Raw genomic sequence first — 50,514 nt, 5'->3', positions numbered from 1 at the left:
CTTGTATCCATTCAATCGGGTTGGATACATCTTAGCACGCTGTCCGAATTTGCCGGACCACTTCACGCGGGGTTGGTCGTGGCGTAATGCGCGATGACCCCGCCCTGTCTAAGGTAAAGATGTGCGTCTTGCATCGTGTCGGACAGGGCCACATCAACGATCCGATCAATCTTTGTGCCGTTAGTGACCGCCAACACTGCTTCAGGCAGATTTTCTTCACGATAGTTGATGATGTGATCAGCCCCAGCCTGGCGTGCGTGTTCAGCTTTTTCTGGTCCGCTGACTGTCGTGATCACCCGTGCTCCAGCCCATTTGGCCAATGCGATTGCACAAAGGCCGACAGCGCCGGCTCCGCCCGTGACCAATACCCATTTGTCTTTGATGGGGCCGTCAGCCATGAGTGCACGGTGAGCTGTCATCGCCGGAACACCCAAACAGGCCCCCTGTTCGAAGGAGATGCCATCAGGGAGCAGGGCAGTATATGCAACATCGACCACAATCTGTTCCGCCGCGGTTCCTCGGTTGCCCTGTGTCATGCCGTCTGCCGAGCGGTTCACATTGAAGACCCAAACACGTTCGCCAATTCGTGAGGACGCCACGCCTGCACCAACCGCTTCGATAATTCCAGCACCGTCTGAATGAGGGATGACATCTCCTTCCGGAAGAGGACCTTGCGCGCCAGATCGCACCTTGTAGTCAGAAGGGTTGATGCCGCTGGCATAGATACGCACCCGCACCTCGCCTGTGCCGGGCTCGGGGATTGGGTGGTCCACCATACGAAAGCTGTCTTTTGCGGCCCCTTGGCCAATGGCAATTACGGTTTTCATGTCCGGGACCTTTTCCAAAAAAGTAGCCCACGCGACAGTGCGCGTGAGCCAGTCGGGGGAATGGCCTTGCCAATAGCATTGAACCGACGTGGCTTGATGCATGGCTAGGCCGTCTCCGAAAACAAGATAAGGTATCGGAGATGGAGAATAATCTCGGTAAATGCGAATTCACAATTTGGAAAACCAAAAGAATGTCGCAGGCGGATCTTATCCTGCCGACGTCAAAATACTTTCGTTATTCTGCCCGTGGGCCAGCGATCACATCCAGTGTTGCAGTCGCAATGGCATTGCTGTTGTAGAAAAATCCGGCCAGCGCAGCCGAGGCGTTTTCAGGCAGATCAAGATGGTCTGACGACAGCGCATATACGGTGTAGGTATAGGTATGCGTCCGTCCCACTGGCGGACAAGGGCCGAAAAATCCGGGTTGGTTGAGGTCAGTGTTGTTTTCGACCGCCGCCGCAGGGAGGTTCGTGCCAATTCCGGTTTCATCGGCGGGAATGTTGTAGGTGCTCCAGTGCCAGAAACCGCTGCCGGTGGGGGCGTCGTTGTCATAAAACGTGACGGCAAAGCTTTTTGTACCTTCAGGCACATCGGTCCAGGCCAATTCTGGGCGGGTGTTTTCTCCGGTGCAGCCGAAACTGTTCCAGTAAAACGGGTCAGGAATCGTCTGACCCGCCTGTAAATCAGGGCTTGTCAGAGTAAAGGTTTCCTGTGCTTGGGCGGTGCCTGTTGTAAGGGTGATTGTCAGGGCGGCGGTCAGAATATTGAGGCGCATAGCGACGGTCTTTCTGTGTTGAGTTGAGATCTCTGACCTAACGCGTATGGGTGCCGAAAAAATCATGTGGGTCTCAAATGCAGATTTTGCTCAGGCCAAACAATAAGGCTTCTTGGGGCCCAATTGTTTGGCCGTGAAATTTGCTTAAGAATTAAAAGATGCGCGGAGGATTCACAGGAACATCATCCTGTTCCAAAGTGTATTCTGCGATTTCATCTTTACGCATGAAAACCACACCTTCATGTTGTTTGGCATAGGTCAGGAACCGATCCAGCGCACCTACAATCCCTGGGGCTCCACCGATGCGATCATGTGTGCTGATGGACATCATGCGCCGCCGCGTCGCGCCTTCGGCATACAAAACATCAAATTCGTCTTTCAGCTCTTGTTCAAAGCTTGACGCCGTCATGGCTTGTGATGAAAACCGTCCGATATCGTTGCAACGCAGCGTGTAAGGCACCACAACAAGTGGCTTATCCTGCACCATGGTCAACGCGGGTTCGTCGCGGGACAAATCATCTGTGTGATACAGAAAACCCAGTTCTTGCAGGATGTTGAATGTCGCGCGTGTCTGGCGCATCCAGAAAGCATTAAAGCCGATGGGGCGCTGACCAGTTATCCGCTCAACAACCTCAATGTTCTTTTCATATGACGCGCGCTCCTCGTCGGGTGTCATCCCAAACTGAGGGGTCCAGTTGTACCCGTGCGCTGCGGCTTCGTGCCCACGGGCCACCAGTTCTTTGGCAAGATCCGGTCTACGTTCAACCGCTTGCCCGACCATATGAGAGGTCACTTTAACCCCATGGCGATCCCATAAATCAAGCAGCCGGGGAATGCCTTCGTTCATACCATATTCGTACCACGTGGGGGTAATTGTATCGACCAATCCGTCCTCCATCGGCGGAAATGGCCCTTCGGCATCGGCACCTTGTGCTCCGGCCTCAAATTGCATCGAAATCGAGATGGCTAGGCGGGCGTTATTCGGCCAGAACTCGGGGGGGGAGCTTTGTGTTTTCATCATTGTGTGCCTCATGTTGGTTCCAAAAGTCACAAGGACTTTAGGTTCGGCAGAGAGGCGAACAATTCCGAAGATCCGAACTCAATCTTTGAAAAACTCAATCAATAGACTTCTAAAAACCGAACTCGGCCGTTTGTTCAGTTACGGCATCAAGCTCCAAGCAGAACTCGCTTTTGATTAGAGCAAAGCAATCGGCCTCTGGTTGGTAGAGCGCACGGGCACCGAAAGTGCCTGATTGGTTTATTAATCTCCGCCACAGCTTTTGTCGTGCGGGCAAATGCCTATAAGCTAAAAATTTGCCCGCACTATTGCCTAGATTTCACCGAGTACGACACTTGCTGGAGGCTCATTCAGCATCGCTTCTATTTTGGCCCATGCACCCGTTTCAACCAGCCCGGCAACATGTGCGGCATGGAGGTCTTTGGATTCCCAATCCTCAATCAAAACGAATGCAGGTGGCTGTTCAACGCTGCGAAGCACCCGAACCCGATTGCATCCTTCTGCGCCCGGCAAGTCAGCTTGGACAGATGCGATGAGGGTTTCAAAATTTCCAAAGCTTTCAGGCTTGGGTTTAAACGTCACGAGAACGATATGGTTTGAAGGCATGTGGTTTCCCTTTGTTGCTGTTGCAGGGCCGGATACGGTATTTGAGAGTGTATCGGGGCAGCAAGCATTTCATTTATGGAAAGCCGATTTTTCAAATATGCATCGAAAAATCAGCTCACAATGCTGTTTATTCTTGAAGTTTCTGACGGTCGACGCGAAAGGTCAAAAGATGAGTTTCAAAAATGGAATGCCAAGTTGGGAAGACCTTAGACTGTTCTTGGCCGTCGCAAATGAAGGTGGGCTTATCGGTGCGGCTGCGGTTTCTGCGTCGAGCCCGCCAACATTAAGCCGCCGGATGCGCCACCTTGAAGACAACCTTGGCATCCAGCTTTTTGAGCGACATCAAACCGGTTACAGCTTGACGCAACACGGTCGGGAGTTGCTGGTCAAAGTTCAGGAAATGGAGACGCACTCCAAATCCATTCAGACGTGGCGCGCACAGCTTGATCAACGCCCAGTCGTCAGAATTACAGCGGGGTCTTGGACCAGCGTCTTTCTGGCCCAGCACCTAGAGGAGATCACCGGCGGCGCGACGGCGCCGCGCATCGAATTTCTATCTGGGGCCAGCTTTCTTAACGTTTCACGCCGCGAGGCCGATATTGCCATTCGAAACAAGATTTCGGAGCAGCAGGGGATCGCCAAAACACGCATTGGCCCTGTCAGTTTTGGCATCTACGGATCCTCGACCTATTGCCGGTCCAACCCATCAAGCCAATCTGAAGATCGTTACGAAAACTGTGACTGGGTCATTCTTTCGGCTGTTGGAGCAACGGGCACGTCATCGTCTTGGTTACGTCAGCGCATCGGCGATTCCGCCCGATTGGTTTGCGATACACCTCATGCCGTATTGGAGGCGGTGGCCAACGGTGCCGGCCTTTGTGTTCTGCCGCGATTTGTCGGAGAGCAAGAGCCGCGATTGCAAGCGTGTTGCGCAGAAATCGATTGCCTCAGGCATACTCAGTGGTTGGTCACTCATGATGAAACCGGAACATTGCCGCATGTCCGAAAAACCGCGCAGAAGATTGTGAAGTTGTTTGCACACCATCAGGATTTGTTTGGGTAAGCCAATCCCTGATGGCATCTCTATATCCGGCCAACATTGGAACAGGCTGGTCGTGTGCCGCTAACCGTTTAGCCGCTTGGTGGTGTCCTCTGACCGGTTTCCCGACGCCATCTTGGCAAAAGCCGTACGCCACCCCACCGCCAGTTCTGGCATTTCGGCAAGTATCGCTGCTTCTTCATCAGACACTTGACGCAGAAGCCGCGCCGCTGTCACGCGTTTGATGGACCAGTTGGGTTGCGGGCGTTCCAAAAGCTGAACTCTATCACCCACGCCCACTTTGCCCCCTTCCAAAACGCGGTAGTACCAACCCGTTCGGCCTGTTTTCTGAAACAGATAGGCCATGCGCTTGTTGCCCGTGTGCTCGGATAGTTTCCAACACGGTTGGCGACCTTGGCTGACTTGAACCACAGCCGTACCCATGCTCAGGATATCCCCGATGTTGAGCGTTTCCTCTGTGATCCCTGTTGTTGCGATGTTCTCGCCAAAAGCGGCGGGGATCGATCCTTTGGGGATCTCACCTTCGCTGATCCATGTTGGATAGTGATCCGACGCATAGTGATGGATCGCTTTGTCAGACCCGCCATGGTGTTCCAGATCCGCCTGCGCATCTTTGATAAAACCATTCTCATCAATGGTCTGAGGACCCGTGACAGCGGTCTTGTTGATGGCAGAAGGCCCGCGCTCCTGCCAGCGATGTTGAACCTGGCCACAGAAGATCCCATCAATGATGGAGGAGAGTGTTGCTTTGGTCATACAGGCACCTGTTCGTGGCAAATCTGGTCGGCTTCCTCAGCTGACAGGGCGGTTTTCAGAAGGGCACAATAGGGGGCACCCCCTTTTTCGCGGTGGTGAATGCAGGTTTTGCAGAGGCCAAATTCGCGCCCGCCATTTTTGGCAAGCGCGTTTCGCAGGGTGCTTAGTAATGCGCTTTGCAGAGCGTCGCGTTCATTGCTGCCAAGCGCGTTTAGCGCATCTTCCATCGGGACGGCCGATCCGGCGATGTCCTGACCTTTTGGCGTCAACGCATAGCTTATGACCCGCTTGTCCAACTCGGAACGTTGCTCCTTCACATAGCCCTTTTGCAACAGGGATTTGAGCGATTGGGTCGTGGTTCCGCGGGTTGTTCCAAGATAATCCGACACATGGGATGGGCTTCTGGAAAACTGATTTGCGCGGGCAAGATAGCCAAGCACCGAGCGTTGGGTGGGGTTTAGATTCCCCGCCCAACCCGATGCCGCATCCAGCCGGGCAAGTCGATTAATGAGCTCGCGAATTTGAGTGTGTGTTGTCATGTCCTCACTAATATCGACTCGAAACAGTCATTGCAATAGTTTCGACTCGATACTAGTAGTGAGTCGAAATCACTTGAAAGGACGCAACATGACCAGATCATTTTTCACACTCACCACCATTGCTTCATTGCTCGGAGCCTCGGCGATGGCCGAAGGCGGCCACGATCATGGCCATGCCATCAATCAAGACGGCGCAATCCTGTCCGACGCAGACACGGCAAAGATTGCGTCCTTTGATATTCTGGCCGCCCATGCGCATCGCAAAGGCAATGTCGTGACGTTTCACATGACGACAAATGGCGTTGCCGGCGCGGACGTTCCCGACGCCACAGGTGGGGTAGGGGGGGCAAATGTGCTGTCTTATGTCTGGCCAACGTCATTGGATCCGTCCGCTGTTGGCTTTGAAGGCGGCACCGGAATTCTTGCGATGGCGGCAACCAGCCACCCAGATTTTGATGACACGCCGCTTTTTGATGAAAACAATGACGGCGATCCGGGGAATGATGGTATCGTCTGGCACAGCCATTGGGTTGTTCTGACCCCAACAGAAGCTTGCGGGCCGGGGGCGCTTGCCGTTCGCGACATACCAGACGGGGAAACTCCGCAACTGCCAGCAACTTGGCCGGGTTTCCCGATCTTTCTGGACAGCCCGGGCTTTACCCCGCTGTTTGACGGCCCGGAGATTGCGGTCAATGTGGGGGTCCGCAGCGATGTTGATCTGGAAGGTGTCGCCTATGATGGCGTGACCGCAGCCTTGCGGGTGAATGCCAACATCCATTCGCCGCTGCTTTGTGTTGTGGATGTGTTTGATGTTGCTTCTGGCGACCTCAGCTTGCCCGGCAAAGTCAAATGATAAGCGCCGGGGCGGCTCATCTGCGGCCCCGGTTTCAACCCGAACTATGATCCTCTGGAACCTCGGCTTTCGGGGCTGCTTAAGGCAGACGCCCTGCTTCAATGCAGCAAGAGTTTCGGCCCAGAGCAGACATGGTCAGATGGTAACTAGGGCGGAAGGTGTGAATTCGCTGCACTCGCGTGCTTTTCATGCGCCGCAGCAACATGAGCATCGCCATATTGCTCATAGGCCTGTGGCACTTCTGGCCCTCAAACACGACCTCGGAGTGCATCGCCTTCAGTGGCTCAATGATTGCCAACATCTCTGGTGTTAAGGGTACGCGGTGCTCTTGGTCGGCCTTCATCCGCGACGTCGGAACGATCCAAAGCTGTTGGTCAAAATCAAACTCTCCCCAACACGCGTGAAGCACCTCGCTTGTGCGACTGGCGGTGAGACAGGTGAACATGAGCGCCTTTGCGGCCATGGCCTCCTTGGTAGCCAGATCCGCATAGAAGGTGGGCACATCCTTCCAATGCATCGCCTTGTGGTGCTGTACCTTCTGTTTGACCTGTGGCAGCACGCGTGCGTCCCGGATGGTTGTGACGGGTTTTCACCATCCCTAAAGCCTTTGGATTTCGCGACGTCCAGAACAGCTTTTATCCGCTGTGCCAAACGCTTGGCTATCTCGTGCTTTGTCGTCCACACGGGAAGCAGCACTTGTAGTACCTCGGGCTGACCAACCTCCAAAACCGGCAACCGTCCTACTTTGGGAAAAGCATACTCAGCCAAAGTGTTGATCCACTGCTGCCCGTGCTTTGGGTTATTCCATGCCGGAAGACGCTCTATGTGAACTTGTCGGGCGATCTCTTCGAAGCAGGGGATTTCCTGCCTGCCGTTGTAGCGCGGGTTGATCCCTCGTTTTGCCAACCTTCGGTATTCCAACGCGCGGTCACGTGCTTCGTTTAATGTCACGACGTCAGCACCGCCAAGCCCGAAATCGGTACGAAGTGGCTTGCCTTCGCGGTTGCGCTGGCACTTCACTGTGACACGCTCAATCCAGCGCCTTGCGCCCGATGGATCAACAACGAGGTACAAGCCGCTCCCGTCGCCGTGACGGCCAACCCCAAGGGATCGGACCAAATTCTTCGTCAGCTTTCCGCTTAGAGCAACCATGAAAGTACCACAATTCCTCCCACGCAATGAATAGAAACGAGCCTAATCGAACAGAAAAGCAATAACGAATGTGGATATGTCAACAATAACGGCCCCATCTGGGGGGATTGGGTTCCAGCGAAACTGCTTAATATTGCCAAGTGGCGGAGAGACAGGGATTCGAACCCTGGGTCCCCTTGCAGGGACAACGGTTTTCGAGACCGCCCCGTTCGACCACTCCGGCACCTCTCCGCGGGGGTCTGTGGAGGCGTCGTTTAATGGGCTTTGAAGAAGGGTGCAAGAGCCCTTTTGCATTGTTTGTCATTTGTTTTTGACTAGGCTGTAATAATGGAGATTGCGCATTTGATAGGAACGTCCTGATGCAAAGAGTACGAAACCGTGCAGTGCAGTTGTTTGCCTTTGCTGTCCTGAGCTTTGTGATGCTGGGAACATCGGTCATGGCCGCAGATCGCGCCAGCGTTGCGGCCTTTCTAAAGGTGACAGGGTTTGATGTGGCAATTGACTCGATCGCGCTTTCTGCAAGCTCTGCGCCTGATATGCTTGGGATGGATGCCAGCGACTTTGGTTTGGAATGGACCAGACTGGCCAACGACGTCTTTCAACCTGAATTGATGCAGACCCGTGCCACGGATATTCTTGAGCAAACCCTAAGCGACGACATGCTTGCCCATGCGGCTACTTTTTATGCTTCGGATTTGGGGCAACGTTTGGTGGACGCTGAGAACGCGTCGCATTTTGAAGAGGACGCGGTCAAATACGCCGAGGGTGAAAAGCTGGTCACAGAGTTGATGGCCGAAAACCGCGCGCGCATTGATATGCTCAAACGTATGAACCAAGCGATTGATCCAAACGATATTGGCCCCCAAGCCATTCAGGAAATTCAGGTTCGGTTCATCTTGGCTGCGGCTTATGCAGGATTGATTGAATTGCGCATCGACGAGGACGGGTTGCGGGCGGCTTTGGCCGAAACCGAACCTGAATTGCTGAAGTCGATGGAAGAGTCTGCGTTGGCCAATTCGGCATATACCTATCAGAATTTCACCGACGCGGAGATCTTGGCCTATACCGAAGCGCTTGAAGATCCCGAGATGCAGCTGGTATACGAGTTGATGAATGCTGTGCACTTTGAGGTGATGCTCAACCGGTTTGAAGTCCTTGCGGTGCGGATGGCCGATATGCAGCCTGCACAGGATTTGTGAGCCGCCAAATAGGTGTTGACTTCACAAGAGAACCAAAGGATAAGCGCGCATCTCGGCGTAGGGCTCTCCTTGCGCCGTGTTTTGTTGAAACATCGTTCCGAAACGGAGCGCGCGGTTCGAGGCGGCATTTGCCAAAAACACCCGTAAGGGGGCCACAGAACGCGGTAATACTAAGGAAATAGGGCATGTTCGCAGTCCTGAAGACCGGCGGCAAACAGTATAAAGTTCAATCAGGTGATATCCTGCGCGTTGAACGACTGGCTGCAGACGCTGGCGAAACAGTTCAATTCAACGAGATTCTGATGCTGGGCGGTGACTCGACCGTTGTTGGCGCGCCTCTCGTAGACGGTGCCGCCGTACAGGCCGAAGTTGTTGACCAAATCAAAGGCGATAAGGTCATCCACTTTGTAAAACGTCGTCGTAAGCACAGCTCTAAGCGTACCAAAGGTCACCGTCAAAAACTGACTTTGGTTAAGATCACTGATATTCTCGCTTCTGGCGCTGATAAATCAGGTGTCAAAGCTGCTGTTGGCACCGGTTCGGTTCCAGCTTCTGTTGTAGCTGCTATGGCTCCAGCTTCTAACAACCCAGCTCGGAACGCAAAAGCGGCCGCACCTGTTGTAGAAGCATCCGCAGACGCTGCCGCAGATGACTTGAAAAAGTTGTCTGGTGTTGGCCCCGCACTTGAGAAAAAGCTGCTTGCAGCAGGCGTGACATCGTTTGCACAAATCGCAGCTTGGACCGAAGCCGATATTGCTGAGTTCGACGAGAAATTGTCGTTCAAAGGCCGCATCGAGCGTGAAGGCTGGGTCGACCAAGCCAAAGAACTGGCGTAAGCTGAGCATAGGAGACAAGCGATATGGCACATAAAAAAGCAGGTGGTTCATCCCGTAACGGTCGCGACTCAGCTGGTCGCCGCCTTGGTGTGAAAAAATACGGTGGCGAAATCGTCATTCCTGGCAACATCATCCTGCGTCAGCGCGGCACAAAAATGTGGCCGGGCGAGGGCGTTGGTATGGGCAAAGATCACACAATCTTTGCAACTGTTGACGGAAACGTAAAGTTCCACAAAGGCCTCAAGGGCCGTACTTTTATTTCGGTTCTGCCAGTGGCGGAGGCCGCTGAATAAGCCGACCTTAAAGGTTTCAAGACATTAAGGGGATCGGCGATACCGCCGGTCCCTTTTTCTTTTCAGACAGGACCCCGTTCATGACTGTTGCAGTCATCAGCTTTACCGCGTTTGCAGCGTCTCAGGTGGCAACACCCGGGCCGGCCAACATGGCATTGCTGGCAACGGGGGCACGGTTTGGGTTTCAGAAGGCCTTGCCATTCGTGGCAGGAGTGGCTCTGGGCAAACAGCTTATTATCTGGCCGATTGGCTTTGGCTTGATGTCGCTGCTTGAGACAGCGCCATGGGTGTTTCAAATCCTGAAATGGGTGTCAGCGGCGTATATTTGCTGGTTGGCATGGAAGGTTGCCAATTTGCGACTATCTGTAGACCAAGAGAGCCTCGTGAAGGCGCCTGGTTTTGTGGCTGGTCTGGCTGTGCATCCTTTGAATCCAAAGGCTTGGGCCATGGTTGTGACGGGGTTTACCAGTTTTGTCACACCCGGCACACCCGCCCTTCAGGCCACGGCGACAATCGCGTTTTCGCTTTTGGCCTGTCAGGCCGTATTTCATCCGATCTGGACTTTTGGAGGAGACCGGATCGCACACCTTGTCGCGGGGCAACCTGCGGAGAGGTATTTAATGTGGACCTTGGCGATCTTAACGGTCGCATCGGTTCTTTATGTGTTGTTTTGAGGAGGGCCACACATGAAACTTGATAAAATCATAAACCAGCCGGTGATCGAGACCGAGCGCTTTGTGCTGCGTCCCTTGCGGCGGTCGGATCAGGGATTGATCGAAATGTACGCTGGTGATCGATCGGTCGCACGTATGACGTCATCTATTCCGCATCCGCTACCACCCGGAAGCATCGAGGCGCTGATTGCGCGTGCCCAGGATGCATCCCGTGTAGAAGACGTTTGGGCCATTGATGGCACACACACGGATGGATCTGAAATAATGGGGCTGATCAGTCTCAAGCGTGTTGATACCGGTCAAAGTGAAATCGGGTATTGGGTTGCGCCCGCGTTTTGGAACACAGGGCTTGCGTCTGCCGCAGTCCGTGCTCTGATTGCGGCTAATCCGCTTGAGAGCAAAACCGTGTTTGCCTGTGTATTTCAAGACAACCCTGCATCTGCACGTGTCTTGACCAACGGCGGCTTTCAATACTTGGGCGACGCCGAGAGTTTTTCGGTTGCGCGCAATGCCGCGGTCCCAACATGGACCTATAGCCTGAAATTAGATTGAGCCTCCCCCTGCAATTGCGTTATCAGGCGGGGCACATATTGCCCAAAAGGACACGTCAATGAAATTCCTCGACCTTGCCAAGGTGTATATCCGTTCCGGTGGCGGCGGTGGAGGCTGTGTGTCTTTCCGCCGTGAAAAGTATATTGAATACGGCGGACCGGATGGCGGTGATGGCGGCAACGGCGGATATGTCTGGGCCGAAGCCGTTGACGGCCTGAACACGTTGATCGATTTTCGCTATCAACAACACTTCTTTGCTAAAAACGGATTGCCCGGTATGGGGCAACAACGCACCGGCAAAAGCGGTGACGAGATTGTCCTTAAGGTCCCGGTGGGCACTGAAATTCTTGACGAAGATCAGGAAACCCTGATTGCTGACATGACCGAGGTCGGGCAACGCGTGCTATTGGCCAAGGGCGGCAATGGCGGCTTTGGGAACTTGCACTTTAAGTCCGCGACAAACCAGGCGCCACGGCGCGCCAATCCCGGTTTGGCAGGTGTGGAACGGACCCTTTGGTTGCGTCTGAAGCTGATCGCCGATGTGGGGCTTTTGGGGCTGCCAAATGCGGGGAAATCCACGTTTCTGTCTGCGACATCAAATGCGCGTCCCAAAATTGCTGACTATCCCTTTACGACACTGCATCCCAACCTTGGCGTTGTCGGTGTCGATAATGTTGAATTTGTGGTTGCGGATATTCCGGGCCTGATTGAAGGCGCCTCAGAAGGGCGGGGCCTTGGGGATTTGTTCTTGGGTCACGTCGAGCGCTGTGCTGTTTTGTTGCATCTGGTCGACGGCACATCGGGCACCCCGATTGAAGATTGGCAAACCATCATCACCGAGATCGAGGCCTATGGCGGGTTTCTTGCCGAAAAGCCGCGCGTCACGGTCTTGAACAAAATCGATACGCTGGACGATGAAGAACGCGAGTTCTTGAAAGAAGAACTTGAGGCCGCCGTCGGAGGCCCTGTGCTATTGATGTCAGGCGTCAGCCGTGAAGGCGTGACGGATGTATTGCGCGCGTTGCGCAACGAGATCGACGACAATCGCTTGCGCGAGAAAAAGGCACAAGAGGAGCCTGAGCCGTGGCGTCCCTAACCGCTGCAAAACGGATCGTGGTAAAAATCGGATCCGCCCTTTTGGTTGATCGTGAATCGGGTCAGTTGCGCCAAAATTGGCTTGGTGCGCTGGCGCAAGACGTGGCTTGGCTGAAGTCCAGCGGTATTGACGTTATTCTGGTCTCCTCTGGGTCTATTGCCTTGGGTCGCGAAGTGCTCGGGTTGCCCCGAAAAGATCTGTTGCTGGAACAATCGCAAGCGGCTGCAGCGGTTGGGCAAATCCGGCTGGCACGCGCTTATGAAGAAGCCTTGGCACCGTTTGAAATCACCACCGCACAGGTTCTGGTGACATTGGAAGATAGTGCCAATCGGCGGCGATATCTGAATTCACGCGCCACGTTAAAGCAGCTACTGGATTTGGGTGTCGTTCCCATTGTGAACGAGAACGACACCGTGGCCACCGACGAAATCAGGTACGGTGACAACGACCGCCTAGCGGCACAAATGGCGTTGACAACCGGCGCCGACATGTTGGTTCTGCTGTCAGATGTGGATGGATTTTATTCTGACAACCCCATGATTAACAAAGACGCCAAACGCTTTGATGTGATTGACAATATCACGCCAGAGATCGAACTGATGGCGGGCGAGGGGACATCGGGCCTGTCCAAGGGTGGCATGATCACCAAACTGTTTGCTGCCAAAACGGCAACGATGGGTGGCTGTGCGATGGCGATCACCGAAGGCAGCACATTACGCCCCCTGACAGCACTTGAAAACGGCGCAAATGCCACGTGGTTTACAGCTCAAGGCACGCCGCATCTGGCACGCAAGCGCTGGATCGGGTCCATGAAACCGCAAGGGGCATTTCTTGTGGATGCTGGTGCGGCAGGCGCGCTTGCCAAAGGCAACAGTCTGTTGCCAGCGGGTGTGGCAGCCGTCACCGGACAGTTCGGCAGAGGTGACCCGATCGAAATTTTGGCCCCTGACGGGCACAAAATCGGACAGGGCCTGAGTGCATATACCGCACAGGAAGCCGCCAAAATCAAAGGTTGCCAAAGCGGAGATATCGAAGGAATCTTAGGATACACCGGCCGCACCGCACTCATTCACAGGGACGACATGGCGCTCTAGGGTGCCCAAATATTTCACCAATTGCAAAGGTCCAATTCGATGACAGACATCGCTGATATTCCCGCCCTCATGGCACGTCTTGGTGCTGCAGCCAAAGCTGCAAGCGCGGAGTTGGGCTTTGCACCGGCCGAGGCCAAGGCCAAAGCCTTGAACGTGGCGGCGGATACGGTTTGGGCTCGACGCGGCGAGATCATAGCGGCAAACGAAATGGACATGGCCTTTGGTCGCGAAAAAGGTCTGAGCCCTGCGATGCTGGACCGCCTCATGTTGGATGAGCCGCGCATTCAGGGCATTGTGGATGGGCTTCGGGCTGTGGCGGGGCAGGATGATCCTGTTGGTGCTGTTCTGGAAGAATGGACGCGCCCCACGGGGTTGACCATCAAACGTGTGCGCACGCCGCTGGGTGTCGTCGGTGTGATTTACGAAAGCCGGCCTAATGTCACGGCGGATGCAGGCGCCCTGTGTCTGAAATCGGGGAACGCGGTGATCTTGCGCGGCGGCTCGGAGAGTTTTCATTCGTCCAGCGCAATTCATGCGTGTCTGGTCGAAGGTCTTAAGGCGGCAAACCTGCCCGAGGCGGCGATTCAGCTTGTTCCCACTCGGGATCGGGCCGCGGTTCAGGAGTTGCTGACCATGGTCGACACGGTGGATGTGATTGTGCCGCGCGGCGGCAAGGGGCTTGTTGGCTTGGTCCAGCGCGAGGCCCGCGTGCCGGTGTTCGCGCATCTGGAAGGCATCGTGCACATCTATCTGGATGCCAAGGCTGACCCAATCAAAGCCTTGGATGTTGTCCTAAATGCGAAAACCCGCCGGACAGGGATTTGTGGCGCGGCCGAGTGCCTGTTGATCCACAAGGATATCGTCGACACTGTGGGCCAAGGCGTGCTGCGTGCGTTGATGGATGCGGGTGTGACCGTGCATGCCGACGCGGAACTTGCCAAGATCGAGGGGAGCGTGAATGCCACCCCAGAGGATTGGGGGCACGAATATCTGGACATGGATATCGCGGCCAAAGTTGTCGACGATGTTGATGATGCGATTTCACACATTCGGAAATATGGGTCTAATCACACCGACTGTATTATTTCGGAAGATGACGCGGCTGTGGCCCGCTTTTTTGAACGGTTGGACAGTGCCATTTTGATGCATAATGCCTCAACCCAATTTGCGGATGGCGGTGAATTTGGCATGGGTGCCGAGATCGGCATTGCCACGGGAAAAATGCATGCCCGCGGTCCCGTCGGAGCCGCCCAATTGACCAGCTTTAAATATCTGGTGTCCGGAAACGGCGCGATCCGCAGCTAAAATGTCAGGCACAGGTGTGTCGGGGAGAGTGTAAGGTGATGTGCGCGCCCGAGGTCAGAGAGCACCTTGGGCAGCAAACCAAACTGCACTTTGTCGGGGGTGATAGGGACGGTTTTCTGCGCCGCCGCCATGTCTTGCCACAGATCAACATCCACCTTGAGGCGCTCTGATTGGGCGGTGATTTTCCATGCGCCTTGATCGTGCGATACAGAAATTGCACCACCAAAGGCCAGTGCGGTTTCCGCGCACATGATGCCAAGGAATACCGCCTGGAGGTCTGACCGCATACACCCGTCTGTATGCTCCCAGTAAATAGGCGTACGCGAGCTTTCACTCATATCCATAAGAATTTGTTTAATTTCTTTCAAACTCACCGCTTGTCCGTCGGAGCAGTAACCAAAGGCAACACGGAAAAAGCGGATACGTGCGTTGGCGTTTTCAACGCTTTGAGAAATCAAATCGAGTTCGGGGCCATCGGTCGCCCCGGTCAATCCCAAGAGCTCGAGGCCATTGCCGATTGCACCGACAGGGCTTATCAGATCATGGCAGATGCGCGAGCCAATCAATGCTCCGAAATCTGTAGCTGTTTGAACCATACCCAACCTTTCTTTCTGGTAGGAACATCATGGAAGACCTGAATGCATTCTTGGAACCCGGGATGTTCGTCAAACATCCCGATCAACCTGACTGGGGCTTGGGGCAAGTCCAGTCGAATATCGACGGGAGGATCACCGTAAATTTTCAAGACGCTGGCAAAGTTGTCATAAATGGATTCCGAATTGGTCTGTTGGCTGTATTTGAACCGTGAACTCGTAAACAAATCCTTAACTCAACCCAAGGTAGATCATCTTGCTTGTTGACGCCAGAACAATATTGCGCGCTTTGACAAGCTCTTTTATGGCTGAATATAAACAAGGAAACTGTCGTTCACATGGTTCAACATACGCCTGACTTTTTGCTCAAACTTGCAAAATCCGACGCTGAACTGCGCGCCGCGCAGCGGCTTCGGTATCGCGTTTTTGTGCAAGAGCTGGGCGGCGGCGGGGCGCTGGTGGATCATGATGCGCAGCTTGAAAAGGATCGGTTTGATCCGTTTTTTGATCACTTGATCCTGATTGACCAAGCTCTGGATGTGGACCCGATCGGTCAGGTCGTCGGCGTGTATCGGCTGTTGCGCGACACACAAGCCGCACAGGCTGGCCAATTCTATTCCGAGGATGAATATGACCTGAGTGTTCTGAAATCTAGTGGTCGAAACCTTTTGGAGTTGGGGAGAAGCTGTTTACACCCCGAGTATCGGGGCGGCGCGGCGATGTTTCATCTGTGGAATGGTCTTGCCGCGTATGTGGCCGATCATGAAATTGAAATCCTGTTTGGGGTGGCCAGTTTTCATGGCACCGATGTGGCAGCGTTGGCGCCATCCTTGTCGTTATTGCATCACCGCCACCTTGCGCCGTCCGATTTGCGGGTGCGTACGCAGCCCGACCATTTCCAATCTATGGATTTGATCCCTGAATCCAAAATCGACCGCCGTCAGGCCATGCTTAACGTGCCCCCCCTGATCAAAGCCTATTTGCGGCTGGGTGGTTTTGTGGGCGAGGGGGCGTTTGTCGATCACGCATTCAACACAGTTGATGTGAGTCTGGTGATGGATACGTCGCGCATGAATGCAAAGCAAAAGGCGCTTTATTCAAAGGGCAGTTTGGTATGACAGGCTGGGCCGAGCAAGAATACCCGCCGCGCGTCCCGATGGGTCTGGGGGGGTGGATACGGGTTGCGGTTCGCGGCCTTTTGCTTGGGGGCTTGGTCTTTGGCGGGCTGATTTTGTTGCTGCTGATCCGCCTGATCGAGAAACCAATTTTCGGGTTGCGCAGGCCATGGACGCCTTGGTTGACGCAATTTGTGTGCCGCACCGCCTTTGTCATACTGCAAATCAAATTCACCGCGTCTGGGTCGTTGATGACCGAACGCGGCGCGGTCGTCGCCAACCACAGCTCTTGGCTTGATATTTTCGCCTTGAATGCACGCAAACGTATTTACTTTGTGTCGAAATCCGAAGTTGCCAGTTGGCCGGGCATTGGCTGGTTGGCCAAAGCGACCGGGACGGTGTTTATCAAGCGCGATCCGAAAGAAGCGCGTGCGCAAAAACAGGTGTTCGAGGCGCGTCTATTGGCAGGACATAAGTTGTTGTTTTTCCCCGAAGGCACATCAACGGATGCCACGCGGGTCTTGCCATTCAAGCCGACCTTGTTCGCGGCCTTTTTTAGCGATGATTTGCGCGATGATATGTATATTCAACCCGTCACCGTGATGTACCACGCACCCAAAGACCAAGATCCCAGATTTTACGGGTGGTGGGGCGACATGGATTTCGGACCGCATTTGCTGGTGACCCTTGCAGCACGCACCCAAGGCCAAGTTGAGCTGGTGTATCACACACCGGTCGCTGTGCGGGATTTTGCCAATCGCAAGGAACTGGCGGCCTATTGTGAAACCGTTGTGCGCGGCGGCCACAGATTGCTGGCACAAGACGCAAAATCCGCGAAGATCCCCCGGTCAACGTCATAAATCCACGATATTTTGCAGCCATTTGGCAAATGTGGGATCAAAGCCCTTGCAGCACCCAAAAAAATCCTTTAACGCGCTCGCATTCAAACCCGCAGGCGGGGTTTGGGTCGGGCAGGGGAGACATCCCTGTCGGTCCGCCGGTTGGAGCATCCGCTCTCACTTCCCCCGCCCAGGCGTAAACCGGAAAAAGGAATACAAGCATGGCTCTTCCCGAGTTCACCATGCGCCAGCTGCTCGAAGCAGGCGTACACTTTGGTCACCAAACACAGCGCTGGAACCCTCGCATGGGCCCGTACATCTACGGCTCGCGTAATGGCATCCACATCATGGACCTGACACAGACTGTTCCTATGCTGGACCAAGCTCTGACAGCGATCCGCGACACCGTTGCAAAAGGTGGCCGTGTTCTGTTCGTAGGCACCAAGCGTCAAGCGGCAACACCGATCGCAGACTCTGCTGAGCGTTGCGCACAATACTACATGAACCACCGTTGGTTGGGTGGCACGCTCACCAACTGGCAAACCGTTTCCAAATCCATCGGCCGTCTCAAAGAGATCGACGAAAAAATGGAAACTGGCTTTGAAGGTCTGACCAAAAAAGAACGTCTGGGCATGGAACGTGACCAAGGCAAGCTTCAGGCTTCGCTGGGTGGTATCCGTGAAATGGGCGGCGTTCCTGATCTGCTGTTCGTCATCGACGTGAAAAAAGAAGCCTTGGCCATCGCCGAAGCCAACAAACTGGGTATCCCTGTTGTGGCTGTGGTTGACACCAACTGCTCGCCTGACGGCGTAGACTACATCATCCCAGGCAACGATGACGCAGCGCGCGCCATTGCTTTGTACACAGACCTCGCATCTCGTGCGGCTCTGGACGGCATGTCAGCCCAGTTGGGTGCGGCAGGTGTTGATCTTGGCGCAATGGAAGAAGCCATGGTCGAAGAAGTTGTTGCGGAAGAAGCTGCCGCAGACGCGTAAGCGTAACAATTCTGATACGGGGGCAGGGTACACCCGCCCCCGATACCCTATTTGAGACGAGGAGAGCCGAGATGGCGATCACAGCATCTATGGTCAAAGAACTGCGCGAAATGACCGGCGCAGGCATGATGGACGCAAAAAAAGCGCTGACCGAAACCAATGGTGACACCGAAGCCGCTATTGACTGGTTGCGCACCAAAGGTCTGGCAAAAGCTGCTAAGAAATCCGGCCGCATTGCTGCCGAAGGTCTGGTTGCGGTAAAAGTTGAAGGCAACAAAGCTGTTGCTGTTGAAGTGAACTCGGAGACCGACTTTGTTGGTAAAAACTCAGAGTTCCAAGAAATGGTATCTGGTATTGCTACGGCAGCACTGGGTGTGTCTGATGTGGAAGCGTTGGCTGCGGCAGATTTGGACGGAAAATCCGTTGCTGACACGCTGACAGCAAAAATCGCCACCATCGGCGAAAACATGTCTTTGCGCCGTATGGCGTCTGTCGAAGGTGACGTTGTTGTGTCCTATGTGCACAACGCTGTGACCGACGGCATGGGCAAAATTGGTGTTCTGGTTGCTCTTAAGGGCGGCGACGAAGCCTTTGGCAAGCAAGTTGCAATGCACATTGCTGCTGCAAACCCTGCATCGCTTTCCGAAGCTGATCTGGACGCGGCTGTTGTTGAAAAAGAGCGTAACGTTCAAATCGAGATCGCACGTGAATCTGGCAAGCCAGAAGCCGTGATCGAAAAAATGATCGTGGGCCGGATGAAAAAGTTCCTCAGCGAAGTGACATTGTTGGGTCAAGCATTCGTCATCAACCCGGATCTGACTGTTGAAGCGGCTGCAAAAGAAGCAGGCGCAGAGATCGTTGGTTTCGTGCGTATGGAAGTTGGCGAAGGCATCGAGAAAAAAGAAGAAGATTTTGCTGCGGAAGTCGCAAAAGCTGCTCAAGGTTAATCACCTTACAAAACCATTCGCGAAACGCCGTTCACAGAAATGTGGGCGGCGTTTTTTTCATCATACTTTGTGTGTGATGATTGATCCAAAAATGGAAGCGGCGCCGTCCGGGAAAAGACGACGCCGCAAAATCCGACCATCCCTAAACATGGGGATGTGGGAATGGTCGAAAAGGGCGCCCAGCATCAATGACATAAATAAGTCCTGATACCGAGCATCCGGTCAGACCGGTCAAACGGAGCGCCACGAAATCACGCAGATCCTGTTCGAAATGTTCCTAGGCTAAAGCCACCACTCACGGAACTACCTTAAAATCGCACATTTACCTAAGGTCAATCAAGTCAGGTTTACCATACTTTTGACGCTTAAATGCGTCAGTTATGCATCCGGCTTGTAAATTTGACGTAAAAATGACGCCTTTAACAACGCCTGCGCGGTGGTTTCGACATTTAACGCTTCGCGAGCGAGTCGTAAGTGCTTTTCGACCGTGGCTGGCGTGCGTCCAATCAAGGTGGCAATATCCTGAATGGTTTTGCCATCTCCGACCCATTCAAGCACCTCTCGCTGGCGTGCAGTAAGCTCACGCTTGGGATAAGAGTAGGGCAGGGATAAGATTTTTAGATGTGCGATATTATTCGCCAACTCGATGAACCGACCGCTTTGCTGCCAGATATGGTCGACTTCGTCTTGAGATACACCGCGTTCCGCGGTCATCGCAATCGCGCCCTTATTCCGAGAAGATATTGTAGGGAAACTGATGGTGTATCCGGCTGTTACATCCATTTCGGCATTTGCTGAGAACACCGAAATCTCGTCCGCTGTCAAAAGACCTTTCTGGGCTTGATCATGCACCCAGGTCCAACTGCACGCCCCAGTATTTTCCAATGACCACCGCATCATTGGACCATGGAAATATAAACCTTCACCCAAGAACTTCTGCAGATAGTCACGATCATGATTGGACAAAACCATAAAGTCGTCGACATCCCCAAGCGAGGCGTCGGTTCGAAAGTTGGTGAACCCATAGATCAAACGGTCAAAGCCATATGTCGCCATTTTCGCAGTGTGCATTTCCCACAGCTGTTCCAATGATGTCGCGTTGGTAATGGCTTCGATATAGTCCAAATTCATGCTGTGGTACCAAGATGGGCACACAGCGCATCAAGGGCCATACGATAGCCAAGCGCACCAAAGCCGCAAATCTGCCCGATGGCAACTGGTGCAATGTAAGAGGTATGGCGAAAGCTTTCGCGCGCATGAATGTTTGAGAGATGCACCTCGACGACAGGTATTTCGACCGATGCAATCGCATCCATCAAGGCAATTGATGTGTGCGTATACGCGCCGGCATTTAGAACGATGCCATCATGTAACCCTTTGGAGCTATGAATTGCGTCGATCAATGCGCCTTCGTGATTACTTTGCAAACATGCCACAGCACACCCACAGGCTTCACCGTAAGACACACAGTCTGTCTCGATATCTGACAGAGTAGTATGACCATATACGTCTGGCTGTCGCTGACCCAGAAGATTCAAGTTTGGGCCATTCAAAACCAAGATTGATGTCATCGGCTAATCCCTTGTAGTTCTTATTATATTACAGCGACCTTTTTGCTGCTGTCTAGCGTCACAAGCGCGCTGTCACTGACTTTTTGGTGACAAATTCCGTTAGGGAATGCACGTTGGTTCTTATTATTGTCGAATATGCGATCAAGTGCCCCGCAATAATATTACATAATATTGATTATTAGACTAAACTATACAGATGATTTAGTGTGTCGCAGTACAATTAGTGAGACCTAACTATTGAGACTCGCTTTCCAACTTATCGCGCAGGTCTTGAACATCGGAAATCCACATAACCGGCACTTCTCTGTTGTCAGACCCGTCCGCAACCCCGTGCGCACTATAAATCGGTATTCTCCGGGCGAGCCGTCAATATCTCTAGAACCCGTTCTGAGGATTGCAGATCGTCGCCCATACTTGATGTTGGCATAAATGCGGTGTGATTGCGTCGCATGACAAAATCGCCCGAGAACAACAGATTGTTAGCTTCGTCCAGCAGGACACAGAGTTGTCGCTGTGTCCAGGCGTGTAGATCAGTGTAAGCTGACGTCTACCAATCTCAGCTGCGGCGCCCGGCTCGAGCCACTCTGTAATCTCCCAAACTGGCAACTCTATGCCTTCATTCATCCCCAGATTCTGGCCATTGGTCGGGGAAAGCGTATTGCCATTACCGGCATCAAACAGCAGCGCCAGTTCGAAATTAAGTAGCTGAATTTGTTTAAAGAAATACCTCGTCAATTAGGTGACCAGGCATTGTGTGCGACCTCACACTGGTTTCCAAATTCTGGTGAAGCGCACTCCACCGAGGTGGCGCTTTTTGACTATTCAACGGCACAGATTTTGATCCACGTTGGAACAGAGTTCATATTACATCGAAATCTACGGATCTAATCACCGTCCTATAGATATGGATCGCGAAACCCCGATTGCGAATTTGGGCATTTCTTTGAGGGTCGATTGTACGAATGCACCCGAGTGCAGTTTTCAGAATTTCGACACCCTCCCCCCGCTTAAAGTCAATCAAGATAACCACACCTCCATGGCGCTTGAGAGCTCATCAAATCGTGTCCCACTACGTTTGTGCGCAAATCTTGGGCTTCACGACCGGAATGGTCGCATCAAGCCAATTCTCCAGATACAACAGCATCGCTTCATCAAGGTCGTGGCCCGCACCCTCAAACATCCTGAGCTCGGATTTCGGGATCAGTGCATGGGCCCGATGCGAACTCTCGGGCGAAAGGCAACGGTCCTGGGCCGCCCCAAGTACCAAACTGGGCGCGGCAATACGCTTCAGGGAAAGAGTGCGATCACCGGAAAACTGGATTTCGGCGAGTTGTCTGGCATAGCCACCGCATGTGAACCCGGATGTTTGCATTTCCACTGCAACGCATCCGGTTCCGAGGGTTCGACCAAATTATTTATATGCATATAAAATCGGGTCTAATTGAAGAAATGCCAATGGCAAGAATGAATGCAGACAGATCAACAAAAACAACCCTTTAATGGGAGTGAATGCAAGCCAGCAGAGCTCAATGAAAATGGTAAGTGGCGGAGGGAGCCAACCTGGCACCCAACTCTCTCTCGGTCTAACCCATTGAAACCATTGACCCCAAATCGCGAACCTGTGTCACATGCCTCGAGACGGTCTGGCAGCGAACCTATCTACAAAATCCTGAGGGGAAGCCCGAATGTATTGCGGTTATGCGGGGTGCCGTATCGTAATCGAGAGGATCAACGGAAGCGCAAAAGCCCTGACAGGCCCCCTGCCCCGGCTTGATGGCGGCCATCAGCCGGCCCCAGCATTTTGGTCTTCCCTGAGAGGGGTGCCAAAATGTAAGCAAGCCCCATCAACTTGATATAACTGCATTTTCTAAATCGCGCAGTGGAGCTCGGCAATATGCATTCGATCTTATCTCTCCTTCTGGTTTTCCTGAACCAGTTCTTCATGCCGCGACACAACGCGTAGCTGAGACTACTGAAGGCCCAGATCGAGATCTTACGGGCTCGCATCCCGACGCAAAGGATCATCCTGTCGCCCGCCGAGAAGGCTGAGCTGCTGCGCATCGGGGAAGAGTGTGGGCATGAGGTCGACGGGCTGATGGAAGTGGCCAAGCCCGCGACCTACAAAACGCTGGCTCGCCCAGATGCGCGTGGGCCGTCCCTTCAAGGCCGCAGGTCGGCCACGCCTCACGCAAGAGCTGCGCGATATTGTCATCCGCATCGGATCTGAAAATCGCCTCTGGGGTTACAAGCGGATCGCGGGCGAGCTGAAAAAGCTCGGGCTGTATGCCGGCGCCAATTCCGTCAAATGCATCCTGAATGACGCCGGCATTCACCCAAGCCCGGAAAAGCGCAAGAAGAAGCCCGCCCTGCCCTGGACCACATTCATCCGCGCGCATATGGAAACCATGGTCGCCTGCGACTTCTTCTCGAAGACCGTGTTCACGCTACGCGGGCCAAGGACGGCCTATGTGCTGATGTTCATCCATCTTGGCAGCCGCCGCGTCTTCTGCAGCGCACCGACTTATAACCCGGACATGGCTTGGGTGACTCAGCAGGCTCGCAACGCTCTGATGTGGCGCGAAAAACAAGACATCACGCCAGAGTTCCTGATCCGCGACGCCGACACCAAGTTCAGCGCCCGCTTTGACACCGTTTGGACATCAGAGGCCGCTAGGGTCATCCAGATCCCGCACAGGGCGCCCGATGCAAACGCCTTTGCGGAGTCGTTCATCGGCACGATCAAGCGCGAATGCCTGAACTTCTTCATCTGCTTCAGTCGTTCTCAGCTCGACTACATCCTGCGGACTTGGGTGAGTTATTATAATGCAGAGCGCCCACATCGCGGACGGGACATTGGGAACAACGTGCTTCAGGTCGATTTTCGACCCGCCCGTGATGGCCCGATCCGCCGCAACCGCCAGCTTGGAGGCATTGTCACGTCCTACACCCGAGATGCTGCATGAAGATCCGAGCCAACACGAGGCTTGATCTCGTCGGATTCAACTTGCTGAGTTTCGTTACAGCCTTTAAAAAATCACTCCAAGTCAACGTGATGGTGCAACGTATACATTTTGGCACCCCTCTCTGGAAAGGGTACAGACGCCGAGAGAGGCACAACGCAACGGTTCTACAACTTCAGAGCCGAAGTGATCAGTTTGGACCGAATGTTCGCGTCAACTAAGCTCAGCCAGCGCATGTTACTCTCCCGAAATAATGGCGCGAGAACGCCACGGTGTCACTGGTTGGTGCGGCGTTCCATACCGGTTTCGAGCAAGGATATCAAAAAGCGCGGCTGGCACCCTCCGGGTAAAAGTCATGCCGCTGGCCAAACGACTGGGCCTGACACGCACCGGTTTTTATTGGCATTTCAAGGATCGCGATGCGCTTCTTGAGGCCATGATCGCCCGCTGGGAGGCCAAGAATACCGGCAACCTGATTGATCAATGCGAGGCCTATGCAGAAACCATCTGCGAGGCGATATTTAATCTGTTCGATTGTTGGCTGGACGGCGAATTGTTCGATGCCAGGCTGGATCTGGCGATTCGCAATTGGGCGCGCAATGACCCGGCCCTGGCCGTCCGACTGGAGCGCGCAGACGTTGCGCGACGCGCAGCCATCGTCGGCATGTATGAACGGTTTGGCTTTAGCCCCGAACAGGCTGATGTGCGCGCCTCAACCGTGATCTTCACCCAGGTCGGGTACATCTCGATGCAGGTCGAAGAAGACCGCACCGACCGGATCATGCGCATGCCGGCCTATGTCGAAGCCTATACCAGCCAAACCCCGACCCCATCCGAAATCGCCCGCTTTATGGCGCGTCATTTGCCGTAACGGGTCGTCGCGCGCCCAGGACCAGGATAACCGATCCCGCCACGGCCGACACCAGCGACGCGATCAGGATGGCCAGCTTGACGCTGTCCAACTGTGCGCCATCAAAACTGGCCGAGCCAATGAAAATCGACATGGTAAAGCCAACACCGGCCAGCATTCCGGCACCGATGATCTGGGTCCAGCTGATCTCGCTCGACATCGTGGCCCAGCCCAGTTTCACGGCAATGAACACGGTCAGGAAAATGCCCAGCGGCTTCCCGATCACCAGCCCGGCCATGACGCCCAGCGGTGATTTTGTGATTCATCCTGTTTGGGAGGATGGATTATGTCAGCACCTTTGCCAGAGGCGCTTCGGGCGCGTTTTCAGCGGTATATTGAGGAAGGGGTAAGCGATCGTGCGGCGGCATTGCGGCTGAAGCTTTCGCCAGCGACAGGAGCGCGATGGGCGCTTGCGATCCGGCGGACGGGCCGGGCGGAAGCCGCGCCGCAGGGCCAACCAAAAGGCCGGGGCAAACTGGACCCGCATCGAGACTTCTTTGCCGAAATCATCGCGCAGGATGGCGACATCACAATGCCCGAGCTGAGTGCCGCCCTTTTTGACGCGACGCACGTTCGGGCGCACCCCAACGCTATTGGCAAGTTTCTTCGCAAGCTTGGCTACACATATAAAAAAGTCACTGGTGGCCACCGAACGCCGCCGTGCCAAGGTAAGACGACAGCGCGAGGACTGGTTCAAGCACCGCATTCCAGCAGTGTCAAAGCACCCGGACCGTGTTGTCTTCATTATTGACGAAACATCCGTGAAGACAAACTTGACGCGACAGCGGGGATGGGCGCCTTGCGGCAACCGCCTGATCATGGATGCCCCGTTTGGCTCATGGGGCACCCAGACCTTTATAGCCGGACTGAGTGCCGGTGCGATGATCGCCCCTTGGGTTATAAAAGGCGCCATGGATGGCGCAGCCTTCGCCGCTTCCATTGAAAATGTGCTGGTGCCGGAACTCTCACCGGGAACCGTTGTCATCTTGGACAATCTGGCCACTCACAAAAACGCCCAGGCAGCAAAGGCGATGCGCAAGGCAGGATGTTGGTTCTTGTTCTTGCCGCTCTACAGTCCCGACCTCAACCCCATCGAAATGGCGTTCTCGAAGCTGAACGCAAACATGCGGCGTCCTCACGACGACCGCGGAGAGAGCCCAAGAGCCCGGCACGCATGATGGACTGTGGGAAGGATCAGAACTTGACGAAGGCGATTAGAGAACCCAGTGGGGCACTACCCATCAGACTATGAAAATCCCTGTCCTGCTTGAGAATTACTTCCTGCTAGGTGATCTCGAGCGCCAGATCGGTGTCTTCCTGGAATTCTACAAACAATCAACGCTACCGCGAGAGCCTTGGAAACCTGACGCCAGCCGATGTTTAATTCGGCTGCGCTGAGCAGATCCTGAAATGGCGAAAGGAGATGAAACGCAAAACCAAGCTTGCACGTCGCTTGCGCCACAAAACTGCAAACGGATATGCGGGCTGACAGTTATGAGCGGGCGCTGGATACCAAGGCGGGCGCTGTGAAGCTGAAAATGCCCAACCTGCGTAAGCAGACATTTGAGACCACCATAATTGCGCGATATCAGCGTCGAGGAAGCGCTTATCAAGATGTATCTGGTGGCGCGTCTCTTCGGGCGTGGGAGACATCACAGAGGCTCTGTGGGGGACGCCTGTCAGTCCCGGCACGGTTTGCAGCCTGAACAAGAAGATCTACGCAAAGATCGACGAATGGCGGCAACGTAAAAGCGAATGGATTCAACCCTATGTTTTCCTGGACGAGATCGTGATGAAGCGAACCTGGGCAGGCGAAGTACGCAACGTTTCTTTGCTCGTCGCCATTAGCATGACGACTAAAGGAAATAGCGAGATCCTGGGGATCATGGAAGGGCCGAAGGAGGACAAATCCGGCTGGTCGGCCTTCTTACGCCATTTTGTTGATCGCGATCTGAGCGGCGTCCAGTTGATCGGCTACGATGCCTGCCGCAGCCTCATGGAAAGAGTAGCCGAATACCTGCCGGATGCGCGTTGGCAGCGCAGTGTGGTTCATTTTTGCCGCAACGTGTTCAGCATCGTCCCGACCCGGAAGGTACCGGATCATGCGCATCGCTCCCAAATCCGGAGCCCTGCATATCGCGCACGCCTGACGCAGTTTGTTAACGCCATGAAGCTGGCCTGACGAATCCGAAGACCGGGGTACACGAACGTCTCGCGCCAGCTTCGCATGTTCTGGCCCTTTAGACCAAAGGTTCGGGTTTTGCTCCAGCCCTGCCCGTTCCCTGTCGTTTTACAGCCTGTTTATGCGCTGTAGCGCAGCAAAAACGCCTCAAACTCCGACTTTGGTCTGATACCCATCCTACCTTCGTAGGGTTTTTGGCAAGACTTTGAGCGCCTCCCGCAAGCTGCGCATCTTGGTACCGATGGGTCAGGAAATACCGTCCGAATTGTTTCGGGGGGGCACAAACTTTATAGATAGGGAAGATCGCAATGGTTTTCGTGAACACAAACGACCTTAAGCACATCCTCGACCAGATCCGTATCGCTGAACAGCACGTGGCTGGTACTCCGCTGACCGAATTGGTGCAGAACCCCTTGCTGCCATACGGTCTGCGTCTAGTTGACGGCACGTTGAACAACCTGACCCCGGGCCGTGAGGCATGGGGCTCTGCCGATCAAGTGATGCCGCGTCTTCTTGACTCGACCTTCCTCACGCAGCCCGACGCGGCGCATCTGGCCGATCCCAGCCCGCGTGGCGCGCCGGGTGCCGAGCCCACCTCCTATCTGCAGACTTCTGGGTCAGTCTATGATGCCGAGCCTCGCGTGATTTCCAACCTGATTGCCGACCAAACGCTATCCAACCCCGCCGTCGTCGCCGCGGCCCTGAGCCATTCGGGTTTGACCGGGCAGGCGATGCTAACCGCTGCCAACGAAATCGTGCAGGCCTATCAGCGCGTCATCGATACACAGGCCGCCACTGGCAACGTCGATCAGGCGCTCGAATTACAGCGCCAGCAATTGCAGTCTGCGCTGGATACGGCCAGTGCCGAACTGGCCGCCGCACAAAATAACGTCGGCGCCATGACGTCGGACAAGGCTGACGCAGATCAGACCGTGACCGATGCGCAAACGACGCTGGACGCCGCAGCGGCAACCATGAGTTTGCTTCAAAGCTCGGGTCAGGTCGGTGATGCACAAGCCGCTCTTAGCCTAGCTCAGACGGCTCTGATACAATCCCAGAATGCGCTGAACGCGGCGCAAGGCGAACTGGACACGGCCACGACTTCGGCTGCATCGATGCTGTCCATGCGCGACGCCAAGCAGACCGAAGTCACCAACCTGCAGAACCAGAAAACGACTGCAGATCAGGAGCTTGCGACGACCGAAGCTCTCTTGTCCGACGCGCAGGATGCGCTTCTGCTTGAAACCAACGGCGCAGACGCGGTTACCGTAGCTCAGACAGCGGTTGACGATGCCACCACCGCCGTCAACGCAGCGCAAACGCATGTCAATGAACTCGATGGTCAGCTTCAGCAGGCCCAAAGCGAGCTCGATGGTCTGAACGCCCAGCTTCAGACTGCACAGGACGCGGTCACAGACACACAAGCCCGCGTCACCGCAGCCGAGCAAGCCGCCGACGAAACCCAGACCGCCCGTGACAGCGCTCAGGCCCTCTTCGACACCGAAGTGACCGAGCAGGCCAGCGCCCAAGTCGAAATGCTCAGTGCCCTTAACGTCTACTTAAGCGGTGGATCGCTTGCCGATTTCTCCGTCGCTTCCGCCGCCTATTCGGCGGCGCGCGAAGAAAAACTGGCCGCCGAAACGGCGCTGGCCGACGCGATCAGTGCGGATGATGCAGCCGATCAACTTGCTGCGACCGAGAACGCGGCCCTGTCCACAGCCCAGTCGCAGGTCACCACCCTGACCGGCCAGCGCGATGCCGCGATCACCACGCGTGACGGTTTGAACACCCAGCTGGGTGCGGCCAACACCGTCCTGTCCACAGCTCAGGGCAATCTGTCCACCGTGCAGCAGGATCTGCTGACCGCGCAGCAGAACAATCAGGCCTATATCGACGCGCAGGAAGCGGTCACGCAGGCGCAGGCCGATGTGGATGCGGCTCAAGTGGTCATCGATGGGCTTGTAAGCCAGCTGACTACCGTCGAAGGAGAGCTTACTACACTCAACATCAACCTTACCAATGCCAACAACGAAGTGACCCGCCTCGAAGGTATCGTGCAAACGGAAACCACTGATCTCAACACAGCGCAGGGCGGTGTAACAACGGCACAGCAGGCCCTTGTCGCCGCACAGACTGCCGATGCCGCAATCCTTGCACAGCTTGACGTGATCGCCGATGCGACCATTGCGCTGAACAGCGCGACCACAGCGGCAGAACAGGCCGCAACCGAGCTCAGCGCGGCGCAGGATATCGAGACCACAAAACAGTCCGCTTTCGATACCGCTACAACCAACCTTGATGCGCTGAACGCACCCGGTGCTGCAGACGCCGCGCTGGCGGCCGCTCAGGCGATCGCTACAGAGGCTCAGACCACGCTCGACACGCTGTTGAGCACGCATGCGATCACCATGGACGGCAACAACGTGATGTTGCCCGACGTGACCCCCGACGAAGGCCTCTCTGCGCCCTACAACTCGTGGATGACACTCTTCGGTCAGTTCTTCGATCATGGTCTCGACCTTGTCGGAAAAGGTGGCAGCGGCACCGTCTACATTCCGCTCCAGCCTGACGATCCGCTCTATGACGCAACATCTCCGACCAACTTCATGGTGCTGACCCGCGCCACCAACCAGCCCGGCCCGGATGGAATCCTTGGGACCGCAGACGACGTGCGAGAGCATTTCAACAAGACGACACCCTGGGTCGACCAGAACCAGACCTACACCTCGCACCCCTCCCATCAGGTCTTCCTGCGCGAATACGATCTCGACGCCAACGGAAGCCCTGTCTCCAACGGTTACCTGTTGCACGGTCAGTCCGGCGGCATGTCCACCTGGGGCGACGTCAAGGCGCAGGCCGCGGCCAAGCTGGGAATCCAGCTCAATGACAGCGACGTGCTTGATGGCCCGCTGCTCGCAACCGACGCCTACGGCAACTTCATCCCTGGTGCCAACGGCCTGCCACAACTGGTCGTGGCGAACCCTGCCTATGTTGAAGGCGGCACCGAGCCTTTGAATATCCTGATCGAAGGCGATCTGGCCAACCCCGTCGATGCCAGCCAGGCGGTCCGCAACGGCCATGCCTTCCTCGAAGACATCGCCCATAACGCCGTGCCCGGCACCTATGTGGTCGATCGCTTCACCGGCGAAACCGCCACCAAGCAGGCCGATGCCGACACCGACACCGGCAACGCGATCATCCCCAACCAGTTCGGCCAGAACGAAACCTACGACAACGAACTGCTGGATCGTCACTTCATCGCAGGAGATGGCCGTGGCAACGAAAACTTCGGCCTGACCGCGGTGCACCACGTGTTCCACAGCGAACACAACCGCCAGACCACCGAAATGAAGCAGACCATCCTCGACAGTGGCGAGCTGGCCTTCATCAACGAATGGCTGGCCACCCCGATCAACGAGGACGAGCTTTCGACAGCCGCGATCGACACCCTCACGTGGGATGGCGGGCGTCTGTTCCAGGCAGCAAAATTCACCACCGAGATGCAGTATCAGCACCTCGCCTTCGAAGAGTTCGGCCGCACCGTGCAGCCTCAGATCGCGGCCTTTATGGTAAATGCCAGCGCCGAGGTCGATGCCTCCATCATGGCGGAGTTCGCCCATGTAGTGTATCGCTTCGGCCACTCGATGCTGACCGAGAACGTTCAAACGATGGACCCGAACGGCGTGAACACCTCGACCGGCTTGATCGAAGCGTTCCTCAACCCGGTCGCCTTCGACCTTGACCAGACACTGACCTCTGATCAGGCGGCGGGTGCCGTGGCCCGTGGCATGTCCCGCGAGACCGGTGCCAATATTGACGAGTTTATCACCAGCGCCCTGCGCGACAACCTCGTTGGCTTGCCTCTCGACCTGGCCGCGCTGAACATCACGCGGGGTCGGGATACAGGCGTGCCCTCGCTCAACGCCGCTCGCGAGCAGTTCTATGCAGCCACCGGCAGCGAGTTCCTTAAGCCTTATGAAGGCTGGTCGGACTATGCCGCGAACCTTAAGAACCCGGCATCCATCATCAACTTCATTGCGGCCTACGGCACCCACGACACAATCGCGAACGCCACGACCGTGGTGCAGAAGCGCGCCGCGGCCACCGATCTGGTTCTGGGCGGGGACACCGCTCCGGCGGACCGTCTTGACTTCGTCAACGGCACGGGCGCTTGGGCCACAATCGAAACCGGCATCAACGCGGTCGAGTACTGGATCGGCGGTCTGGCTGAGGCCATCATGCCCTTCGGCGGGATGCTTGGCTCCAGCTTCGGCTTCGCCTTCCAGCAGCAGATGGAGGCGCTTCAGAACGGCGACCGGTTCTATTATCTCAGCCGGACCAATGGCATGGACATGCTTGGTGGGCTGGAGAATAACTCCTTTGCCTCGATGATCATGCGCAATACCGACATCGCCGATGGCGGTGCGCATATTCCGGCCAACATCTTCTCTTCGATGGAATACATCCTCGAAGTTGATCAGTCGGTGCAGGCCATGGCCGATCCGGTTTCGACCGAGCTTGATCCGTTCCTCGCCGCCATGGGTACGACACTAGTCGAGCGGGAAACCGGCACGGGCGACGCACCGCTCGTCGATGGTGCGCGGGAGTATGACAACTTACTCAAGTTCAACGGCGGCGAGCACGTCGTGCTCGGCGGAACCGACCAGCGCGATATTCTCGTCGGAGGTCTCGGGGACGATGCGCTCTGGGGCGGCGCTGGCGACGATCTGCTGATCGGCGACTCGGGCGTCAACACCTTCCGCGGCGGTGACGGCAACGACATCATCAAAGACGGCGACGACATCAGCTTCCTGCATGGCGAGGACGGCGACGACGTCATTTCCGCCGGGGGCGGAGCTGCCGAATTGATCTTCGGCGGAAGGGGCAACGATGCGATCCTCATGGGCCGCGACGACGCCAAGCACACCTTCGCAGGCATGGGTAACGATTTTGTATTCGGTGGGTCAGGCGCGGATATCGTCGATGGCGGCGAAGGCGACGACTGGATCGAGGGTGGAGACGGCTTCGACTTCCTCGTCGGCGACAATAACGACAACCTCGGCGGCTCCCGCGTGATCGGTCACGACGTTCTGATGGGAGGGGCGAACGACAACGACCTGCACGGTGAATCCGGCGACGATATCCTGTTCCAGGGGGAGGGCACACATGTGAACCTGGCCGAGCTCGGTTACGACTGGATTGCGCACAAGGGTCTGACGACCCATGCGGAGGTCGATCTCACAGAGCGCGTGACGACAGAACAGACAGAATTTTTCAGGGATCGCTACATCGACGCAGAGGCAGTATCAGGCACACAGAACGATGACCTGATCTGGGGTGACAACCGCCTCGGCAATGAGGCGCCTGCCGACGGTGCGATCTTAGACAATGAAGTCACGCTCTTCGGCAACGAACTGACGCAGGAGGGCGTGAATCGGATCGAGGGTCTGCGCGAGCTGCTTGGCAACCTGATGGGAGACGCGCCCGGCGATCTCTTCACCGGCGGCAACATCCTGCTGGGCGGCGGCGGCAGCGACATGATCCAGGGCCGTGGCGGCGACGACGTAATCGACGGCGACAAGTGGCTGGATGCGCGGATCTCGATCCGCGATCAGACCGACCCGGCGATCGAGATTCGCAGCATTGACAGCCTTGAGGAGATCATCCCACAGCTTCTGGACGGCAGCATCTCGCCCAGCCAACTGCAGATCACACGAGAGATCGTCGATCGTGGTCAGGAAGGCGACGTGGACACAGCCGTCTACTTCGATGTGCGAGCCAACTACAGCATCCGCGCCAACGCCGATGGCAGCGTCACGGTCGATCATATCAACGTCACGGAAGGACCGAACCCGATCGACCCGGTCAACGGCGACCCAAACCCGATCCTTGGCGATGGCACCGACCGCCTGACGGGCATCGAGATCCTGCGCTTCGCGGATATGGAGATTGATCTGCGCACGAACCCTGCCAACAATGGCCTGATCCAGGGCACCGGTGGCAACGATGTGCTTGACGGCAGCAACGGCCCCGACGCGATCTTCGCAGGCGCCGGTGATGATGCCATCAACGGCCTCGCCGGAAATGACGTGATCTTCGGCGAAGGCGGCTCGGACACCATCACATGGAACGCGCCGCTCGGCGGTTATGATGTGGTCGTGGGGCATGGCATCGTCAATGACGGCGGCACCGACATGCTGGTGATCAATGGCGATGGTACCGAGGATGGCTTCACGATGTACACCGTGGCGGCCTGGGCTGGCCAGGCCCCCTTCGATCCGCTCTCCGAGATCATCATCACCCGCACAGTGGCCGGTGTGGAAACTCCGATCATGGAAGTGCGCGGCATCGAAGAGGTTACCATCAATGGTGTTCAGGGTGTCGAAACCATCAACGCGGTTGGTGACTTTGCAGGCACCTCGCTGGCGCCCAACACGATCTACGTGAACGGCACGGCGGGTAACGAAGTGATCGACTTCTCCGGCTTCACCTCGACCCAGCGTATTGTGGTAAATGCAGGCGATGGCAGCGATATCATAACCGGCGGTGCAGGAAATGACATCCTGAATGCCGGCGCAGGCCGCGACGAAATCACCTGGAGTGTCGGCGGCGGCAGCGATGTGGTCGATGGCGGCGCAGGTGACGACACCTACACCATCAACGGCGATGCCTCCGACGAAACCTTCCGCGTCTACGCGGCGGACTCTTGGACAGGGGCACCCTTGGCCACTGGTACTGATATCGTCATCACCCGCGAAGCGGATGCTGGCGAGCAGGTCATCGGTCAACTTCAGAACATCGAGGAAATCCAGATCAACACCGCAGGAGGCACAAACGACGTGCAGGTCATTGGTGACTTCAACCCGACTGCCCTGAACTTCAACACCATCAGCGTCATGGGCGAGGTCGCCAATGTGGACGTCACCGGCCGCCTTTCGACTCACCGCGTGTTCGTCGAAACCGAAAGCCGCACCACCACTGTGACCGGTACTCTGACCGAAGGCGACGTGATCGTCGTTCCGGTAGATATCGATCCGGCCACTCTGACGGAAACGATCGATGGCACGACGGTGACACGGACATCCGGCGACTTCACGCTGACCTACACGGTTGATGACCCGACGACTTTCCCGATCATCGTCCAGTCCGGCAGCGGTCTGGCCAACGCCCTGCGCGGTGTCGCGACCATCAACGAGGAAACCGGCGCACCTCAGGGCAGGGGAACTGTCGCTCTCGGCACCCTGCCGCGCGGTAACGTCCTGCTGACCCAGGATGACATCGCGGCCCTGAAATACATGGTCACCGGTCAGGGCGAGGCCCCCATCCTGCCGCCCGAACCCGGCGCGCGCGCCGAAAACGAACCGGCTGATTTGATCGTCGGCACCCGCGATCTGGAAGGTCTGACCAACAACCTGCTCAATCCCGAGATTTCCGGTGGCGCGACCTTGCCCTTCTCCCGTGTAACCGAAGCCCGCTATGCTGGGATCGGCGAAGACGGTGCGGGCATCGTCAATCCGGTATTCGACGATCTCGACGCCCGTGCCATCTCGAACGCCCTCGGCGCTCAGGATGCGGATGCGGCCAAGGCGGCCTCGGCAAACATGTTCATGATGTCCTTCGGTCAGTATTTCGACCACGGCCTCACGTTCATCCCCAAGGGTGGTCATGACCCGATCACCATCGGAGGGGCGGACATGGGTCGTCCCAGCGGGGACAACCCGGCTGACCTCACCCGTGCCACGGCCACGATCAATCCCGAAACAGGCGAGATCGAGCACACCAACATCACTTCGCCTGTGGTGGATCAGAACCAGGTCTACGGTTCGTCCAACCTGGTGGGTCAGCTGCTGCGCGAAAGCGGTAGCAATGGTGGCTTCGGTGCCCATGTACTGATGGGTCAGGAAGATCCCTCAGCATCCGGTTTCCAGCTCATGGCGACCCTTCGCGAACTGCTGGATCACCATACCCAGGCTGGGACCGTGTTCACGGATACCGACAAGGGCGATGTCACTCTGGAAGGTTACTACCCAGATCTGTTCAACGAGGACGGCACCTACAACGCCGCAACCATCAAGGACCTCTCGGACGACTTCATGGGTGAAGGCTGGCCGCTCCTGATCGACACCAACCCGTTCATGAACTTGCTCGACCACTTCGTCGGCGGCGACGGGCGTGCGAATGAAAATGTGGGCCTCACCTCGATGCACACCGTCTGGGCACGCAACCACAACTACCACGTGGACCAGCTCCTGGCGTCAGGCTATGATGCCGACACTCCGGAAGAGCTTTTCCAGGCCGCACGCATCCTGAACATCGGGGAATATCAGCAGGTCGTGTTCAACGACTTCGCCGATAGTCTTCTGGGCGGGCTACAAGGCTCGGGTACACACGGTCATGACAAGTATGACCCAACCACCGATGCCCGCATCAGTCACGAGTTCGCGGCAGCGGCCTATCGCTTCGGCCATTCGCAGATTGGTCAGAGCATGACCCTCAAGGACGTGGATGCCGATGGGAACCCGTTCACTGTCGAGGTGCCGCTGTTCGATATCTTCCTGAACCCAACCAACGACCCGGACGCATTCACGGCAGATTTCGGAACTCTGGAGCAATATGGGTACAAGCCACAGCCAGGCTACGCCCAGTACGGGGTCGACAACATCCTCGGCGGTCTGGTCGAACAGCCCTCGGAAGAAGTTGACCTTCAGGTGGTGGATGCGGTCCGCAACGATCTGGTCCGCGTCAGCGCCGATCTCTTCGCCTTCAATGTCGCTCGCGGCAGGGATGTGGGCCTCGGCACGCTCAACCAGGTCAAGGCAGATCTGGCGGCGTCGGATAACCGCTACATCTCCGAGGCGATCGATTTGTCGGACATGTCCATGACACCCTACACCGACTGGGAGGATTTCCAGGCGCGCAACGGGCTATCCGACGAGATGATCGCCAAGTTCCAGACAGCCTATCCGGCTCTGGTTCTGACCGTTGACACAGAGCAGTATGACGCCTTCGTCGAAGCCAACCCGGATATCGCGTTGATAGACAATGGCGATGGCACGATGACGGTGAAAGGCATCGACCGCGTCGATCTCTGGGTTGGTGGTCTGGCTGAGCAGCACATTCAGGACGGCGTCGTAGGCCATACCTTCTGGGTGCTCATTCACGAGCAACTGGACCGTCTTCAGGAAGGCGACCGGTTCTACTACGTCGACCAGATCGGCGATCTGCCCGTCTACAACAACTTTATCTCCAACCTCACCTTCGGTGACATCGTGACCCGCAACACCGGGATGACCGATCTGCCACAGGATGTGTTCAGCTATACCGGAGATGAGATTGTCGAAGACAATGGCACCGCCGACCAACAGACCCAGCAGCCGCCCGTCACGGACGATGCCGGGAATGCCAACCAGGCTGACACCGGCCAAGATGATACTGGACAAGACGACAACGGCCAAGGCCAGACTGCTCAGGGTGATGATACCCAAGGCGAGATGACCGTGGACAACAGCACCCAGACTGCTCAGGGCGGGGCCTCTGCCGACCAAGAGCCTGTGTCAAACGACGATGATACCATCGACGGTGGGGACAGCTCCGACGCCGACACCGAGACGCCGGCATCCGACCCCTCAACCGAACAGAGCCCCAACGGCTCGGACGAGGGACTCGTCAAAAGCGGCACTGACTTGGGCGACGCCCTGGTCGGCGCGGCGGGCGACGATATCCTCAGCGGACACGAGGGCAACGACATGCTCGTGGGCAATGCCGGTGACGACATGCTCTTCGGTGGCGATGGCCGCGACGACATGCTCGGTGGCGATGGTGCCGACATGCTCATGGGCGGTGCCGGCAGCGACAATATCATTGGCGGCGACGGCGATGACATGATCATCGGCGGGTCCGGCTCGGATATCCTCATGGGTAACGCGGGTGACGACACGTTCATCGGCACGGATGGTGACTGCAACGACATCTACTATGGTGGCGAAGGGTCGGACACGATCGACATGGCGTCGGTCACCTCCAACCTCACGGTGCGCCTCGGCAACGCCGGGACGGATCGCGGGTCGGTCACCACGGAAGAAGGCGGTCGCGATACGATCTGGAGCGTCGAGAACTTCGTCGGCGGCTCGGGTGACGACACCATCTTCGCCAGCGACGCGGCCAACGTGCTCGATGGCGGTGACGGCAACAACACCTTCGTGTTCGAAACCGCGGCCAACGCGCAGGGCGACCACATCAACGGCCTCTCCGCCGGCGATCTCCTGCAGTTCGGCACCGGGTCCGATATGCTCGAGCTCACCTGGGGTGACGCTGACATGCAAGACAGTTTCTCTTTCTCCGAAGGAGACGAAGCCGGGACAACCAAGATCAGTGGAAGCATCGAGGATGAGCAATTCGAACTGACCGTCAGCGGACGCTTCGACTACGATAACGTCGGCTGATCGTCAGACTGATCCACACCAATATCGGCAGCCGGATACCCTCCGGCTGCCGATCTCGTCGTGCGGCCCGCACTTGAGGAAAACCGGGCCATCCACCGCCCGGCATGCACCGGCCCTCAGCTCTGAGGCGAACAGATCTTCGGGATAACCGACACCGGCCAGATACAAGCCCTTAGGCGGGCAGACCGACCCGCAGGCCGCGGTCCCGCGTCTCAAGCGCGGTTTTCACATCCTCGGGCGTCCAGCTTCCCGCGCCCACCCTCTCCAGCGTGCCCACGATGCTGCGCACCTGGTTGTACAGTAATGACCTTGCACTCAGATGAAACCTCAGTTCCGGTCCCGCCAGCCCCTCGACCTCTTCGATCTCCAGCGCATCCAGCGCCTTGACGGGGCTCTTCGCCTGACAGATCCTCGACCGGAACGTGGTGAAATAATACTTGCCCAGCAGATGCCGCGCCCCGTTTCGCATGGCCGCCACGTACAACTCTGGTGGCACGCGTAAAACGTGGCACATGTACAGCGTCTCCGGCGCACGTCATAATCCGCAAGCTCAAGGCGTCGAACCGGGTGCAGGCCGTCATCATTGCTCGAAACAACGCCTTGATCAACTTCTGATAAGCGCGCTGCGGCGCCGTATGTCCCAAGGCCGGTTCAGAAAGAGCCGATGCGCCTGCAGATCATTCCCTGTCTATGTCACCCCGCCTCTCTGTCCTTCGTTGTGACGGGGGTGTTGCCTCAGGCGTCCGGCCCCTTGGTGGTGTGGTCAAGCAACCCCAGAAGCCTGTCCACCTGTTCGGAATCGAACGGCTTGCGCAGCACGGCGTTCATGCCGGCCTCTAGACACATCTTCTGTTCCGTATGGCTGGTATGCGCGGTCAGCGCCACCACCGGCAACTGGCTACTGGCATCATGGCTGCGGATGCAGCGCGTCGTTTCCAGACCGTCCATGCCCGGCATGCTCAGGTCCATCAGCACAACGTCGAAGGTTTCATCCTTGACCAGATCCAGCGCCTCTGGCCCGCTTGCAGCCTCGAGCACGCGGTAATTGCGGCGTTCCATCAGAACGCGGACAACCATTCGGTTGATTTCATCGTCATCGACGACAAGGATATTGCGCCGATCACTCACCGAGACCATGCGCCGGCCAGTCGCGTCGCTCGAGAGGTTATGCCAGCTCGATGGGGGTCCATATCTCTACCCGCGTTCCTTCGTGAAGTTTGCTTGCGCATGTGATGCGGCCTCCGAGTTTGTTCACTATGGCCTGCGCAATGGACAGCCCAAGGCCCATTCCTCGGTACGATCTTGTAAAGGATGAGTCAACCTGTGCGAACGGCAGGAAAATACGCTCCAGCTGCCCCTCATCGATCCCGATCCCGGTATCGCTGATAGCCACCTTAAGCCATTTTCGATCATCCTGCTGGAAAATTTCCGAATGCAGCGTAATGCGGCCCTCCTTGGTGAACTTCATCGCGTTCTCCATGATCTTCGCAATCATCTGCGACAGGCGCACCGGGTCTGATACGATCTGCGTGCTGCCATCGCCAAGTCCCGTGCGGTGGAACTCCAGACCGGCTTTCCGTACAAGGTTGCCGTAAAGCACCTCCATGTCCCGCATCCCTGCCTCGATGTCGAATGTCGTCGAATTAAGACGGATCGACTCGGTCGTGCCTTCGGCGTAATCCACCATGTGATCGACCAGCGCACTCAACTCTTTTGCCGATGACCACGCCACGTCCAGATAATGGTCACGGTCGACATCGTCCTTTTGCTCGCAGCAGACCGTCAGCATACCCACCACACCGCTCAGCGGTGTGCGCAGCTCATGACCGACAATCACCATAAAGTCGCTCTTGCGCTTGTTCTCTTCCTCTTCCAGCCGCAGCGCTTCGCGCAGTTTGTTGTTAGAACTGCGCATGCGATGAATCATCGTTTTGAGCGACTCGTTGAGTTGCCACATCTCGGCCGAGGAGCGTTCCTCGTCTGGCAGGTTGACGGTGTAATCCCCATCGCTGATCTTGCGGCTGATCTCGGTGAAATTCTGGACCGGACGGGCAAGCCGGCGTGACACCGCCCATCCCGCACCCCCCAGAAGGGCCGCCATCGCCATTACCAGAAGATAGGATTTCGACAGGCTGACATTCACCGCATCCGACAATTCATAGATCGGCTGCGGAACCATGACAGGCCAGCCCGTCTCTGGAACAAAGGTGATCCCCGCGATCATGTCCATTTGCATGGGCGGCGAAAAGAACATCTCGACGCCGGTTTCACGGTTCAGCATCCGTCGCACCGCCGAGATACCCGAGGCATCCACCATGTTCTCTTCCACCCTGGGTGACGGGTGCGCGATCGCGCGCCCGAACTGATCGAAGATCGCCGAATGTCCGAATTCGCCGAAGGCGATGGCCCGCTGAACCAACTTAATATAGTCGGTTTTCATATAGCCGATCACCAGCCGCTGATCGGCAAGCTCGTACCCCAGTATGAAATACTTGTTGTCTCCGATCCGCTGCAGACCCGAAATTTGAACACCGCCAAGCGTCGCGTTGGTGCCCGCCCGCAGATCATCCAGCACCACCTGCTCCGGCAGGGGCAGATCCTTGCCCAGCCGATTGGGTGGTGGCGCATTCGCTGTGAAGGGCGCCAACAGAACCATGCCGTCTATGTTCAGCGATTCCAGCAACGACAGCAGGGTATCCTGCGTCGCTGGGCTGTTGTTGTTGCTGACTTCGATGGCCGCATGGACGAACACGCGCGCAGCGTCCGTGACGTAGCGTGACAGCGACAACGAAACGTTCTGCGCGATCATAAGATGATTTTCGTGCGTCCGCTCGATCTCAGCGTTCATGAAAGTGCGGTAGTTCCACAACTGGATCGCCGCTGCTAATATCAGGATCGCAACCAGCACTATTGCCGCAATCTGCTGCTGCAGAGGCCAGACCCATCCCTTGATACGGTACCGCTCAGCCGCGCTGCCGGACTGTTCGGGCAGCGGTCGCTGGGGTGTATTTGCGTACGCGCTCATGAAACCTCCTGAGGTTTGCTCTTTTGAAAGCATACACCCAAGGGCTTATTTAACCAGTCCCGTTGGTCTGATGCGGCATGGGACTAAAGTCTGATATGCCGCTGGACCCCGGCGCCAAGCGAGTATCGCGAATGCCGCGCGGCGCGGCATCCTTGGTCGGGGTGCCCCCACGGACAAAGGTCTGAATTTTGATCCGACATAGCGTGGAAGGCCGGTCGCACGCTTTACGCCATAAGCCATCGAACACGTTTGACCCAAAGGAGCACACACCATGGCCCGATCCTCTGCGAGACAGTCTGAAAAGGATGCACGCCTTGCCCGCCTGACAGCCGGACTGCGGCCAGTGTTTCTTTATATCTTCGGTTTGTCCGGGATCATCAACATCCTGGCTTTGACCGGCGCGTTTTACATGATGCAGATCTACGACCGCGCCCTGATGAGCGGCAGTATCCCGACGCTCGCGCTGATCTCGGCGCTGGCACTGGGGCTCTACATGTTCCAGGGCGGGTTTGACGTGATCCGCTCGCAAATCCTTCACCGGGTCGGGGCGCGCTTTGATGCCCGGGTCGCGCCCGATATCCACCGAATGAGCATCGACATGCCACGCTACGGCTTTTCAGTGGCTGAGTCGATGGAGCGGGGCCGCTCTGTCGATACGCTCCGCAACTTCTTCGGTGGCCCGGCACTTGTGTCGCTGTTCGATCTGCCCTGGATGCCGATCTTTCTGGCTTTCGTGTTTGTGCTGCATCCCTACCTGGGTGCGTTGGCCATCGCCGGTGCCGTGGTCCTGACGCTGATGACCGTCCTGACCGAACTGATGACCCGCAAGGCCAATGCCCAAGTCAACCGCGCCGCCGTACAGCGCAGCTCGGTGGCCGAGGCCAATGCCCGCAACGCCGATGTCATCAAAGCGATGGGCTTCTCGTCGCAGGCTCTAGCCCAGTTCCAGAAGGCCAATGACGAACATCTTACGCTGCAATCCGGTTCCAGCGACGTGACTCGCACCGTGGGCGCCTTGTCCAAGGTGCTGCGCATGATGCTGCAGTCTGCAGTTCTGGGGCTTGGCGCCTATCTCACCATCATGGGCGAGATGACCGCCGGTGCGATCATCGCTGCCTCCGTGGCTTCGGCCCGTGCCCTTGCGCCGATCGACTCGACCATCGCCAACTGGAAGAACCTGATCGCCGCTCGCAATGCACTGGCGACCATCAAGCAGACAATGGCCGCCTTGCCTGAGCAGCCCCGCCCGCTGCAGATGCCCGATCCCAAGCAGGCCTTCTCGGCGGAAGGGATCACCGTTGTGGCGCCGGGATCGGGCCGCGTGCTGCTGTCGGATGTGACCATTCAGCTTGAAGCCGGGCAGGCGCTTGGCTTGATCGGCCCTAGTGGCGGCGGCAAGTCTTCGCTGATGCGGGCGATGGCTGGGGTTTGGCCTGTGCTGCGCGGTCATGTCCGTCTGGATGGCGCCGATCTGGTGCAGTGGGGCGAAGACACAATTGCCCGTAGCTTTGGATATCTGCCGCAGGACTACACCCTGTTCGACACCACGATTGCCCGTAATATTGCGCGCCTTGCCGATCCCGATCCCGAAAAGGTCATTGCGGCGGCGCGTGCGGCGGGCGTTCACGAGATGATCCTGGCCATGCCCGACGGCTACGAGACGGAACTGGGCGCCAGTTCCACCAGCCTGTCGGGCGGTCAGCGTCAGCGTATTGCTCTGGCACGGGCGCTCTATGGGGATCCGTTCGTGGTCCTGCTGGACGAGCCGAATTCAAACCTCGACGCCGAAGGCGAGCGCGCGGTCAGCCATGCGATCCAAAGCATCCGTGACCGTGGCGGCATCGTGATCGTCGTAGCTCACCGCCCAAGTGCACTGGAGAACGTTGATCTGGTCGGTGTCGTCCAGGATGGCGCCCTCAGCCGTTTTGGCCCCAAATCCGAGATCATGCGGGTCAAGCCGGCATCCCCTGCCCCGACCCCTACGGCAGCCCCGACAGTGGAGCAGTCGCCAGTCGCTGCTGTTCGAGAAACTACAGGCGCATGATTGAGGTCAAGTCATCCAAAAAGGCCAAGACGCCGGGAACGGCGCGTCTTGAGGATATGGTGTCTTTACGGGAAACCGTATCGGCCATTCCCAAACGCAAGATCGGCATGGGCGTGACCGTGATGTTCGCTCTGATCGCCTACATCAAGACCTTGTTTGGCGGCTCTGAGGTTGCGGCGCAAGCCACGCCCGACACGCCCCTCGGGGCCGCCGATAACGCCGCGCCCATCTGCGAGACGGATAATTTGTCGGCCAACAACAGTGGTCGTATGTCTTATGGTAACGCCGAATTGTTTCGCACTAGTGACCGCAGCGGCCAGGATGGCGGTTTTGATGCCACCACGTTCGAGCGCGGCCCAAACTCTTCGGTGTTGTTGCCCGCAGATCTGTCACTTGAAAAATTTCAGGCGCCAAACATCACGGCGGCGGCAGTCAATCTGCAACCGACTTTTGCGCCTGCAAATCCCGGGGGCGGTGGTGAGGACGGTCTTTTCCCAGATACCGACATTCCTGCCGGAGGTGGTGGGCCGGCGGATCCTGGTGGTGGGGGTACAGAGATTACGTCACCGTTGCAGGAAGACGCAGAACCCGAAGAAGAAAAGCACGAAAGTGACGCAGACGTGGACTGCCATGATACCGCAGCCGCAGACTGTGGTGACAAAGTTGACCACTCAGATGGCCCCAACCCAGATGAGGAGGCATCCTGCGACGACGCCAAAGTTGATGAGTGTTGGTCGGAGAGCTGCGATCAGCACAACGCAGCAGATGACGACTGCCTGGATGATCCGGTCACGCCGCGCGGCGATGTTGTGTATGGTTTTGATACGCCTGATCATATTGGCGGCAGTGAAGATAATGACCTCGTCTATGGTGGCGATGGTTCCGACGTTCTTCTTGGGTATGGGGGCGATGACTTTTTGATCGGCGCAGCTGGCGACGACACCATCGACGGTGGTGAGGGTGATGACCGAATTTCCGGTGGCCATGGTGAGGATCTCCTGGCTGGCGGTGCGGGGGATGACATTCTTTCCGGCGGTGCGGATGACGATGTTCTTCGGGACGGTCATGGCGCAGACCGCCTGTTTGGTGACGCAGGCAATGACACGATTTACCTTGCTGATGATCTGGAAGCTGATCAGGTTTATGGTGGTGCGGGTGACGACATACTTGACCTGACTGCTGGTGATCGGGCAGCGCGTGTGGATGTAGCTGCTGGCACGGTCACGCGGGCTGACAGCCCCACCGATACCTTCGATGGCATTGAAATTTTCACAGCCGGTGACGGGGCAGAAGTTTTCGATCTGTCCGGGTTCTTTACGCCTGGTGCAACCAGTGTGTCTGAAACCGTGTTCCAGATCCGCAACTTTGGTCACGACGATACGTTGGTTTTTGCTGACGATATCCGTCTTGCTCTGTCCGACCTTCAACAGATTGATGACAGGCGCGATATCAAGAACGACGGCTCTGATTTTGAGGCGCGCATCACGTCCTTTGATCCGGAAGCTGCGGCTGAGGAGCACGGACGCCCTGGTTTCCGCCAAGGTGATCAGGATGAGCTGATGGTCCGCCGGATTGATCTGCGTCTCGAACAAGAGACGGACGTCACCGAAATCGAACTCTGGGTCACAAGTGACCTGGGCAACAAGCAATCAGACGACTTCACATCGTGAGCAGGAGAACGACCATGTCACGCAAGACCACAGACCCAAACGCCGCAAAGAACGCGATTTATTCCTTTCGCGGTCATGTTATCACTGGTATTTTCATGGCCGGGCTTCTGGTCGCCGCCGTGTTCGGGTGGGCAGCGAATTCCAATCTGGTCAGCGCGGTCGTTGTCAGCGGCGAAGTTTCCGTCGATCGCGACCTGCGCGTGGTCCAGCACCGTGATGGTGGTATCGTCAAAGACATTCCCGTCAGTGCCGGCGATCATGTCCGCAAGGGCGATATTCTACTCCGGCTTGACGACACTTCGGCCAGTACTGAGCGCGCAATCCTTCATGGGAAAATCGCTGAACTTGCCATTCGCAAAAGCCGGCTGGAGGCACAGCGCGATCTGCATGAGGAATTTTCGACGCCTTCAGGTCTTGATGAATTTATCGTGTCCCCTGCTGCGCTGCAGGCCATCTATGTGGGTGAGCATCGTATTTTTGAGGGCAACCTCTCGTCGTTCATCCGCCGCAAGGAACAGATCGACCTCGGAATCGAGCAGGTCCGCACCGAAATCGATGGCCTCGAAGCCCGCCTTGACGCCAAACAGGATGAAATCCTCCTGGTTCAAGCTGAGAGTGCGCGTGTTGAAGATTTGTCCGAGCGTCAGCTTACGGTACGCAACGTTGCCTTCTCTATTGAACGTGAAAATGTCCGGCTGCGTGGCGAACACGGAGAAATTCTGTCGGCATTGGGCCGCGCCCGCAGCCGCGTCAGCGAGCTCGAGCTGGAAATCCTCTCGATGCAGGAAACACTGCGCACCGATGCACAACGCGAATTGCGGGAGATCGAAACCCAGCTGTCGGAACTCACCGAAAAGCGTTTCGTCATCGAAGACACCCTGTCGCGCACCGCAATCCGCGCGCCGATCTCGGGACTGATAAACGATATGAACGTGAACTCTGTGGGCGGCGTCATTAGCCCCGCCGAAATTCTGGCCACGATTGTGCCCGAAGAGGCGGAACTGGTCTTTACAGCCCGCGTTCCGGCGGCGTCGATCGAACAGGTCGATACGGGACACGCGGCGCGGATGCGCTTTGTCGCCTTCGACCAGAACGAAACCCCAGAGATTGAAGGGACCGTGTCCTATGTTGCAGCTGCCGCGACAAGCGATCCGCAAATGCCTGGTGATTTCTACTCAATCAAGGTCGACGTGACGCCCGATCAGCTGGCCCGCCTCGGTGGCAAGGAGCTGCGCCCAGGCATGCCGGTCGAAGTCTATGTCACCACGGCCGAACGCACAGCCCTATCCTATCTCGTCAAGCCCTTCAGCGATCAGTTCGCGCGAGCCTTCAAGGAAAGGTAAACCCATGCTGCGCAATATTCTTCCAACTCTGGCACTTCTGGTGGCCTCATCTGCCACCGCTCAGGAGAAGAACATGACATGGAAGGCGCTTGAAGGTGACAGGCTGAATTTGAATGGCATGATTATCAACGTCCATGGCATCTCTTGCCCGCCACCAATCCTTGCATCTGGCATGAGCGCCAAGCGGCTTGCTAACACGTTTTTGCGCGGTGGTGTGGTGGTCTGTGCCACATCACTGACCGAGGATGGGAGCGAGTTCGTGGATTGTGCCAAACAAGGCAATAACGGACTCACGCTCAGTCAGATGTTGGTATTCAGCGATCTGTGCATACCGCTGCGCGATCAGGAATGCTTGCCGCTATTTATAGATGCGCTGCCGACTTATGCGCTGCCGCCGCCACGCCCGCGTGACGGTTGATCAGTATTTTCACAGAAAAGCTGACTCGCAACGTTGACAGCGGAGCTGTACAAGCCGGATAAACGGCTGAGATAAGAAAGGCGATAAGATGACTCTGGCTATGGACTGCAAAAAGCGAAATCGGGATATCGAGGAGGACAGCATGTCGGAAGAATCGTTTCAGATCAGTTTCACAAGAGACGGTGAGACACGTGTGATCACGCTTGAGGGTAGCCGCAAGGACTACGAATTCGAGTACGAAGACCTCGAACTTGAAATCGAAGCGCGTGAGGGGGATTTTGAATGGGAATTCGAGGATGTGGAGAGCTTCGAATTCCTGTCTTTCGGCTCTGAAGACGATCTGGTGGATTCTGGTGTTAGCAGCCCCGAACCTGATCGGGTCGTGACATTGTCTGGCCCCCTGCATGATTTCGATTTTCTGCTGCAGGATGGTGCGTTGGCGGTTCGCAATCGGTTTGATGGTGAGATTGAATCGCTTTCGGAATTCGATAGCTTCGTTGCGGGCGTGGAAACATTCCGGACGGCCGACATCTTGGCACAACTTGAACAACCTGGCCCCGACCTTTTGGCTGAAGGTGGCCCACGTCTGATGATGGTCAATACTCCAGAGGCCACTCCAAGCGTCATCTGGGATCAGATTTTGCAATCGATCATTGTCGAAAGCGGTGGCGGACCGACCAACGCGTCGCAATCCTTCTCGATTATGCATACCGCAATCTATGATGCGCAGGCCAGTTATGACCCGGTCGCACAACGTGTTTCCATCGATATCGAGGGCGACAATCTGGAGCTCTCAGCTCTGTCCGATGCCTCGGATACAGAGATCGAAACCGCTATGCATGTCGCGGCCCATCGTGTGCTGTCGGAACTCTACCCTCAGTATCAGGAGAAATTCGATCAGGTACTGTCACAGCGTCTTGAGCTAGATGTCTCTGATGACTCGCAGGCTTACGAGGTGGGGATTGATGCAGCGCAAGACGGTCTCACCCCGCGTCAGGCGGAAGCGGCACGGCTCGCCGCGCAGTCTGAGGGGTTCTATACGCCAGTCAATTCTGATCCCGCGCCAGAAACCCGTAAGGACATCGCGCGCTGGACACCCGAAAAGCAGGGTATTTTGTCGCCCACACCAGATGCGCTGCAGACATTCCTGACGCCCGAACTCAGCCTTGCTGAAGGGTTCGCGCTCCCTGAAACGCTCAATGGAGAAACTGACACGGTGCTGACCCGTCCGGATGGCCCAGAGCCGTTTTTCACGCTAGAGCATGTGGATACGTTGCTTGATTTCCAGACCCGGACCATGACTCTTGCAGCTCCGGCAGAGATAAATGGCGTGGCGGTGGCGGCCGGAACTACGATACCTGTGGACAAATTCCTGATCGGTCCCGTCATCAACCCGGCCTTCATCGCTCAGGCTGAAGCCATCGTTCAGACCAGTGCGACGCTGACCGAGGATCAGAAAATGGTTGCTGAATTCTGGGAAGATGGCCCCGGCACCAGCTTCCCTCCTGGTGCCTGGATGACGCTTGGGCAATACGTATCGCAGCGCGACGGGCATGACGCAGCCACTGACGCGCTTTTGTTTATGACGATGGGTAATGCCATGTTTGATGCGGCAATTGCGACATGGGATGCCAAAGCGTTTTTTGATTATGCTCGGCCGGTCACCGTGATCCGCGACCTGGGACATCTTGGTCTGATTGGGGAGCAAGGTGTTGACGAACTGACCGGAGAAACGGGATTTGTGATCCAAGCACTTGGTGGCATTGACCCCGACACTGGCACCAGCTTTGGCACCCGAACGATCCTTGCCGAGAACTTCATCACCTACCAGCTGCCTGGAGGCGAACAGTCACCACCCTTCGCAGAGTATACCTCGGGCCACAGCACCTTTTCGGCAGCAGGGGCGGCTGTCTTGAAGGCGTTTACCGGATCAGACCATCTTGATGCGCATATTACCGTGCCTCCTGGCACCAGCGCATTTGATGCGGCACTGCCTGGAGATGTCTATCAGTTTCAGTGGGATACGTTTTCCGAGGCAGCCATTGATGGCGGTGCGTCTCGGATTTATGGCGGAATCCATTTCAGCGATGGCAACCTCGATGGCTTGAGTGCTGGGGCAGATATAGGTGCTGATGCCTATGCGCTGGCTGTAGATTTTGCCAGTGGCACTGCGCAACCAGAACAACAGCCGTTCTTCGATGAATTCTTCATCGCCTGAACAAGGGACGACTTAGCGGCCGGATCCCGGCTTCGTCTAAGGAGGTTGGTCGCTTGATTGGGATGATCAGGCTTTGCGAACAGGCGCTTTCGCTGATGTAGTCGCAACCGGCGCGCGTAGCCATATACTCGAGGATGTCACCGGCCAGTTTTATTCGCTCAAATGGCCCCGTCACGGCGCCGTTCGCCGTATTGCAAGGTGCTGTCTTTCCTACATGTGTGGTCCTGATCAAGATCCGGTCTGCGCCCTCGTGGGACGTTTGGATTGAGACGTGGGTCGCAGCATCTCCCGAGGACATACGGGCGATTTCTAGCATCGAGAACATCAATTGCATCAGGATCTCGCTTTGTGTCGGTCCGATGGATAAATGCGGCCCCTCGCAGCGAATATTCAGGCTGTTTCCATTGGCTTGGAACATGAACTCAAAGCGCTTATGCAGCTCTGCGGCCAATCCCTGCAGATCGGTGGGCCGGCCTGTTGGAAGTGAGGCCTCGGCGTCAAGGGCACTGAAGGCGACCACACGTTCGACGCGCAATTGCATCCATTGCAGCGCCTCCTGGCGCGCGGTCTCTAATCCGGCGGCGAGAGATGGATCCTCACGCGATGCCATGGCAATGCCCTGCAAAGCGTTCAGTGTATTTCTCAGATCGTCGCTCACCATGTCGATAAACCGCAGCTTAATGGTATTTGATCGCTGCAGCGGCCTTATCAAAAGCCAATAAAAGACTGGTGCCATGATACAGAACAGCAATAGGGCATCCAACGCCGCTTCGCCCCAGACATGCTCTGTCAGCCAAGTCAGCTGTTTTTCGACTTCGGCCAGCGCAAGCATGATGCAGAGCTCGGCCCCGACGAGGGTGATCAGAACAACGAGGACTTTACTGAGTGAGGTATCGCGCGACATGGTCAGCATGGATCTTTGGAAGGGACTGGCACGAACGCCCAAGACTCGCGTCCAGCGAGGTGCAGGCTTCGTCCTGCCAAGAAGCGTTTGCCGATGATCCTGAGGGCTGACTGCCATGTGCGTAGCTCCGGTCCTTGAGGCGCACATGGTGCGCACTGTTACGTCGTAACGATCGGTATCATGTTCCGAATCGCACATCCATGATATTTGAGGCTGTTCCGAGCGACAAACAACACGCTTCAATGGAGTTGGACCAAAGTCCAAGGTCTCGCTAGACCATAGGCTTTAAATGTGTCGCATGATTTAAAGCGCCCTCGACACAATTTTAATGCACTTCCCGACTTTCGCCTTGATCTGGATCAAGTCTGAACTCACGGAGCCATCAGAAAAGCAACTCAATATTACTGGCATAGATATATTTTTTGGTAATTTACCCGTTGGTCGAGCGTGACGTTCCGACCTGTGGGGTAAGACGAATCGTGACTTTCGCCCGGCCGCATACGGGACGAAGGTCTCTCAACTCTCCAAAGATAGCTTGGATTCAATCGGTCGAAATGCAATAATAATTTTCAGGTGTTTAGATGTCCGTTTGGGGTTTGGGGAAAGCGAGAATCTGGACTGACTTTGAAAACAGTGCCGACACCGCTTCTGTCGCGGGGAAAGGCAAACTTTGGGGGAAGATTGATGTATAAAACGATGGTGATTTGCGATCACGTATTCACGCGTGCGGGTTTCCAGCACCTTATTGAGCCGTGCGCAGGTTTTGATTTGCAGGCGGCTGCTGCCTATAGCCCCGAAATCGTCGAGACGTGCTCCCGCGATGGATATGAAGTGGTGATCGTTGACCTTGGATCCCTTGATCAGCCGATGAAGGTTCTTCGCGCCTTTCGCAAGTCGTGCGACATGGTTCGTATTCTGGCCTTCTGCTCTCAGAAGGGTATAGACATGGCGGTTGACGCGCTAGATGCGGGGGCATCGGGCATTCTGACCTATAACAGTGAAATGTCTGATCTGCGTGCCGCGGCACGCCGTGTCATGAACGGCGACAACTACGTGCAGCCCGACATGGCGATGGATATCTTCGCCAAGCTGCGTCAGGCCGAAGCCAAGCGCAAAGAAGCCGAGCGTCTGCGTCTGACCGCCCGCGAAAGCCAGGTGGTCCGCCATCTCATGCAGGGCATGACCAACCGCCAGATCTCGGCCGAGCTCAACATCAGCGAGAAAACCGTCAAGCATTATGTTGGCTCTCTCAAGGACAAGTTTGGTGCGGCCAACCGCCTCGAAGTTGTACTGGAAGCGCAACGCCTCGGAGTATGACCTTGATGGCAACCGCATCCGGTCGCCACGGACGAAGGATATCTGAAATCCAACAAGAATGACCGAAACGATGCGGAGGCAATCTGCGAGGCGGTCAGCAGGCCGTCCATGCGCTTCGTGCCACCAAAATCGTCAGAACAGCTCGAGATCCAGGCCGTTCATCGTATCCGCCAGAGGCTGGTGTCAGATAGGACACGGCTGGTAAACCAAATCCGAGGTTTGTTGGCAGAGCATGGTTTGGTTATCGCCCGCGATATCTCACGCCTTAGAGCCTGATTTGAAACTATTTGAGTGAGTTCAGTCACTTGTGATTCTGTTCGGTTGAAGTGGTCCGGCAAATTCGGACAGCGTGCTAAGATGTATCCAACCCGATTGAATGGATACAA

43 protein-coding genes, 1 tRNA gene and 4 pseudogenes are annotated in these 50,514 nt (G+C 56.3%); 30 read left to right on the top strand and 18 right to left on the bottom strand.

Translation table 11 applies throughout. The annotated features are described in order from the left end of the window. Positions 1-62: 62 nt before the first annotated feature. From FAP39_RS14140 to FAP39_RS14125, 4 genes are all read right to left on the bottom strand, one after another. Positions 63-827 carry an NADPH:quinone reductase gene (locus FAP39_RS14140; RefSeq protein ID WP_171006869.1) on the bottom strand — a complete coding sequence of 255 codons (765 nt, stop codon included), beginning with the start codon at positions 825-827 and terminating at the stop codon, positions 63-65. Between the two features lie 235 nt (positions 828-1,062). Beyond that, positions 1,063-1,602, bottom strand: coding sequence for a YbhB/YbcL family Raf kinase inhibitor-like protein (locus tag FAP39_RS14135; protein WP_138017034.1), 540 nt, complete (start codon positions 1,600-1,602; stop codon positions 1,063-1,065). A 151-nt stretch (positions 1,603-1,753) separates the two neighbouring features. Beyond that, entirely contained in the window at positions 1,754-2,623 is an 870-nt protein-coding gene (locus FAP39_RS14130) for a polysaccharide deacetylase family protein (RefSeq protein WP_246059167.1), read from the bottom strand. Positions 2,624-2,932: 309 nt separating this feature from the next. Continuing rightward, complete coding sequence (locus FAP39_RS14125; protein ID WP_138017032.1) at positions 2,933-3,226, bottom strand: putative quinol monooxygenase; 294 nt, start codon at positions 3,224-3,226, stop codon at positions 2,933-2,935. Between the two features lie 169 nt (positions 3,227-3,395). Here FAP39_RS14125 and FAP39_RS14120 point away from each other — a divergent pair, with 169 nt between their 5' ends. Beyond that, positions 3,396-4,289: a LysR family transcriptional regulator gene (locus tag FAP39_RS14120; protein ID WP_171006868.1), complete on the top strand. Its 894-nt coding sequence runs from the start codon at positions 3,396-3,398 to the stop codon at positions 4,287-4,289. Positions 4,290-4,349: 60 nt separating this feature from the next. On the opposite strand, the gene FAP39_RS14115 is transcribed toward FAP39_RS14120, so the two are convergent. Together FAP39_RS14115 and FAP39_RS14110 are read right to left on the bottom strand one after the other, a co-directional pair. Beyond that, entirely contained in the window at positions 4,350-5,042 is a 693-nt protein-coding gene (locus FAP39_RS14115; protein ID WP_138017030.1) for an MOSC domain-containing protein, read from the bottom strand. Next, positions 5,039-5,581, bottom strand: a complete 543-nt coding sequence (locus tag FAP39_RS14110) for a MarR family winged helix-turn-helix transcriptional regulator (RefSeq protein WP_138017029.1) — start codon at positions 5,579-5,581, stop codon at positions 5,039-5,041. The genes FAP39_RS14115 and FAP39_RS14110 overlap by 4 nt, the downstream gene beginning before the upstream one ends. Positions 5,582-5,669: 88 nt before the next feature. Here FAP39_RS14110 and FAP39_RS14105 point away from each other — a divergent pair, with 88 nt between their 5' ends. Beyond that, positions 5,670-6,434, top strand: coding sequence for a hypothetical protein (locus FAP39_RS14105; RefSeq protein WP_138017028.1), 765 nt, complete (start codon positions 5,670-5,672; stop codon positions 6,432-6,434). 79 nt (positions 6,435-6,513) lie between these two features. Here the strand turns inward: FAP39_RS14105 and FAP39_RS17815 are convergent, their stop codons facing one another. From FAP39_RS17815 to FAP39_RS14095, 3 genes and pseudogenes are all read right to left on the bottom strand, one after another. Next, the gene (locus FAP39_RS17815) at positions 6,514-6,993 is read right to left on the bottom strand and encodes a tyrosine-type recombinase/integrase (RefSeq protein WP_246059165.1); all 480 of its coding nucleotides are present in this window, start codon (positions 6,991-6,993) and stop codon (positions 6,514-6,516) included. Positions 6,994-7,070: 77 nt separating this feature from the next. Beyond that, positions 7,071-7,586: pseudogene (locus FAP39_RS18005) on the bottom strand (phage integrase central domain-containing protein); the annotation flags it as partial. 141 nt (positions 7,587-7,727) lie between these two features. After that, positions 7,728-7,817: transfer RNA gene (locus FAP39_RS14095), tRNA-Ser, on the bottom strand. A 128-nt stretch (positions 7,818-7,945) separates the two neighbouring features. On the opposite strand from FAP39_RS14095, the gene FAP39_RS14090 reads away from it, so the two are divergent. From FAP39_RS14090 to FAP39_RS14055, 8 genes are all read left to right on the top strand, one after another. Next, entirely contained in the window at positions 7,946-8,785 is an 840-nt protein-coding gene (locus FAP39_RS14090) for a DUF2059 domain-containing protein (RefSeq protein WP_138017027.1), read from the top strand. Between the two features lie 185 nt (positions 8,786-8,970). After that, a complete protein-coding gene (locus FAP39_RS14085; protein WP_138017026.1) occupies positions 8,971-9,621 on the top strand; it encodes a 50S ribosomal protein L21 in 651 nt (216 codons plus the stop codon). Between the two features lie 23 nt (positions 9,622-9,644). Then, positions 9,645-9,914 carry a 50S ribosomal protein L27 gene (rpmA, locus tag FAP39_RS14080; protein WP_138017025.1) on the top strand — a complete coding sequence of 90 codons (270 nt, stop codon included), beginning with the start codon at positions 9,645-9,647 and terminating at the stop codon, positions 9,912-9,914. Positions 9,915-9,994: 80 nt separating this feature from the next. Beyond that, positions 9,995-10,588, top strand: a complete 594-nt coding sequence (locus tag FAP39_RS14075) for a LysE family translocator (RefSeq protein WP_138017024.1) — start codon at positions 9,995-9,997, stop codon at positions 10,586-10,588. A 12-nt stretch (positions 10,589-10,600) separates the two neighbouring features. Continuing rightward, positions 10,601-11,140, top strand: a complete 540-nt coding sequence (locus FAP39_RS14070) for a GNAT family N-acetyltransferase (protein ID WP_138017023.1) — start codon at positions 10,601-10,603, stop codon at positions 11,138-11,140. 58 nt (positions 11,141-11,198) lie between these two features. Continuing rightward, positions 11,199-12,236, top strand: a complete 1,038-nt coding sequence (gene obgE, locus FAP39_RS14065) for a GTPase ObgE (RefSeq protein ID WP_138017022.1) — start codon at positions 11,199-11,201, stop codon at positions 12,234-12,236. Continuing rightward, positions 12,224-13,330, top strand: coding sequence for a glutamate 5-kinase (gene proB, locus FAP39_RS14060; protein WP_138017021.1), 1,107 nt, complete (start codon positions 12,224-12,226; stop codon positions 13,328-13,330). Before obgE ends, proB begins: the two co-directional genes overlap by 13 nt. Positions 13,331-13,369: 39 nt before the next feature. Next, positions 13,370-14,635, top strand: coding sequence for a glutamate-5-semialdehyde dehydrogenase (locus tag FAP39_RS14055; RefSeq protein WP_171006867.1), 1,266 nt, complete (start codon positions 13,370-13,372; stop codon positions 14,633-14,635). On the opposite strand, the gene FAP39_RS14050 is transcribed toward FAP39_RS14055, so the two are convergent. Next, entirely contained in the window at positions 14,632-15,231 is a 600-nt protein-coding gene (locus FAP39_RS14050; RefSeq protein ID WP_138017019.1) for a histidine phosphotransferase family protein, read from the bottom strand. The genes FAP39_RS14055 and FAP39_RS14050 overlap by 4 nt on opposite strands. A 29-nt stretch (positions 15,232-15,260) precedes the next feature. On the opposite strand from FAP39_RS14050, the gene FAP39_RS14045 reads away from it, so the two are divergent. The 5 genes from FAP39_RS14045 to tsf all read left to right on the top strand — a co-directional run bounded on the left by FAP39_RS14045 (position 15,261) and on the right by tsf (position 19,124). After that, entirely contained in the window at positions 15,261-15,443 is a 183-nt protein-coding gene (locus FAP39_RS14045; RefSeq protein WP_138017018.1) for a DUF3553 domain-containing protein, read from the top strand. A gap of 123 nt (positions 15,444-15,566) precedes the next feature. After that, entirely contained in the window at positions 15,567-16,346 is a 780-nt protein-coding gene (gene olsB / locus FAP39_RS14040) for an L-ornithine N(alpha)-acyltransferase (protein ID WP_138017017.1), read from the top strand. After that, the gene (gene olsA, locus FAP39_RS14035) at positions 16,343-17,203 is read left to right on the top strand and encodes a lyso-ornithine lipid O-acyltransferase (RefSeq protein ID WP_138017016.1); all 861 of its coding nucleotides are present in this window, start codon (positions 16,343-16,345) and stop codon (positions 17,201-17,203) included. Before olsB ends, olsA begins: the two co-directional genes overlap by 4 nt. 200 nt (positions 17,204-17,403) lie before the next feature. Then, a complete protein-coding gene (gene rpsB, locus FAP39_RS14030; RefSeq protein WP_138017015.1) occupies positions 17,404-18,177 on the top strand; it encodes a 30S ribosomal protein S2 in 774 nt (257 codons plus the stop codon). 71 nt (positions 18,178-18,248) lie between these two features. After that, positions 18,249-19,124 (top strand): translation elongation factor Ts, encoded by an 876-nt coding sequence (gene tsf, locus FAP39_RS14025; protein ID WP_138017014.1) that lies wholly within the window; start codon positions 18,249-18,251, stop codon positions 19,122-19,124. A gap of 378 nt (positions 19,125-19,502) precedes the next feature. On the opposite strand, the gene FAP39_RS14020 is transcribed toward tsf, so the two are convergent. The 3 genes from FAP39_RS14020 to FAP39_RS14010 form a co-directional block, all read right to left on the bottom strand. Beyond that, positions 19,503-20,255, bottom strand: coding sequence for a LuxR family transcriptional regulator (locus FAP39_RS14020; protein ID WP_138017013.1), 753 nt, complete (start codon positions 20,253-20,255; stop codon positions 19,503-19,505). Next, positions 20,252-20,695 carry a type II 3-dehydroquinate dehydratase gene (gene aroQ / locus FAP39_RS14015; protein ID WP_138017012.1) on the bottom strand — a complete coding sequence of 148 codons (444 nt, stop codon included), beginning with the start codon at positions 20,693-20,695 and terminating at the stop codon, positions 20,252-20,254. The genes FAP39_RS14020 and aroQ overlap by 4 nt, the downstream gene beginning before the upstream one ends. A 1,069-nt stretch (positions 20,696-21,764) precedes the next feature. Next, positions 21,765-22,073 (bottom strand): alpha/beta fold hydrolase, encoded by a 309-nt coding sequence (locus tag FAP39_RS14010; RefSeq protein WP_138017011.1) that lies wholly within the window; start codon positions 22,071-22,073, stop codon positions 21,765-21,767. A gap of 763 nt (positions 22,074-22,836) precedes the next feature. Here FAP39_RS14010 and FAP39_RS14005 point away from each other — a divergent pair. Both FAP39_RS14005 and FAP39_RS14000 read left to right on the top strand, forming a co-directional pair. Beyond that, complete coding sequence (locus tag FAP39_RS14005) at positions 22,837-23,658, top strand: integrase core domain-containing protein (RefSeq protein ID WP_009808134.1); 822 nt, start codon at positions 22,837-22,839, stop codon at positions 23,656-23,658. 250 nt (positions 23,659-23,908) lie between these two features. Next, positions 23,909-24,526: a TetR/AcrR family transcriptional regulator gene (locus tag FAP39_RS14000; protein ID WP_083790438.1), complete on the top strand. Its 618-nt coding sequence runs from the start codon at positions 23,909-23,911 to the stop codon at positions 24,524-24,526. Here the strand turns inward: FAP39_RS14000 and FAP39_RS13995 are convergent. Beyond that, a complete protein-coding gene (locus FAP39_RS13995) occupies positions 24,504-24,812 on the bottom strand; it encodes a Na+/H+ antiporter NhaA (RefSeq protein WP_302621674.1) in 309 nt (102 codons plus the stop codon). The two genes, FAP39_RS14000 and FAP39_RS13995, sit on opposite strands and share 23 nt — an antisense overlap. A gap of 39 nt (positions 24,813-24,851) precedes the next feature. Here FAP39_RS13995 and FAP39_RS17580 point away from each other — a divergent pair, with 39 nt between their 5' ends. From FAP39_RS17580 to FAP39_RS13975, 6 genes and pseudogenes are all read left to right on the top strand, one after another. Next, a complete protein-coding gene (locus FAP39_RS17580; RefSeq protein ID WP_009808131.1) occupies positions 24,852-25,316 on the top strand; it encodes a transposase in 465 nt (154 codons plus the stop codon). Further along, a complete protein-coding gene (locus FAP39_RS13990; RefSeq protein WP_009808130.1) occupies positions 25,207-25,743 on the top strand; it encodes an IS630 family transposase in 537 nt (178 codons plus the stop codon). The genes FAP39_RS17580 and FAP39_RS13990 overlap by 110 nt, the downstream gene beginning before the upstream one ends. A gap of 61 nt (positions 25,744-25,804) precedes the next feature. Further along, positions 25,805-26,054, top strand: a pseudogene (locus FAP39_RS17805) (IS3 family transposase); the annotation flags it as partial. After that, the gene (locus tag FAP39_RS18000) at positions 26,044-26,271 is read left to right on the top strand and encodes a transposase (protein ID WP_138017010.1); all 228 of its coding nucleotides are present in this window, start codon (positions 26,044-26,046) and stop codon (positions 26,269-26,271) included. The pseudogene FAP39_RS17805 and the gene FAP39_RS18000, both read left to right, overlap by 11 nt. Beyond that, complete coding sequence (locus tag FAP39_RS13980) at positions 26,208-26,747, top strand: transposase (RefSeq protein WP_009808129.1); 540 nt, start codon at positions 26,208-26,210, stop codon at positions 26,745-26,747. Before FAP39_RS18000 ends, FAP39_RS13980 begins: the two co-directional genes overlap by 64 nt. Positions 26,748-27,055: 308 nt before the next feature. Then, positions 27,056-37,189, top strand: a complete 10,134-nt coding sequence (locus FAP39_RS13975; RefSeq protein WP_246059164.1) for a peroxidase family protein — start codon at positions 27,056-27,058, stop codon at positions 37,187-37,189. Between the two features lie 126 nt (positions 37,190-37,315). Here FAP39_RS13975 and FAP39_RS13970 read toward each other — a convergent pair. From FAP39_RS13970 to FAP39_RS13960, 3 genes and pseudogenes are all read right to left on the bottom strand, one after another. Further along, positions 37,316-37,724 (bottom strand): annotated as a pseudogene (locus FAP39_RS13970) (tRNA pseudouridine synthase A); the annotation flags it as partial. A 200-nt stretch (positions 37,725-37,924) separates the two neighbouring features. Next, positions 37,925-38,326, bottom strand: coding sequence for a response regulator (locus tag FAP39_RS13965; protein ID WP_009808126.1), 402 nt, complete (start codon positions 38,324-38,326; stop codon positions 37,925-37,927). Positions 38,327-38,354: 28 nt separating this feature from the next. Beyond that, positions 38,355-40,214, bottom strand: a complete 1,860-nt coding sequence (locus FAP39_RS13960; RefSeq protein WP_138017009.1) for an ATP-binding protein — start codon at positions 40,212-40,214, stop codon at positions 38,355-38,357. Positions 40,215-40,485: 271 nt separating this feature from the next. On the opposite strand from FAP39_RS13960, the gene FAP39_RS13955 reads away from it, so the two are divergent. The 5 genes from FAP39_RS13955 to FAP39_RS17575 all read left to right on the top strand — a co-directional run bounded on the left by FAP39_RS13955 (position 40,486) and on the right by FAP39_RS17575 (position 47,907). Beyond that, the gene (locus tag FAP39_RS13955; RefSeq protein WP_009808124.1) at positions 40,486-42,258 is read left to right on the top strand and encodes a type I secretion system permease/ATPase; all 1,773 of its coding nucleotides are present in this window, start codon (positions 40,486-40,488) and stop codon (positions 42,256-42,258) included. After that, a complete protein-coding gene (locus FAP39_RS13950; protein ID WP_138017008.1) occupies positions 42,255-43,928 on the top strand; it encodes a calcium-binding protein in 1,674 nt (557 codons plus the stop codon). The genes FAP39_RS13955 and FAP39_RS13950 overlap by 4 nt, the downstream gene beginning before the upstream one ends. A 14-nt stretch (positions 43,929-43,942) precedes the next feature. Beyond that, positions 43,943-45,271: an HlyD family type I secretion periplasmic adaptor subunit gene (locus FAP39_RS13945; RefSeq protein ID WP_009808122.1), complete on the top strand. Its 1,329-nt coding sequence runs from the start codon at positions 43,943-43,945 to the stop codon at positions 45,269-45,271. Between the two features lie 4 nt (positions 45,272-45,275). Beyond that, positions 45,276-45,689, top strand: coding sequence for a hypothetical protein (locus tag FAP39_RS13940; protein WP_009808121.1), 414 nt, complete (start codon positions 45,276-45,278; stop codon positions 45,687-45,689). Positions 45,690-45,831: 142 nt separating this feature from the next. Then, positions 45,832-47,907, top strand: coding sequence for a vanadium-dependent haloperoxidase (locus FAP39_RS17575; RefSeq protein WP_246059162.1), 2,076 nt, complete (start codon positions 45,832-45,834; stop codon positions 47,905-47,907). Here FAP39_RS17575 and FAP39_RS13925 read toward each other — a convergent pair. Continuing rightward, positions 47,897-48,928: a sensor histidine kinase gene (locus FAP39_RS13925; protein ID WP_246059161.1), complete on the bottom strand. Its 1,032-nt coding sequence runs from the start codon at positions 48,926-48,928 to the stop codon at positions 47,897-47,899. The genes FAP39_RS17575 and FAP39_RS13925 overlap by 11 nt on opposite strands. A 567-nt stretch (positions 48,929-49,495) precedes the next feature. Here FAP39_RS13925 and FAP39_RS13920 point away from each other — a divergent pair. Together FAP39_RS13920 and FAP39_RS13915 are read left to right on the top strand one after the other, a co-directional pair. Further along, entirely contained in the window at positions 49,496-50,128 is a 633-nt protein-coding gene (locus FAP39_RS13920) for a LuxR C-terminal-related transcriptional regulator (protein ID WP_009808118.1), read from the top strand. Positions 50,129-50,167: 39 nt separating this feature from the next. Beyond that, positions 50,168-50,395: pseudogene (locus tag FAP39_RS13915) on the top strand (IS110 family transposase); the annotation flags it as partial. Positions 50,396-50,514: the final 119 nt, after the last annotated feature.

The organism is Shimia litoralis, from assembly GCF_005518135.1.
In the GTDB taxonomy this organism is placed as follows: Bacteria; Pseudomonadota; Alphaproteobacteria; order Rhodobacterales; family Rhodobacteraceae; genus Shimia_E; species Shimia_E litoralis.
The sequence above is the reverse complement of the archived record's forward strand: the minus strand, read 5'-3'. Positions and strand labels throughout refer to the sequence as shown.

What these genes read in the sequence shown, in the direction of transcription:
- FAP39_RS14110 (WP_138017029.1), bottom strand. Translation starts at nt 5,581, where the DNA reads ATGACAACACACACTCAAATTCGCGAGCTCATTAATCGACTTGCCCGG.
- FAP39_RS14045 (WP_138017018.1), top strand. Translation starts at nt 15,261, where the DNA reads ATGGAAGACCTGAATGCATTCTTGGAACCCGGGATGTTCGTCAAACAT.
- aroQ (WP_138017012.1), bottom strand. Translation starts at nt 20,695, where the DNA reads ATGACATCAATCTTGGTTTTGAATGGCCCAAACTTGAATCTTCTGGGT.
- olsA (WP_138017016.1), top strand. Translation starts at nt 16,343, where the DNA reads ATGACAGGCTGGGCCGAGCAAGAATACCCGCCGCGCGTCCCGATGGGT.
- FAP39_RS14090 (WP_138017027.1), top strand. Translation starts at nt 7,946, where the DNA reads ATGCAAAGAGTACGAAACCGTGCAGTGCAGTTGTTTGCCTTTGCTGTC.
- FAP39_RS13950 (WP_138017008.1), top strand. Translation starts at nt 42,255, where the DNA reads ATGATTGAGGTCAAGTCATCCAAAAAGGCCAAGACGCCGGGAACGGCG.
- FAP39_RS14125 (WP_138017032.1), bottom strand. Translation starts at nt 3,226, where the DNA reads ATGCCTTCAAACCATATCGTTCTCGTGACGTTTAAACCCAAGCCTGAA.
- FAP39_RS14085 (WP_138017026.1), top strand. Translation starts at nt 8,971, where the DNA reads ATGTTCGCAGTCCTGAAGACCGGCGGCAAACAGTATAAAGTTCAATCA.
- FAP39_RS13940 (WP_009808121.1), top strand. Translation starts at nt 45,276, where the DNA reads ATGCTGCGCAATATTCTTCCAACTCTGGCACTTCTGGTGGCCTCATCT.
- FAP39_RS14075 (WP_138017024.1), top strand. Translation starts at nt 9,995, where the DNA reads ATGACTGTTGCAGTCATCAGCTTTACCGCGTTTGCAGCGTCTCAGGTG.
- FAP39_RS14115 (WP_138017030.1), bottom strand. Translation starts at nt 5,042, where the DNA reads ATGACCAAAGCAACACTCTCCTCCATCATTGATGGGATCTTCTGTGGC.
- FAP39_RS13925 (WP_246059161.1), bottom strand. Translation starts at nt 48,928, where the DNA reads ATGGCAGTCAGCCCTCAGGATCATCGGCAAACGCTTCTTGGCAGGACG.
- FAP39_RS17580 (WP_009808131.1), top strand. Translation starts at nt 24,852, where the DNA reads ATGTCAGCACCTTTGCCAGAGGCGCTTCGGGCGCGTTTTCAGCGGTAT.
- FAP39_RS18000 (WP_138017010.1), top strand. Translation starts at nt 26,044, where the DNA reads ATGCGGGCTGACAGTTATGAGCGGGCGCTGGATACCAAGGCGGGCGCT.
- tsf (WP_138017014.1), top strand. Translation starts at nt 18,249, where the DNA reads ATGGCGATCACAGCATCTATGGTCAAAGAACTGCGCGAAATGACCGGC.
- FAP39_RS14055 (WP_171006867.1), top strand. Translation starts at nt 13,370, where the DNA reads ATGACAGACATCGCTGATATTCCCGCCCTCATGGCACGTCTTGGTGCT.
- FAP39_RS14140 (WP_171006869.1), bottom strand. Translation starts at nt 827, where the DNA reads ATGAAAACCGTAATTGCCATTGGCCAAGGGGCCGCAAAAGACAGCTTT.
- FAP39_RS14070 (WP_138017023.1), top strand. Translation starts at nt 10,601, where the DNA reads ATGAAACTTGATAAAATCATAAACCAGCCGGTGATCGAGACCGAGCGC.
- FAP39_RS13960 (WP_138017009.1), bottom strand. Translation starts at nt 40,214, where the DNA reads ATGAGCGCGTACGCAAATACACCCCAGCGACCGCTGCCCGAACAGTCC.
- FAP39_RS14005 (WP_009808134.1), top strand. Translation starts at nt 22,837, where the DNA reads ATGCGCGTGGGCCGTCCCTTCAAGGCCGCAGGTCGGCCACGCCTCACG.
- FAP39_RS14130 (WP_246059167.1), bottom strand. Translation starts at nt 2,623, where the DNA reads ATGATGAAAACACAAAGCTCCCCCCCCGAGTTCTGGCCGAATAACGCC.
- FAP39_RS14020 (WP_138017013.1), bottom strand. Translation starts at nt 20,255, where the DNA reads ATGAATTTGGACTATATCGAAGCCATTACCAACGCGACATCATTGGAA.
- FAP39_RS14050 (WP_138017019.1), bottom strand. Translation starts at nt 15,231, where the DNA reads ATGGTTCAAACAGCTACAGATTTCGGAGCATTGATTGGCTCGCGCATC.
- FAP39_RS13975 (WP_246059164.1), top strand. Translation starts at nt 27,056, where the DNA reads ATGGTTTTCGTGAACACAAACGACCTTAAGCACATCCTCGACCAGATC.
- FAP39_RS14135 (WP_138017034.1), bottom strand. Translation starts at nt 1,602, where the DNA reads ATGCGCCTCAATATTCTGACCGCCGCCCTGACAATCACCCTTACAACA.
- FAP39_RS13965 (WP_009808126.1), bottom strand. Translation starts at nt 38,326, where the DNA reads ATGGTCTCGGTGAGTGATCGGCGCAATATCCTTGTCGTCGATGACGAT.
- rpsB (WP_138017015.1), top strand. Translation starts at nt 17,404, where the DNA reads ATGGCTCTTCCCGAGTTCACCATGCGCCAGCTGCTCGAAGCAGGCGTA.
- FAP39_RS13920 (WP_009808118.1), top strand. Translation starts at nt 49,496, where the DNA reads ATGTATAAAACGATGGTGATTTGCGATCACGTATTCACGCGTGCGGGT.
- FAP39_RS14120 (WP_171006868.1), top strand. Translation starts at nt 3,396, where the DNA reads ATGAGTTTCAAAAATGGAATGCCAAGTTGGGAAGACCTTAGACTGTTC.
- olsB (WP_138017017.1), top strand. Translation starts at nt 15,567, where the DNA reads ATGGTTCAACATACGCCTGACTTTTTGCTCAAACTTGCAAAATCCGAC.
- FAP39_RS14000 (WP_083790438.1), top strand. Translation starts at nt 23,909, where the DNA reads ATGGCGCGAGAACGCCACGGTGTCACTGGTTGGTGCGGCGTTCCATAC.
- FAP39_RS13955 (WP_009808124.1), top strand. Translation starts at nt 40,486, where the DNA reads ATGGCCCGATCCTCTGCGAGACAGTCTGAAAAGGATGCACGCCTTGCC.
- rpmA (WP_138017025.1), top strand. Translation starts at nt 9,645, where the DNA reads ATGGCACATAAAAAAGCAGGTGGTTCATCCCGTAACGGTCGCGACTCA.
- FAP39_RS13945 (WP_009808122.1), top strand. Translation starts at nt 43,943, where the DNA reads ATGTCACGCAAGACCACAGACCCAAACGCCGCAAAGAACGCGATTTAT.
- FAP39_RS17575 (WP_246059162.1), top strand. Translation starts at nt 45,832, where the DNA reads ATGTCGGAAGAATCGTTTCAGATCAGTTTCACAAGAGACGGTGAGACA.
- FAP39_RS14105 (WP_138017028.1), top strand. Translation starts at nt 5,670, where the DNA reads ATGACCAGATCATTTTTCACACTCACCACCATTGCTTCATTGCTCGGA.
- obgE (WP_138017022.1), top strand. Translation starts at nt 11,199, where the DNA reads ATGAAATTCCTCGACCTTGCCAAGGTGTATATCCGTTCCGGTGGCGGC.